Here is a 57,671-nt window from a genome sequence, read left to right as displayed (position 1 = left end):
TTGGCGATCGCGCTGCGCGCCGCTTCGGGGTCGACGACGCCGGGGATGTCGGCCAGCGCCCGCAACGCCACCAGCAGGCCGGTGGCCTCCGGCGAGGTGAGCCGCAGCGGGCGGTCGATGCCGGCGGAGAAGGTCACCTCGATGGTGTCGCCGGAGAACTCGAAGTCGATGAGGTCGCCCGGGAAATAGCCGGGCAGACCGCACATCCAGAGCTGGTTGAGGTCCTCCTCGAGCTGCTTGGCCGACACCCCGAGGTCGGCGGCGGCCTTGGCCCGGGTGACCCGCGGGTTGGCCTGGAAATACGGGACCATGTTCAGCAGCCGGACCAGACGGGTGGAGATGGGCGTCATGCCGACACTCCCCCGCGGCCGCCGGGCCGGCCGGCGCCGACGGCATCGGCACCGGCATGCGCGCGCAGCCGGGCCAGCACGTCGTCGCGCAGCGACTGCGGCTCGAGCACCACCGCGTCGGCGCCGTACCCGGCGATGTCGCGGGCGAGCTGGTCGGTGGCGCGGATGTCCAGCTCGATCACCTCGCCGTCGCGGCCGCCCAGTTGCCGGGTGCCGACGGGCCGTCCGGCCCGGCGCAGCGCGGTCGCCCGCCCGTCTGCCACCCACACCCGGGCCTGCCCGCCGGCCGGCGTCGCGGACACGTCGGTGACGGTCTGGGCGACGATCCTGCGCAGGTCGACGCCGTCCGGCACGGTGACCGCGCCGGGCGGGCCGATCGGGGTGACGCCCGGTCCGATCCGGGACAGCCGGAAGGTGCGGGTGGCGTCGCGGTCGCGGTCGTGGCCCACCAAATACCAGCGGCCCTTCTGGGTGACCACGCCCCAGGGCTCGACACTGCGGGTGGCGTACGGCTCGGCCCGCGACGGCCGGTGCGGAAACTGCACGGCCTGACGGGAGTCGATGGCGGACAACAGGATTCCGAGCACTTCTTCCGAGCCGCGCAGTCCGGGCACTCCGGCCGGGGAGGCGATGGCGACCGGCGCCCCGTCATCCAGGGGGTCGACGTCGACGCCGGCCGCGCGCAGCTTGAGCAGCGCGCCCTGGGTCGCGGTGATCAGTTCGGGCGACTCCCACAGCTGGGTGGCCACCGCCACCGCCGCCGCCTCGTCCGGGGTCAGGTCGACCGGCGCGAGCGCATAGGCGTCGCGGTTGATGCGGTAGCCCTCGGTGGGGTCCATCGGCGAAACCCGCCCCACCTCCAGCGGGATGCCCAGGTCGCGCAGCTCATTCTTGTCCCGCTCGAACATGCGGGAGAACGCCTCGGCGCTGGCGCTCTCCGAGTAACCCGCCACGCTCGACCTGATCTTTTCTGCCGTGATGTAGCCGCGGGTGGACAGCAGGGCAATGACCAGATTCACCAGCCGTTCGACTTTTGACGTCGCCATCGGCACCAGGTTATTCGATGTTCAGCACCCGGCGCTTGCAGCGACGCACGCGTCGCTACATGCTCGCGATCAGCCGCTTGACCCGCTCGTCGACGGCCCGGAACGGGTCCTTGCACAGCACGGTCCGCTGCGCCTGGTCGTTGAGCTTGAGGTGCACCCAGTCGACGGTGAAGTCGCGGCCGGCGGCCTGGGCGGCGCTGATGAACTCGCCGCGCAGCCGCGCCCGGGTGGTCTGCGGCGGCGTGTCGACCGCCTCGGCGATGTCCTCGTCGGTGGTGACCCGGGCGGCGAGCCCCTTGCGCTGCAGCAGATCGAAGACGCCGCGGCCGCGCTTGATGTCGTGGTAGGCCAGGTCCAGCTGGGCGATCTTCGGGTCGGACAGCTCCATGTTGTAGCGGTCCTGGTAGCGCTGGAACAGCTTGCGCTTGATCACCCAGTCGATCTCGGTGTCCACCTTGGCGAAGTCCTGGCTTTCGACCGCGTCGAGTTGGCGGCCCCACAGGTCGACGATCTGTTCGATCTGGGCGTTGGGCTCCCGGGTCTGCAGGTGTTCGACGGCGCGGCTGTAGTACTCGCGCTGGATGTCCAGCGCGCTGGCCTGACGCCCCCCGGCCAGCCGGACCGGCCGCCGGCCGGTGATGTCGTGGCTGACCTCGCGGATCGCACGGATCGGGTTGTCCAGCGAGAAGTCCCGGAACGGGACGCCGGCCTCGATCATCTCCAGCACCAGCGCCGCGGTACCCACCTTGAGCATGGTGGTGGTTTCGCACATGTTGGAGTCGCCGACGATGACGTGCAGCCGCCGGTATTTCTCGGCGTCGGCGTGCGGCTCGTCGCGGGTGTTGATGATCGGGCGGCTGCGGGTGGTGGCGCTGGAGACGCCCTCCCAAATGTGCTCGGCGCGTTGGGAAAGGCAGAACGTCGCAGCCTTCGGCGTCTGCAGCACCTTGCCGGCCCCGCAGATCAGCTGGCGGGTGACCAGGAACGGCAGCAGTACATCGGAGATCCGGGAGAACTCGCCGGCCCGCACGATCAGGTAGTTCTCGTGGCAGCCGTAGGAGTTGCCCGCCGAGTCGGTGTTGTTCTTGAACAGGTAGATGTCGCCGCCGATGCCCTCGTCGGCCAGCCGCTGCTCGGCATCGACGAGCAGGTCCTCGAGCACCCATTCCCCGGCGCGGTCGTGGGTGACCAGCTGCACCAGGTTGTCGCATTCGGCGGTGGCGTACTCGGGGTGGCTGCCCACGTCGAGGTAGAGCCGGGCCCCGTTCCGCAGGAAGACGTTGGAGCTGCGGCCCCAGGACACGACGCGGCGGAACAGGTAGCGGGCCACCTCGTCCGGGCTGAGCCGGCGATGCCCATGGAATGTGCACGTGACCCCGAACTCGGTCTCGATGCCCATGATTCGCCGCTGCACGTAATCGAGCGTACTGGTTGTCCGACCGCGGCGGTGGGCAAGCCGCGCCTATCGGTGTGACGAAGTTTCCGGGCGCGGTTTCCGGCGGCGGTGTCGGGCGGCGTTTTCGGGTGCGGGCGAAGGGGCGCTAGTCGGAGGAGCCGCCGTTGAGCTCCGGCGCGTCGCCGTTGCCGTCCGAACCGTTCGAGTCGAGTTCGCGCAGCAAATTCTCCAGCGTGGGCCGGTTGATCCGGCGGAACGCCCGGCGGGGCCGGTTGACATCCAGGATGGCGACTTCCAGGCTGCCCACGTCCAGGGCGGACTGGTCGCCGTTGGAGGATTCGCTGCCGGCCCGCAACGCCAGCACCGCGATGCGGGTGGCCTCGCGCAGGTTGGCGTTCTCGGCGTAGGAGTCCTTGAGCGCGGTGGTGATCGGCTCGGTGGTGCCGCCCATGACCACGAAATGCGGCTCGTCGGCGATCGACCCGTCATAGGTGATCCGGTACAGCTCAGGCGGTTTCGTCTCGCCGTAGTGCGCGACCTCGGCGACGCACAGTTCCACCTCGTAGGGCTTGGCCTGCTCGGTGAAGATGGTGCCCAGCGTCTGCGCGTACACGTTGGCCAGTTGCCGCCCGGTCACGTCGCGGCGGTCGTAGGCGTAACCGCGGGTGTCGGCGAATTGGATGCCGCCGCGGCGCAGATTGTCGAATTCGTTGAACTTGCCCGCCGCGGCGAAGCCCACCCGGTCGTAGAGTTCGCTGATCTTCTGCAACGACCGCGACGGGTTCTCGGCGACGAAGAGCACACCCCCGGCGTAGACCAGCGCGACCACGCTCTTACCCCGGGCGATGCCCTTGCGCGCGAGCTCGCTGCGCTCGCGCATCGCCTGCTCGGGCGAGATGAAATACGGGAAGCTCACTTGTCACCACCCGCGGCGTCGGGGCCGAAAGTGTCTGCGCGCGAACGGCTTTGGATCACCTCGCGGGCCAGCTCGGCGATGCGGCTCTCCGGCACCTCGAGCGCACCCTCGGCGCCGATGGTGACCGCGGTGGGATAGATGCCGCGGACCAGATCCGGTCCGCCGGTCGCGGAGTCGTCGTCGGCGGCGTCGTAGAGCGCCTCGATCGCGACGCGCACCGCGGAGTCGGCGTCGACGACCTGTGAGTACAACTTCTTCATCGACGACTTGGCGAAGATCGAGCCCGACCCCACCGACTGGTAGCCCTCCTCTTCCAGGTTCCACCCGCCGGCGGCGTCGAACGACACGATGCGGCCGGCGCCTTCCGGGTCCGGCGCGTCGATGTCGTAGCCGGCCAGCAGCGGCAACGCCACCAGTCCCTGCATCGCGGCGGCGAGGTTTCCGCGCACCATGATGGCCAGCCGGTTGACCTTGCCGGCAAACGTGAGCGGCACGCCTTCGAGCTTCTCGTAGTGCTCGAGTTCCACGGCATACAGCCGGGCGAACTCCACGGCGATGGCGGCGGTGCCGGCGATGCCGGTGGCGGTGTAGTCATCGGTGATGTACACCTTCTTGACGTCGCGCCCGGCGATCATGTTTCCCCGCGTCGAACGCCGGTCGCCCGCGAGCACCACGCCGCCGGGGTATTTCAGCGCGACGATGGTGGTCCCGTGCGGCAGCTGACCCGTGCCGCCGCTCGACGAAGCCGGGCCGGACTGCGCCCCGCCAAGGGCCGCCGGCAGCAACTCCGGCGCCTGGCGGCGCAGGAAGTCGGCGAATGACGACAGATCTACGGCGGGTTGTCCGGAGAATGCGGGGCCCGGAAGTGCGGAATTGGTGGACAGGCGATCAGGGAACTGCCAGGTCACTGGCCGCCCTTTTGGACGTATGCCCGGACGAAGTCCTCGGCGTTCTCCTCCAGAACGTCGTCGATTTCGTCCAGCAGATCGTCGGTGTCCTCGGCCAGCTTCTCCCGGCGCTCTTGGCCCGCGGCCGTGCTGCTGGCGAAGTCGTCCTCGTCGTCGCCGCCACCGCCACGCTTGGTCTGCTCCTGAGCCATCGCCGCCTCCTGCTTCGTCTGGGCCTGTTGAGTGGCTTGTTCAATTATCGAGTTCGATTGCCAAGTCACGCTGCCCGTTGGTCTTCTCTACCCTACCGGTCAACTCCGACGTTGCCCGCCTGAACCGGCGTCTAGCTGGTGAGTTGTTCGACCAGCTCGGCGGCGCTATCCACCGAGTCCAATAACGCTCCGACATGCGCCTTGCTGCCGCGCAGCGGCTCCAGCGTCGGAATGCGGACCAGCGAATCGCCGCCCAGGTCGAAAATCACCGAATCCCAGCTGGCCGCGGCGATGTCGGCGCCGAACCGGCGCAGGCATTCGCCCCGGAAGTAGGCGCGGGTGTCGGTAGGCGGATTGTCCACCGCTTCGAGCACCTGGTGTTCGGACACCAGCCGCTTCATCGAGCCGCGCGCCACCAGCCGGTTGTAGAGGCCCTTGTCCAGTCGGACGTCGGAGTACTGCAGGTCGACCAGGTGCAGCCGCGGCGCCGACCAGCTCAGGTTCTCCCGCTGGCGGAATCCTTCGAGCAGGCGCAGCTTGGCGGGCCAGTCCAGCAGCTCGGCGCATTCCATCGGGTCGCGCTCCAGCTGGTCGAGCACGTGCGCCCAGGTCTGAACGATGTCGGCCGCCCGCGGATCGGGGTCGCGGCTGTCGACCAGCTTGGCCACCCGGTCGAGGTAAACCCGTTGCAGCGCAAGCCCGGTCATCTCGCGGCCGTCGGCCAGCGCCACGGCGGTGCGCAGCGACGGGTCGCGGCTGATCGCGTGGACCGCGTGCACCGGCCGCGCCAGGGCCAGGTCGCTGAGGTCGATGCCGTGCGCCGGGCCTTCCTCGATCAGGTCGAGCACCAGGGCCGTGGTGCCCAGCTTCAGATAGGTCGACGTCTCGGCCAGGTTGGCGTCGCCGATGATGACGTGCAGCCGCCGGTACCGGTCGGCGTCGGCGTGCGGCTCGTCGCGGGTGTTGATGATGCCGCGTTTGAGCGTGGTCTCCAGGCCGACTTCGACCTCGATGTAGTCCGAGCGCTGGGACAGCTGGAAGCCGGGCTCGTCACCCGAGGGCCCGATGCCGACTCGCCCGGAGCCGGTGACCACCTGACGGGACACGAGGAACGGGGTGAGCCCGGCGATGATCGCGGAAAACGGCGTCTGCCGCGACATCAGATAGTTTTCGTGCGCGCCGTAAGAGGCGCCCTTGCCGTCGACGTTGTTCTTGTAGAGCTGAAGTTTGGCGGCGCCGGGCACGCTGGCGACGTGCCGGGCGGCGGCCTCCATCACCCGCTCGCCGGCCTTGTCCCAGATCACCGCGTCGAGCGGGTCGGTGCATTCGGGCGCGGAGTATTCCGGGTGGGCGTGGTCGACGTAGAGCCGCGCCCCGTTGGTGAGGATCATGTTGGCGGCGCCGACCTCGTCGGCGTCCACCACCGGCGGCGGGCCGGCCGAGCGGCTCAGGTCGAAACCGCGGGCGTCGCGCAGCGGCGACTCCACCTCGTAGTCCCAGCGGGTGCGCTTGGCGCGCTGGATGCCCGCTGCGGCCGCGTACGCCAACACCGCCTGCGTCGACGTGAGGATCGGGTTGGCAGTCGGGTCCGATGGCGATGAAATGCCGTATTCGACCTCCGTCCCGATAATCCGTTGCATGACCTAAGCGTAGGCCGGACGACGATGCGCCCCGCGCAGCGGGGCGGGAGGAGCCGGCCCATCAAACCCCGCCGGACGACGATGCGCCCCGCGCAGCGGGGCGGGACGCTGCTTGTTGACGGCACCGACACCAGTGATTAATTTCACCCTGTGTCCGCACCCGGATCCGATGGCGCCGTCGGGAAACATGCCCTGGACCTGGCGGGGAAGCGTTACGGCGAAGTCCTGCTCGTCACTCCGGGTGAGGCGGGCCCGCAGGCAACGGTTTACAACAGCTTTCCGCTCAACGACTGTCCGGCCGAGCTGTGGTCGGCGCTCGACCCGCACGCGATCGCCAAGGAGCACGGGGCGGCCATGGCGTTGCTCAACGGTCCGCGCTACTGGCTGATGAACGGCATCGAGAAGCAGCCGCAAGGCCCCCGGATCACCAAAACCTTCGGCGGCATCGAGATGATCCAGCAGGCCACTGTGCTGTTGTCGTCGATGAATCCCGCGCCCTACATCCCCAACACGGTCAATCGCCACACCGTCTTCGTCTTCGACGCGGGCCAGGAGATTTACGAGCTGATCGACCCCGAGAACCAGCACTGGGTGATGCAGACCTGGAGCCAGGTGTCCGACCCGACGTTGTCGCGAGCGGATCTACCCGGCCTCGCCGGCCGCCTCGACCTGCCCGCCGGGTGGAGTTACCAACCTCGGGTGCTCACCAGCGAGCTGCGGGTGGACACCACCAGCCGGCCCGCGCGGGTGCTGCAGGACGACCTGACCAACAGCTATTCGCTGGTGACGGCCTGACGGCGGGCAGGGGCCACGAGCACGAGACTGAAACTACGCACACCCGCCGCGGCGTGTCGTGTGCGTAGTTGCAGTGTCGCGGAAGCAGACCCGGCGCCCGCGGAGCTGGCGGCCGGCACCCGCGACCGCTACAGGTACTGGCCTAGGTTGGACTCGGTGTCGATGGCCCGCGACGCGCTCGAGCTCTTGCCGGTGACCAGAGTGCGGATGTAGACGATCCGCTCGCCCTTCTTGCCCGAAATCCGCGCCCAGTCATCGGGGTTGGTGGTGTTGGGCAGGTCCTCGTTCTCGGCGAACTCGTCGACGATCGAGTCGAGCAGGTGCTGGATGCGCAGACCCGGCTGGCCGGTCTCCAGCACCGACTTGATCGCGTTCTTCTTCGCGCGGTCGACGACGTTCTGGATCATCGCCCCGGAGTTGAAGTCCTTGAAGTACATGACTTCCTTGTCGCCGTTGGCGTAGGTGACCTCCAGGAACCGGTTGTCGTCGATCTCGGCGTACATCCGCTCGACGACCTTCTCGATCATCGCCTTGATGCAGGCGGTGCGGTCGCCGCCGAACTCGGCCAGGTCGTCGGCATGCAGCGGCAGCTCCTCGGTCAGGTACTTCGAGAAGATGTCTTGCGCCGCTTCGGCATCCGGGCGCTCGATCTTGATCTTCACGTCGAGGCGGCCGGGCCGCAGGATGGCCGGGTCGATCATGTCCTCGCGGTTGGAGGCGCCGATCACGATGACGTTCTCGAGCCCCTCCACGCCGTCGATCTCGGATAGCAGCTGCGGGACCACCGTCGTCTCGACGTCCGAGCTGACCCCGGTGCCGCGGGTGCGGAAGATGGAGTCCATCTCGTCGAAGAACACGATCACCGGCGTGCCCTCGGAGGCCTTCTCGCGGGCGCGCTGGAAGATCAGCCGGATGTGCCGCTCGGTCTCGCCGACGAACTTGTTGAGCAGCTCGGGGCCCTTGATGTTGAGGAAGTACGACTTGGCTTCGCGGGCGTCGTCGCCGCGCACCTCGGCCATCTTCTTGGCCAGCGAGTTCGCCACCGCCTTGGCGATCAACGTCTTACCGCAACCGGGCGGGCCGTAGAGCAGCACGCCTTTGGGTGGCCGCAGCGCGTACTCGCGGTAGAGCTCCTTGTGCAGGAACGGCAGCTCGACGGCGTCACGGATCTGCTCGATCTGGCGGGTCAGGCCACCGATGTCCTCGTAGCTGACGTCGGGGACCTCCTCGAGCACCAGGTCCTCGACCTCGGCCTTGGGGATGCGCTCGAAGGCATAGCCGGCCTTGGTGTCCACCAGCAGCGAGTCGCCGGGCCGCAGCTTGCGCGGCCGGGTGTCGTCGTTGAGGGCGTCCGGGTGACCGTCGGGCAGGTTGTCGGCGACCAGCGGCTCGGCCAGCCACACGATGCGCTCCTCGTCGGCGTGGCCGACCACCAGGGCCCGGTGCCCGTCGGCCAACAGCTCGCGCAGGGTGGAGATCTCGCCGACCGATTCGAAGGTGCCGGCTTCCACCACCGTCAGCGCCTCGTTGAGACGAACCGTTTGGCCCTTGCGCAGCAACGAAACATCGATGTTCGGCGAGCAGGTCAGCCGCATCTTGCGGCCTGAGGTGAACACGTCGACGGTGTCGTCCTCGTGCGTGGCGAGCAGGACGCCGTAGCCGCTGGGCGGCTGCCCGAGCCGGTCGACTTCCTCGCGCAGGGCCAGCAGCTGTTGACGGGCCTCTTTGAGGGTCTCCATCAGCTTCGAGTTCCGGGCCGCAAGGGAGTCGATGCGGGCCTCCAGCTGATGCACGTCACGCGCGGAGCGGGCGCCGTGCGAGCCGACGGCGTGCTCGAGTTGCTCGCGCAGCATCGCTGCCTCGCGACGCAGTTCCTCCAGCTCGGCCTCGTCGCCGCTGGACATGTCTGATTCGCGGGGGGTCCCGAAAGCTTCAGAACGCTCTGAGCTACCCATCTTGCGCTCCTTTCCCACACCGAATTGGCGCGGCGGATACTTCAAAGCTACCGGCGATTGCCGATTGATGTGGGTAGTCAAATACCCACGAAAAGTTAAGATTTTCGTCACGCTGGTAATCTCGGCCGCTAATCCTGATGATCGAAAGGGCCGGGAGGAACGCCGTGACCGCAAAAAGCCTCGCCACGGGCTCGGCTCCGGTCGCAGCCGTCGGCGCCGGCGCCGCAGGTGTGACTTCGGTTGCACCCATCGGCCCGACCTTAGCGAGTTCCCCGATCCGCGCAGCGGCCAGAGCCGCCTAGCCGGCCGACCGACTGGATGCACCGAGCACTGTCCGTAGCGTTGAGCGCCGCCACCGCGCTGGTGGCGGTCGGACTGGCGGCGTGTTCGACGTCGCACCCGAGAACTGAGACGTCGGCAGCCTCGTCGCTGCCGCCCGCCACGTCGACTCCGATCGCGCCGCCGGCCACGACTCCCCTGCCGCCCCCCGAAGCCCTCACCGACGTGCTCGGCCGGCTGGCCGACCCGAATGTCCCGGGCGCCAACAAGGTGAGTCTGGTCGAGGGCGCGACGCCGGAGAGCGCGGCCACGCTGGACAAGTTCACCAATGCCTTGCGCGACAACGGCTACCTGCCCATGACCTTCACCGCGAACGACATCGCGTGGTCGGACCAGAACCCGTCGAACGTGAAGGCCAGCATCGCCGTCCACACCAACCAGCCCAACAACGCCAACTTCACCTTCCCCATGGAGTTCACTCCCTTCCAGGGCGGCTGGCAGCTGTCCCGGCACACCGCCGAAACGCTGTTGGCCCTTGGCAAGTCGCCGCAGGCCCCGACGTCTGCGGCTCCCGAGGGCCCGGGGGCCCCGGCACCGCCGGCCGAACCCGCCCCGCCGCCGGAACCCGCGCCCACCCAAACCCCGCCCGGGTGAGCTGCGGGATGTGGGTCGGCTGGCTCGAGTTCGACGTCTTGCTGGGCGACGTCCGCTCGCTCAAACAGAAGCGGTCGGTCATCCGTCCCGTCGTCGCGGAGTTGCAGCGCAAGTTCAGCGTCTCGGCCGCCGAGACGGGTTCGCACGACTTGCATCGACGGGCGGGCATCGGCGTCGCCACGGTGTCCGGCGACCGCGGCCATGCCGTCGACGTCCTGGACGCCGCCGAACGGCTGGTGGCCGCGCACCCGGAGTTCGAGCTGCTCTCAGTGCGGCGCTCGCTGGTTCGCAGCGACGACTTGGGCTAGCCGAGCCGTCGGATCAGCCGTCGCGGCCTTCGCGTTTGCGCCCCAACGGCGCCGGCGCGATGACGCCGGGTGCCAGCCGCCGGGTGAAGATCAAAAAGGCGGTGTGCCCGCGCATCGAATGCTGCGGCCGCACCGCGAGACCGACGACGTTCCAACCCCGTTGCAAGGTTTCCCAGGAGCGTGGTTCGGTCCAGCACTGCTGGGCCCGTAACGCCTCGACGGCCCGCGACAGCTGGGTGACCGTGGCCACGTAGATCATCAACACCCCGCCGGGGATCAGCAGCCGCGCGACCGACTCCAGCACCTCCCACGGCGCCAGCATGTCCAGCACGGCGCGGTCGACGGACCGGTCCGGCAGATCCGAGTCGGCGACGTCGTCGACGATCAGTTGCCAGTTGTCCGGTGCCTCGCCCCCGAAGAACACCGACACGTTGCGCTGGGCGTGCTCGGCATGGTCGGCGCGCTGTTCGTAGGAGATCACCCGCCCCTGGGGTCCGACCGCGCGCAGCAGCGAGCAGGTCAGCGCGCCCGAGCCGGCCCCGGCCTCCAGCACCCGCGCCCCCGGGAAGATGTCGCCCTCGTGCACGATCTGGGCGGCGTCCTTGGGGTAGATCACCTGCGGCCCGCGCGGCATCGACATCACGTAGTCGATCAGCAGCGGCCGCATCACCAGGTAGACGGCGCCGTTGCTGGACTTGACCACGCTGCCCTGCTCGAGCCCGATCACCGCGTCGTGGGGGATGGACCCGCGATGGGTGTGGAACTCGGCGCCGGCGGCCAGCACCATCGTGTAGTGCCGACCCTTGGCGTCGGTGAGCTGCACACGCTCGCCCACGGTGAACGGGCCGGTAACGGACACGCGGTCCAGCGTGCCAGCCGACTCGCCGCAACCGGTGCTTGGGGGTTGTCGGCGCCCGGTCCTAGGCTGCCGAACATGATCGTCCAGCCGGAGGCACGGCAGTCGGCGGCGCGGCCGGCGGGCCAGGTGTCGCGCCCGGCGCTGTCGCCGTCCCGGGCGGCGGACTTCAAGCAGTGCCCGCTGCTGTACCGGTTCCGGGCCATCGACCGGCTGCCCGAGGCGCCGTCGCCCGCCCAGCTGCGCGGCTCGCTGGTGCATGCCGCCCTACAGCAGCTGTACGACCTGCCGGCCGCCCAGCGCGGCCCCGAGACGGCCCTGGCGCTGGTGGGCCCCGCCTGGGAACAGCTGCTCGCCGCGAGCCCGGAGCTGACGGCCGACCTGGATCCCGCCCAGCACGGCCAATTGCTGGCCGAGGCGCAGGCGCTGCTCGCCGGTTATTACCGGCTGGAAGATCCCACCCGTTTCGACCCGCAGTGCTGCGAGGAGCGGGTGGAGGTCGAACTCGCCGACGGAACGCTGCTGCGCGGATTCATCGATCGCATCGATGTCGCCGCCACCGGCGAGCTGCGGGTGGTCGACTACAAGACCGGCAAGGCGCCGCCGGCCGCACGAGCCCTGGCCGAGTTCAAGGCCATGTTCCAGATGAAGTTCTACGCGGTGGCCCTGTTGCGTTCGCGCGGTGTGCCGCCCACCCGGCTGCGGCTCATCTATCTGGCCGACGGTCAGGTGCTGGACTACTCACCCGAGCACGACGAGTTGCTGCGCTTCGAGAAGACCCTGATGGCGATCTGGCGGGCTATCCAATCCGCCGGTCGGACAGGCGATTTCCGTCCCACCCAATCGCGGTTGTGCGACTGGTGTCCGCATCAGCAGCTCTGCCCGCTGTTCGGCGGAACCCCGCCGCCCTACCCCGGCTGGCCGGATACGCTTGGCGCGCAAGACAATTCGACTCTGCCCAACCCCGTCGACCTGGCCGGCTAGGCCAGCGGCGACATTTCCTGCAGCATCGTCGGGATCAGTTCGCTGACGGTGGGGTGGATGTGCATGGTGCGCGACAGCGTGGTGTAGGGCGCCTTGGCGGACATGACGTCCAGGATGCCGTGTATCGCCTCGTCGCCGCCGACGCCCAGGATGGCGGCGCCCAGGATCTCCCGGGTGTCGGCGTCCACCACCACCTTCATGAAGCCTTGTGTCTCACCCTTTTCCACCGCCCGGCCCACCCTGGTCATCGGGCGCTTCCCGACCAGGGCCCTGCGCCCTGACGCACGGACCTGCGCGACGGTCATCCCGGCGCGCCCCAGCGGCGGGTCGATGTAGAGCGCGTAGGTTGTGATCCGGTCGCTCACCCGGCGCGGATCGTCGTCGAGCAGATTGGCGGCGACGATCTCGAAGTCGTTGTAGGAGGTGTGCGTGAACGCGCCCCTGCCGTTGCAGTCGCCCATCGCCCAGATGTGTTCGACGTTGGTCTTCAGCTGGTCGTCGACGAGGATGTAGCCGCGGGCGTCGGTCCGCACGCCGGCCGCCGCCAGGTCGAGGTCGTCGGTGTTGGGTCGCCGGCCCACCGCCAGCAGCAGGTGGCTGCCCCGGACGGACGGGGCGCCGTCACGCGGGGCCAGTTCGAAACCGTTGCCGGTCTTGGCTATTCGCACGTCGTCGGCGTTGACGACGATGTCGATGCCTTCGGCCCGCAGAATTTCCTGCACCGCGGCCGACACGTCCTCGTCTTCGCGGGAGGCCAGCCGCGGGCCGCGCTCCACCACGGTCACCGCGGCCCCGAAGCGCCGGTACATCTGGGCGAACTCCAGCGCGATGTAGCTTCCGCCGACGATGACGAGATGTGTTGGCAGCGTGTCGAGTTCGAGGATCGACACGTTGGTGAGGAAGTCGACCTCGGCCAGGCCGGGGATGTCGGGCACCACCGCGCGGCCGCCGACGTTGAGGAAGATCCGTTCGGCCCGCAGCAGGTCCTCGCCGACCTGCAGGGTGTGCGGATCCCGGAAGCGGGCGTGGCCGCGGACCACGGTGCAGCCGGCCATGCCCGCCAACCAGTCTTCGACGCCCTTGCGGTCGCCCAGCATGATCTCGTCTTTGCGTGCCTTGACTTTCGCCATGTCCACGCTGATCGCCCCGGTCCCGACGCCGTAGTCCGCGCCGCGACGGGCCAGGTGGGCCGCATGCGCCGAGGCGACCAGCGTCTTGGTGGGAATGCACCCGGTGTTGACGCAGGTGCCGCCGATCAGTTTGCGTTCGATGATGGCGACGCGCTGCCCGGCCGCGGTCAACCGCCCGGCCAGCGGCGGGCCGGCCTGGCCGGCGCCGACGATGATCGCGTCGAAATGCTTTGTCACTTAACGACTGTCACTTAACGACTGTCACTTAGGGGCTGTCACTTAACGGCCGTCAGCAGATAATCAGTCAGCACGTGCCCGGTCGCCGCGAGAATTGCGAACCCGCCCGCGATCGCCACCACGTCTTCGAGCAGCGCGATCGGCAGGTCCTTGCCGCCGGTCGCGGCGACCAGCCGCCGACGGGCGTGGTAGCCGCCCAGGGTGCCGAGCACCGCGCCGATGACACCGGCCCCGAGCGCGGTAAAGGTCCAATGCGGCCAGGCCCCCAGCGCCGCCCCGGCCAGCCCGCCGAGCACGATCCGGGCCGCGAAGATCGGCGCCGCCGTGCGGGCCGGGGTCTTGGGCAGCTTGTCGTTCACCAGTTCACCGACGGCAAGCACGGTGAAGACGATCACCGTGATGATGTTGGCCATCCAGGACGCCCAGGTGCCGTGCAGATCGACCCAACCGATGAAAGCGGCCCAGGCCACCACGGCCGGCGCCGTCAGCGACCGCAATCCGGCGACGACACCGATCAGCAAAGCCAGCAATACGATAAGCGCGTGTGTCACGGGGATCCTCCTCCGAGGGTGAACAACCGGCGGCCGGTGCAGGGACGGCCCATTCGCCAACCCGGGCAATCCCCTGAGCCGGACGCTAACACAGCGACCCGGGCGGCACGATGCCCACGCGGCCCGCACCCGGCCGGTACGGAGTGCGATCAGAACCGGCAAAACCTGATGTCGGACGCCAGGATCGCCTTGGCCCCGATAGCGGCCAGTTCGTCCATGATCTCGTTGACGCCGCGGCGCGGCACCAGCGCCCGGATGGCGACCCAGTCCGCGTCGGCCAGCGGCGCGATGGTGGGCGACTCCAGCCCCGGCGTGATCGCCGTGGCTTTGTCCAGCACCGCCCGGGGGCAGTCGTAATCGAGCATCAGGTATTGCTGCCCGAACACCACACCCTGGATCCGCGCCACCAACTGATCGCGTGCGGCCTGTGTGTCGTCCTGTCCACCCCGGTCGCTCTCGATGAGCACCGCTTCGGAATCGCACAGCGGCTCACCGAAGGCCACCAGGTTGTGCAAGCTCAGGGTGCGCCCCGACCCGACCACGTCGGCGATGGCGTCGGCCACACCGAGCTGCACCGAAATCTCCACCGCGCCGTCGAGTCTGATGACGGTGGCCTCAATACCGCGCTCTGCCAAGTCTTTTCGGACCAGGTTGGGATATGCGGTGGCGATCCGCTTGCCGGCCAGATCGGCGATCTTCCAGTCCCGCCCGGCCGGCCCGGCGTAGCGAAAGCTCGACGACCCGAATCCCAGCGCCAGGCGTTCCCGCACCGGGGCGTCGGAATCACCCACCAGGTCCCGTCCGGTGATGCCGAAGTCCAACTCGCCCGAACCCACGTAGATGGCAATGTCTTTGGGCCGCAGGAAGAAGAACTCGACCTGGTTGACCGGATCGATGACGGTCAGATCCTTGGAATCGGTGCGGCGCCGATAGCCGGCCTCCGCGAGGATCTCGGTGGCCGGCTCGCTCAGCGTGCCCTTGTTGGGAACCGCGACGCGCAGCATCGTCACAGCTTCCGGTACACGTCGTCGAGGGACAGCCCGCGCGCGATCATCAGCACCTGCGTCCAGTACAGCAATTGGCTGATCTCCCCGGCCAGCGCGTCGTCGGATTCGTGCTCGGCGGCCAGCCACACCTCACCGGCCTCCTCCAGGATCTTTTTGCCCAGCCCGTGCACGCCGCCGTCCAGCGCGGCGACCGTCGCGCTGCCGGCGGGCCGGGTGCGGGCACGCTCGCCCAGCTCGGCGAACAGATCCTCGAAGGTCTTCACGGCCAGCGATTGTTTCACGCGCCGGCCGGCAAAGTCACGGCGGTTTAGCCCGGGCCGGGCGTGGCGTCGCTGGGCCGGTCGAATCCGGCGAGCGTGATGCGCAGCGCTTCTTCCAATCGCTCGTGAAAGGGCCGGCTCTCGTCGCTGTCCGAGCTCAGCCATCCGTCGAGGACGAATTGGACGGTGGCCAAACTCGTGTGCACCAGCAGGGCGGGCCGAATGTCAAGCGCGGCATTGACATTCATCCTCTGCGCGACTTGTTGGATCAGGTCGCTGTGATCGGTTTCGCTCATCAACACGGACTTACGCAGCAGGTGGGGCGCGGTCGCGACGGCGTGCCGCCAAGTATCGAAGTCGCCGGCCGCGCCGACCTCCTTGGCATGCGTGACGAACAGTTGGATCAACGCTTCGACCGCCGACTCATGCGTTGGCCTGGTGCGGTACGAGCCCACGATCGTGGCGGCCACCTCCCGGGCGGGATCGACCAGCAGGCCCTCCTTGGTGGGCGCGTACCGGAAATAGGTGCTGATCGAGATCCCGGCGGCCGCGGCGATCTCCTCGGTGGTCACCGCCTCGAAGCCGCGCTCGGCGAACAGCTGGTGGGCGGTCTGCTGGATCTGCGATAGCAGCTCGGCCCGGCGCCGGTCCCGCAACGAGCTGCTATTTGCTGAGGGCATGCCATCACCTTCGCCAATCCGACATTCAAACCCCACGGCGCCGTCCAGCGACGAACTGAGATGAGTGACTCTACACTATTGAAAGCCCCTCTCAAGTAGGCTAGTGTGTGATCCAGCACACGCCAATGAACTGCGGACTTATGGAGCTTGTTGACACTATTTTAATAAAGATAGAGTCAATGGCGCCCGACGACGTTCGCGCGGCACTCAGGATTCAGGGGCGGGAAGAGGGCCGATGAATGCGGTAGCTGGTACGCAATGACCTCTGCCATAGGTTTGCTGAACGGACCGCTGGTCACGCCGCGATGACCGCGACTTTGACCACGCCACTCGACGGCGTCGACGGCGTTGCTGCCATCCGGAACTGGTCGGTCGGCTACGTCAAACGTCACCCAGTCGCCGCACTGACGACGGTCGGCGAGCAGTTCGTGCTGGGGGTGCGCACCATCCAGTACTTCTTCTACGACCTGATCACCGGGCGATTCCAATGGCAGGAATTCGTCCGCCAGGGCGCGTTCATGGCCGGCACCGCCGTGTTGCCCACCATCCTGGTCTCGCTGCCGATCAGCGTCACCCTGTCCATCCAGTTCGCATTGCTGGCCGGGCAGGTGGGCGCCACCTCGCTGGCCGGCGCGGCCAGCGGGCTCGCCGTGATCCGGCAGGGCGCGTCGCTGGTCGCCGCGGTGCTGATGGCGTCGGCGGTCGGGTCGGCGATCACCGCCGACCTGGGTTCGCGAACCATGCGCGAAGAGACCGACGCGATGGAGGTGATGGGCGTCTCGGTGGTCCGTCGCCTGGTGGTGCCCCGCTTCGCCGCGGCGGTGATGATCGGCGTGGCCCTCACCGGCGTCGTGTGTTTCGCCGGATTCTTCGCCAGCTACATGTTCAACGTGTACTTCCAGAACGGGGCGCCGGGCAGTTTCGTGTCCACCTTCGCGTCGTTCGCGACGACCGGTGACATGATCCTGGCGCTGCTCAAGGCGATCGTGTTCGGCGCCATCGTGGCGATCGTGTCGAGCCAGAAAGGCTTGTCCACCAAGGGCGGACCGACCGGCGTGGCCAACTCGGTGAACGCCGCTGTGGTGGAGGCGATTCTGCTGTTGATGATCGTCAATGTCGCGATCAGCCAGCTCTACATCATGTTGTCGCCCAGGACGGGGCTGTGACGTGACGGCCTCGGCATACCAACCCTTCGCGCCGATCTCGGTGCCGCTGGCGCGGCTCTACCGCAGGGGCAAGGTCCCGGTCATCCGGCTCGGCCACCTGCTGGTCTTCTTCGTCCGGGCGCTGGTGGCCGTCCCGCTGGCCCTGCGCCAGTACAGCGGCGAGTTCCTGCGGCTGCTGTCGAACATCACCTGGGGCAACGGGTCGATCGTGGTGGGCGGCGGCACCGCGGGCGTGGCCGTGGTGCTGGGGATGACGGTCGGCGCACTGGTCGGCATCGAGGGCTACAACTTCCTGGACCTGCTCGGCCTGGGACCGGCCACCGGATTCGTCTCCTCGTTGGTCAACACCCGCGAGCTGGCCCCGCTGATGGCGTCGCTGGCCTTCGCGATGCAGGGCGGCTGCCGCTTCACCGCCCAGCTGGGATCCATGCGCATCGCCGAGGAGATCGACGCGATGGAATCGATTGCCATTCGCCCGATCCCCTACTTGGTGACCACCCGGCTGATCGCGTCGGTGGTGGCGATCGTCCCGCTGTACGCGGCATGCCTGGCGATCGGTTACCTGAGCACCCAAATCGTGGTGAGCATCGGCAGTGGCGGCTCGACCGGGTCCTACCTGCACTACTTCACCCTGATGCTGGCCGGCCAGGACATCGTCTACTCGCTGTTCAAGGCGGTCGTCTTCGTGTGGATCGCCTCCACGATCCAGTGCTACTACGGGTATTACGCGAGCGGCGGGCCCGAGGGCGTCGGGGTGGCCGCGGGGCACGGCATGCGGGCCAGCATCACGGTGGTGATCATCGTGAACATGCTGCTCACCATGGCGCTGTGGGGCATCGATTCCGGCGCAAGGTTCGGCGGGTAGGCCGGTGGCGAGGTCGGTGGACGATGCCCAATTCCTTTGAGCTGGACGGACGCGGCCCCTCGGACCGGCAGCTGTTCGGCATCGGCATCGCGGTGCTGGTGGTCAGCGCCCTGCTCACCACCGTGATGTTGGTGAAATCGACTGGCAGGCTGGACGATTACGTGCGGGTGGTGGCCGACCTGGTCAACGTGGGCGACGGCCTGCCGCAGAAGTCGGACGTCAAATACCACGGCGTGCTGGTCGGCATGGTCGACGACGTCGTCCCCGCGGCCCACGGCAAACCCAACTATGTCCACATCAACCTGAAAGAGGACTACGCCAAGTCGATTCCGGCCAGTGTGACCGCACGAGTAGTGCCCAGCAACGTGTTCGCCGTGTCGTCGGTGCAACTGGTGGGTAACGGGCCCGGCACGAAAATCCGGGACGGCGCCCATATTCCGGAGGACAAGCGGCTGCCCACCGTGTTGTTCCAGACGACGGTCAGCAAGCTGCGCGATCTGCTCGCCGCCGCGGGGCGCGGCCGCGATGACAGGTCGGTGGGAATTCTGGCCGCCCTGGGGGCGGCCACCGATCATCGGCGGGTCAGCCTGCTCAACGCCGGGGCGCAACTGAATCGCCTTCTCGATCAACTCAATTCGATAGTCAGCACCGACACCGGCCCGTCCACGGTGTCGGCCCTGCTGGACGCGACGCGGGGCCTGGCGCAGACGGCGCCGGATCTGCTGGACGCGTTGCACCAGGCCGTCGAGCCGATGCAGACCTTCGCCGAGACACGCGGCCAGCTGGCGTCGCTGCTGTCGGGCGCCGACTACACGGCGGGGACGACGCGTCAGTCCTTCGACAACCACATCGACCAATTGATCAGGATCACCGCCGATTTCACGCCGGTGCTCGGTGTGTTGGCGCAGAAGTCGAACAACTTCGTGCCCGCGGTCACCAAACTGGACAACCTGGCCAACCAGTTCATGGAGCAGGTCTGGAACCCGCAGACCAACCTGGGCAACATGCGCGCGATGCTGACCTTCACCCCCAGCTCCACCTACACCCGCGCCGACTGCCCGCATTACGGAGAGCTGAAGGGGCCCAGCTGCTTCACCGCCCCGCTGATTCCGGTGCGGCCCGACCTGCCCGACGTGCTGCTGCCACAGAACTATCAGCCGCCCAAGGATCTGGCGCCGCCGCCGGGCACGGTGATCGGCCCGGACGGGAACCTCGTCGCGGTGGGCCCGCCGCTGATCAACCCCACCCCGAATTTGACCGACCCCAATCCCCCACTGGCCCCGGGGATTACCCCGTCGCCGCCGGTGCCCGGGAGCGCCAATCCGGACAACCCGTCACCGGGGGCGCCGGCGACACCGCAACCGCAGCAACCGTGGGTCGCGCCGGTGGCGCCCAAGGCCCCATGGATTCCCCAGTCCTCGTTCCGGCCGTCGTTCGGGGGCAACGTGGGTCCCGTGGGGAGCCAATACGAACGAACCATGCTGGGCGCGATCACCGGTGGACCCGCGTCGGAGGCCACCGAGTTGCTGCTGGGCCCGGTCGCCCGCGGAACAACGGTGTCGCTGGCGCATCCGCCCGGGCCGTCGCCCGCGCCTCGACCCGGGGAGTCACCCGCGCATCCGCCCGGGCCGTCGCCCGCGCCTCGACCCGGGGAGGGCAAATGAGGTTTCGCGGCCCGCTCATCGCGCTGACGCTGTTCATGATCGTCTCGCTGACGCTGACCTGGCTGGTGTATGTGAGCCTGCGCCGCGACGTGGCCGGCGACACGGCCCGGTATTCGGCGGTGTTCAGCGATGTGTACGGGCTGCGCGAAGGTGACGACGTCCGGATGGCCGGGGTGCGGGTGGGCCGGGTCGAAAAGATCGAACTGGACGGGAAATTGGCGAAGGTCTCCTTCGTGGTGCAGTCCGAACAGCGGCTGTACGGGAACACCCTGGCTTCGGTCACCTACCAGAACATCGTCGGCCAGCGCTATCTCGGCCTGTCGTTGGGCAAGGAGGGCAATCCAGCGCAGCTTCCGCCGGGCAGCACCATTCCGCTGGAACGCACCGAACCCTCCTTCGACGTCACCACGCTGCTCAACGGCTACGAACCGTTGTTCAGCTTGCTCAACCCGCACGACGCCGACAACCTGACCAAGGGCATCATCGCCTCGCTGCAGGGCGACACGTCGTCGCTGGCCACCCTGGTCGGCCAGACTTCCACGCTCACACAGACTTTCGCCGGCCGCGACCAGGCGCTCGGCAACGTGATCACCAACCTGAACAAGGTGGTGGGCAACCTGGCGGCGCAGAACGACAACCTCGACGGGGTCATCACCCAGACCCGCAGCGTGGTCGGGGAACTCGACCGGCGACGCCCGGACCTGGTGGCCTCGGTGGGGTCGCTGGCCCGGCTGAGCGATCGGCTGTCGGCCTCGGCCGCCGACGTGTACCCGGCGCTGCGTGAGTTCATCGACCGCCAACCGGGCGTCACCAAACACATCATGGACGTCGAACCGCAGGTGGCCTTCTTCGGCGACAACATCCCGCTGCTGTTGAAGGGGCTCACCCGGGTGGGCAACCAGGGCGCCTACGGCAACGCCTACGTGTGCGACGTGAACTTCATGGGATTTTTTCCGGGGCTCAACGACGTCGTGCCGATCATCATCAACGCCGCCACACCCGGCAACCGGGCCTGGCACACCCCGAGATGCAGGAGCACCGTCGATGGTTGAGTTGATGGCCGGGACCACGGCAGGATCGATGCTCGACAGGTCTGTGCGGCAACGGCTTTCGGCACTGACGAAGCGCCCGCTGGAGAGCTACAACAAGACCTGGCTCGGGTTCGTCGCCGTCGCGGTGGTCGCGGCGGTGATCGCGGTCATGCTGGTGGTGCACGCGCTCGGCGCCGGATACCGGCACTACACGGCCGAGTTTGCGCAAGCGGCATCGCTGCGCGCCGGCAACCCGATCGTGGTGGCGGGCATCCCGGTGGGCACGGTCACCAGCATGAAGCTCGTCGGCGACCACGTCGAGGCGGGTCTGAAGGTGCGCGACAACATCAACTTCGGCAAGGATTCCCGGGCCCAGATCCGGGTCACCACCATCCTGGGTTCGCGCTACCTGGCGCTGGAACCCAATGGCCCGGCGCGCCTGCCCGGCAACACCTTCGACCTGGCGCACACCGAGGTCCCCTACGACCTGCAGGCCGCATTGCAGGACGCTACCACCACCTTCGAGCAGGTCGACTCCGACCGGTTCGCCCAGTCGCTGGCGGTGCTGGGCAAGCAACTCGAGGGCCTGCCGGCGGTTGTGCCGCAGGCGATCACGAACATCGACACGCTGTCGTCGATCATCGCGACCCGGCGCGATCAACTCGGGCAGCTGCTGCGCAGCACCGAACAGGTGACCAACACGCTGCGCCGCCAGCAGGCCGGCATCGGCGCGCTCGTCGACCAGGGCGAGGACCTGCTGGGCCAATTCGTGGCACGACGCGCGGTCTTCCACGCCATGATGCGATCCCTGTCCAGCCTGGTCGACACCCTCAGTCGGGTGGCGGTCAACGACCGGTCGGGGGTGGACGCGCTGCTCAAAGACATCCGCGATTTCACCGGCCTGGTGTCCGCGCACGACGACCTGCTGCACAGCCTGCTGCAGGTCAGCCCGATCTTCTTCCGCGAGGCGGCCAACCTCACCGGTGACGGCAACGCGATCAATTTCAACGCGCCCAACGTCCCGCTGATCGACTCGTGGATGTGCGCGATCAGCGGGCGTGCCAAGCAGTTCGGCATGATCCAGTACTTCAAGGACTGCAAGTGACGCGGCTCGGCACGAAGGCACTGGCCGTGGTGGCCGGCGTGGCTGTGGTCGCCGCCGCCGTCGGCATCGGATGGTGGCTGCTGCGCCCCGACGACGACACGATCACGGTGACCGCCCAATTCGACAGCGCCTCAGGGCTTTACGAGGGCAATGTGGTGGCGGTGCTGGGCATGCCGGTGGGCAAGATCACCAAGATCAACCCCAGGGGCGGCTACGTCGAGGTCGAGTTCACCGTCGACCGCGGCGTCAAGGTTCCCGCCAACGCGCAGGCCGTCACCGTGTCGACCTCCATCCTCACCGACCGGCAGATCGAACTCACGCCGCCCTACCGCGGCGGCCCCGTCCTGGGTAACCACGACACCATCGGGTTGCCGCGGACCAAGACGCCCGTCGAATTCAGCAGTGTCCTCAATGTTTTGGACAAGGTGACCAAGTCGCTGGAGGGCGACGGCCACGGCGGCGGCCCGATCGCCGACGTGCTGGGCGGCGGTGCCGAGGTGGTCAACGGCAACGGCGAAAAGATCAAGGCGGCCCTCGGTGAGCTGTCCAAGGCGTTGCGGCTGTCCAGTGACGGCGGCGCGGCCACCCGCGAACAGATCACCACGATCGTCAAGAACCTCAGCACCCTGTTCGACGCCGTGGCCAGCAACGACACCAAACTGCGCGAATTCGCCTCCACCATTCACCAAGTCAGCCAGATCATGGCCGACGAGGACCTCGGCAGCGGCAACACCGGACACAAACTCGACCAGCTGATCCAGCGGGCCGGCGACCTGCTCGACGCCAACCGCGACAACATCAAGCACGCCGTGCTCAGCGGCAACGACACGCTGAAGACCGTGACCGACCAGCGGCGCGACCTGGCCGAGCTGCTGGACCTGGCCCCCCTGGTGGCCGACAACGCCTACAACATGATCGACCGGGCGAACGGCAGCGTCCGCGCCCGCTTCCTCACCGACCGGTTGCTGTTCGACAGCCAGTACACCAAAGAGATCTGCAACCTGATGGGCCTGCGACAACTCGGCTGCAGCACCGGCACGATCCAGGACTTCGGCCCGGACTTCGGGCTGACCTATGTGCTCGACGGCCTGGCCGCCATGGGACAGAAATGACGGCGACGGGCGCGTGGGGAAGGCTCACGGCGCTGGCCGCGGCGATGGCTGTGACGATGGCCACCGCGGGCTGCGCCACGAATGGCCTTGCCAGCCTGCCACTTCCGGCCCCGGGGCTGGGATCGGGGGGTTATTCGCTGAACGCGGTGTTCTCCAACGCGCTCAACCTGCCGATGAACGCCAAGGTCAAACTCGCCGGCGCGGACGTCGGGCAGCTCGAATCGATGGTGGCCCGCAACTACACCGCGCTCACCCGGCTGCGCATCCGCGACGGAGTGCAACTGCCCCGGGGCAGCACGGCCGAATTGCGCACCGCCACACCGCTGGGCGACGTGTTCGTCGCGCTGAAACCCCCGCCGGGCGATCACGACGCGCCCCTGCTGAAGAACGGCGACACCATCGGCCTGGAGTCCACCGCGGCGGCCGCGACGGTCGAGTCGGTGCTCAGCTCGGCGGCTGTGCTGGTGAACGGCGGCGCGGTGCGCAATTTCACCAACATCATCAACGGCTTCGGCAAGGCGACCGGCGACCAGGGCCAGGCCTTCGGGGACATGATCCGCAAGTCCAACGAGCTGCTCGGGACGCTGGATGCCCGGTCCGACCAGATCTCGGCCGCGTTGACGCAATTGTCCACTCTCGCCGACCAACTCGACGCCAAGAACCACACCATCACCGATCTGATGACGGCCGCCGGTCCCGCCACCTCGGCCCTGGCCGACAACACCGGCGAGCTGTCCGAGGTCGCCCAGCAGGTGGGTGACACCTCGCGGCTGCTGGCCCGCTTCCCCGCGCTGGGCGGGACCGACACCAGCGGGCGCAGCATGATCCGCGACCTGAACACGATCGCCGGGGCCGCCAACGACGTCGCGGTGAGCCCGGACACCAGCTGGCAATCGATCAACCGGCTGATCCCGGCGTTGGTCAAATCGACGGCGGGAAACTCGATTTCGGTGAACGTCAGCGTGGACAAGATCATGCTGGGATCGCTCCCCGACATCGGCTTCCCCGGCGACATCGGGCTGCACGGGCCGCACCACTACAACGTCAACCTGCTGGTCGGCACCCTCAAGTACACGCTGTGGCGGCTGCAGGAGCGCGTGGTCGGCCGCGGGCCCAACGCGCCGCAGGTTCCCGTCGTGCCGGATCCCACCGTCCCCGGCCAGATCGACGTCGCCCCCGGACCTCCCCCGCCGCAGCCGGGATCGCCGCCATGATCCGCGCCGTCGCCGGCTTCGCCAATCTCGTTGTCCGTGCGGTGCGCACGGGTCATCGACAGCAGGTCTGGCTGTCCGTGGCGGGGTTGGTGCTGATCCTCGTCGTCGCGACCGCCTATCTGTTGATCGGCGCGTTGCGGGTGACGCCGTTCGCGTCGTCCTACCGCGTCACCGTGCAGTTGCCGGAATCCGGTGGGTTGCTGCCGAATCAGGATGTGGCGCTGCGCGGGGTGCGGATCGGACGAATCGAGTCGCTGCAGATCACCGACAACGGCGTCAACGCCGTCGCCGCCATCACGTCGAAGGTGCGCATCCCGGCGAACACCGTCGCGCACGTGTCGGCGCTGTCGCCGGCCGGCGAGCAATTCATCAATTTCGAGGCCGCCTCCGACGCCGGGCCCTATCTGCACGACGGCAGCTTCATCACCTCCGAGCGCACCACCGTCCCGGTCAGCCTGGCCCAATTGCTCGGCACGCCGACGGATTGCTGGCCCAGGTGGATCCGCGCAAGATCGAGCTGATCAAAAAGGAGCTGAGCCTGAGCAAGGAGGGCCCGGCGAAGTTGACGGCAATCGTCGACGGCGGTCTGTTCCTGCTTTCCACGCTCGACTCGGTGCTGCCCGAAACCACCAGCATCATCAAGACCAGCCGCGTCGTGCTGAATCTGGCCAGCGACAAGAACAACGGATTAGGCGCCGCCGCAACCGAACTCAACCACACGCTGACGGGTGTCGCCCGGATGCAGGCCGGCTACCGCCGGTTGACTTCGCAGACGCCGCAAACACTTTCGGCCGTCGACAATCTGTTCGCGGACAACTCCGACACCATGGTGCAGTTGCTGGGCAGCATGGCCACCATGTCGCAGCTTCTCTATCTGCGCGTCCCGGCGCTCAACGCGCTGTTCCCCGATTACCGCGGCTCGGTGCTGGACGCGGTGACGAGCGTCTTTCACGACCACGGCGTGTGGGCGACGGCCGACCTCTACCCCCGCTATGTGTGCGACTACGGCACACCGGCGCACGCCTCCTCCGCCGCCGACTACTACGAGCCGTTCATGTACACCTACTGCCGCGACGACGATCCCGCGGTGTCCATCCGGGGCGCCAAGAACGCGCCGCGACCGGGCGGCGACGACACCGCCGGCCCGCCGCCGGGGGCAGACCTGGGCCGGCGAACCGATCCCACACCCCGGGGCCGCTACACCATCCCCACCCCTTACGGCGGCCCGCAGCTGCCGATCGAACCGCCGCACTGAGCCGGAAACCAGCCGAGCCGATCCCTAGGAGATGATCGTGATCGTGACCACCGAGAAGAACCCGAAGCCCGACACGGCCGCCGAGACCGAGCCGGCCGACGACGCCGCGGGCGACGACGTCGAGAACGCGATCGCCGAGCAGGCCGGCGAGCAAACCGACGAGGCCGAAACCGACGAAGCCGAAGGCGACGAAGCCGAAGACGAAGCCCCAGACGAAGCCGAAGACGGGGGCGAACTGCTCACCGGCAAGCGTCGCGGGCGCGAGCGCCGCAAGCGGCCCTGGCGGCGCTACCTGCGTCGCAGCGTGCTGCCGTTGTTACTCGTTGCCTCCCTTGCCGTTTCGGGCTTCCTGGGCTGGCGGCAATGGCAGGAGCATCAGGTGAAGGCGGCCGGTGAACAGGCCCAGCAGGCCGCCATCGCCTACGCGCAGTGCTCACCAGCATCGATTCCAACAAGGTCGACGAGAACTTCAAGCAGGTGCTCGACGGTGCGACCGGGGAGTTCAAGGACATGTACACCCAGTCCAGTGTCAAGCTTCGGCAATTGCTGATCGACAACAAGGCCACCGCCCACGGCGTGGTGGTGGATTCTGCCATTCAGTCCGCCTCCACCGGCAAGGTCGTGGTGCTGCTGTTCATCGACCAGACCGTCACCAACACCGCCGCGCCCGACCCGCGCATCGACCGCAGCCGGATCAAGATGACCATGGAAAAGGTCGACGGCCGTTGGCGCGCAAGCAAAGTGCAGCTGCTGTGATCCCCCGGATCCTTGCGGCGCTGGTATTGCTCACGGCCGCAACCATTCCCGGCACCGGCAAGGTCCACGCGTCGGCACCGTCGTTCTGCGGCGAGCTGGGCGGCGACTGGGACGGCCAGTACTGCCACACCTCGGTGACGTCGGAACGCAACGCCGTCCGCGACATCAAGGTCGCCGTGCCCGACGACCTGGTCGACAACCCGACCACCGGACCGGTGATCCGCGACTACCTGCGCACGCTGGTCAACAACTGGCGAAATGCCAACTCCAGCATGGCCGCCGACAGTTACGGCGAGGAGAACTTCGAGGTGTTCCGGCATGCCAGCCTGCTCAGCGCGGTGTTCCACGAGGACTATCACGCCGACGGGCCCAAGCCCAACAACGCCTACCGGACCTTCACCTTCGACATGGCAAGCGGCCGAAGGGTACAACTCGCGGACCTGACGACGTCAAACCCGCTGACCGCCATTCCCCCACTGGCGCAACCGTTTATCGAGACGGCACTCAACCAGGCACCGCCGCCGCACGACCCGGGCACCTACCCGTTCGTCGTCGACCGGTGGACGCCGGACAAGGTCTACTCCGGGGCGTACAAGGCCTGGGCGATCACCCCCGACGAGTTGATCCTGTACATGCCGGACTATCCCGTCGGCCACGACGAACCGATCAACTTCGCCACCGGTCTGCCGCAGTGGTTCATGGACGGCGGCACCGTGCAGGCGCATATCCCGTTGTCCGCCTTGGGTTCCGTGCTGCGCGTCTAGCCGGTGGCGTACCGCTCAGTCCTCGGGGTTGTAGCCGAGGTTGGGGGCCAGCCAGCGCTCGGCCTCGGCCAGCGTCCAGCCCTTGCGCTTCGCGTAGTCGGCGACCTGGTCCTGGGCCAACCGCCCGACCACGAAGTACTGCGACTGCGGGTGCGAGAAATACCAACCGCTGACGGCGGCGCCGGGCCACATGGCCATCGACTCCGTCAGCTCGATGCCGGTGCGCTCCTTGACGTCCATCAACTTCCACAGCGTCACCTTCTCGGTGTGCTCCGGGCAGGCCGGGTAGCCCGGCGCGGGCCGGATTCCCCGGTACTTCTCGTCGATGAGTGCGTCGTTGTCCAGTTGCTCGTCGGGCTGGTAGCCCCAGAACTCCTTGCGGACCCGCTGGTGCATCCGTTCGGCGAACGCCTCCGCCAGCCGGTCGGCGATCGACTCCAGCAGGATCGCGCTGTAGTCGTCCAGGGCCGCCTTGAACTCCGCGATCTTCTCCTGGCTGCCCAGCCCCGCGGTCACCGCGAAGGCGCCGATGTAGTCCCGGTGCCCCGTTTCTTTGGGGGCGACGTAGTCGCCCAGCGACCGGTTCGGGATTCCGTCGCGGTGCTCGCCCTGCTGGCGCAGGTTGTGCAGCGTGGTCAGCACCTCGGTGCGGGTGTCGTCGGTGTACAGCTCGATGTCTTCGAAACCCGGGCCGATCGCGTTCGCCGGGAAGAACCCGATCACCGCGTTGGCCGTCAGCCACTTCTCCTTGATCAGGGTGTCGAGCATCTCCTGGGCGTCGTCGTAGAGCTTGCGGGCCGCCTCGCCGGTGGCCGGGTTGTTGAGGATGTCGGGGAAGCGACCCTTCATCTCCCAGGCGTTGAAGAACGGCTGCCAGTCGATGTACTCGCGCAGCTCGGCGAGGTCGTAGTCCTGAAATTCCCGTATTCCCGCACCGATCGCGGGCACCGGCGGCGTGTAGCCGTCCCAGTCGATCGGCGTCCGGTTGGCGCGGGCCTTTTCCAGCGTCACCATCGGCCGCTCGTTCTTCTGGGCGTGCCGTTCCCGCAGCGACGCGTAGTCCTTCTCGGTGGCCTCCAGCAGGGCGGGCCGCTGCTTGTCGTCCAGCAGCGCGGCGGCGACCGGCACCGAGCGGGAGGCGTCCTTGACCCAGACCACCGGGCCGGAACGCCGCGGCGAGATCTTCACGGCCGTGTGGGCGCGCGAGGTGGTCGCGCCGCCGATCAGCAGCGGGATCTGCAGGCCCTCGCGTTCCATCTCGGCGGCGAAGTTGGACATCTCGTCCAGGGACGGGGTGATCAGGCCGGACAGCCCGATGATGTCGGCGTCGTGCTCTTTCGCAGCATCGAGGATCTTCTGGGCCGGCACCATCACACCGAGGTCGATCACGTCGAAGTTGTTGCACTGCAAGACAACTCCGACGATGTTCTTGCCGATGTCGTGGACGTCGCCCTTGACGGTCGCCATCACGATGGTGCCGTTGGTGTCCTTGGAACCGGACACGCCGGACTCTTCCTTCTCCGCCTCGATGAACGGCAGCAGGTAGGCGACGGCCTTCTTCATCACCCGGGCCGACTTCACCACCTGGGGCAAAAACATCTTGCCGGAGCCGAACAGGTCGCCGACGACGTTCATGCCGTCCATCAGCGGGCCCTCGATCACCTCGATCGGCCGGCCACCCGCGGCGGCAATCTCGGCCCGCAACTCCTCGGTGTCCTCGTCGACGTGGGCGTCGATGCCCTTGACCAGGGCGTGCGTGATCCGCTCGCGGACCGGCAGGCCGCGCCACTCGGCCGCCGCCGAATCCTCCGAAGCATCTGCGGACTTGTTGAACCGCTCGGCGATCTCCAGCAGCCTCTCGGCCGCGTCCTCGCGGCGGTTCAGCACGACGTCCTCGATGCGGTCCCGCAGCTCGGGGTCGATCGAGTCGTAGGGCACCAGCGCGCCGGCGTTGACGATGCCCATGTCCAGGCCGGCCTTGATGGCGTGGAACAGGAACACCGAGTGGATCGCCTCGCGGACGGGGTTGTTTCCCCGGAACGAGAACGACACGTTCGAGATGCCGCCGGAGAGGTGCACCCCCGGCAGGTTCTCCTTGATCCAGGCGCAGGCCTCGATGAAGTCGATGCCGTAGGTTGCGTGCTCCTCGATGCCGGTCGCCAGCGCGAAGCAGTTGGGGTCGAAGATGATGTCCTCGGGCGGGAAGCCGACCTCTTCGGTCAGCACGCGGTAGGCGCGTGCGCAGATCTGTTTGCGGCGCTCCAGGTTGTCGGCCTGACCCTGTTCGTCGAAGGCCATCACGACGACGGCCGCGCCGTACTTGCGGCACAGCCGCGCCTCGCGGACGAACTTCTCCTCGCCCTCCTTCAAAGAGATCGAGTTGACGATCGGCTTGCCCTGCACGTTCTTCAGGCCGGCCTCGATGACCTCCCACTTGGAGGAGTCGATCATCACCGGGACCCGGCTGATGTCCGGCTCGGCGGCGATCAGCCTGGTGAACCGGTCCATCGCGGCGACGCCGTCGATCATGCCCTCGTCCATGTTGATGTCGATGACCTGGGCACCGACCTCCACCTGCTGCAGGGCGACCGACAGCGCGGTGTCGTAGTCCTCGGCCTTGATCAGGTTGCGGAACCGGGCCGAGCCGGTGATGTTGGTGCGCTCGCCGATGTTCACGAACAGCGAGTCGTCGGTGATGTTGAGCGGCTCGAGGCCCGAGAGCCGGGTGGCCACCGGAATCTGCGGCACCTCGCGCGGCGGCTTGCCCTCGACGACCTTGGCGATCTCGGCGATGTGCGGCGGCGCGGTTCCGCAGCAACCGCCGACGATGTTGACCAGGCCGGCCTCGGCGAAGTCGGCGATGTAGGAGGCCTGACGCTCCGGGGACTCGTCGTACTCGCCGAAGGCGTTGGGCAGGCCGGCGTTCGGGTAGCAGGAGACGAAGGTGTCCGCGATGCGCGACACCTCGGCGATGTAGGGCCGCATCTCCGGTGCGCCCAGGGCGCAGTTGAGCCCGACCGCGATCGGCTTGGCGTGCCGGATCGAGTTCCAGAACGCCTCGGTGACCTGCCCGGACAGCGTTCGCCCGGAGGCATCGGTGATGGTGCCCGAGATGATGACCGGCCAGCGGCGCCCGCGCTGTTCGAACAGCGTCTCGAGGGCGAACACCGCAGCCTTGGCGTTCAACGTGTCGAAGATCGTCTCGACGATCAGGAGGTCGACACCGCCGTCGACCAGGCCGTTGGCCGCCTCGAGGTAGGCGGCGACCAGCTCGTCGTAGGTGACGTTGCGGGCCCCGGGATCGTTGACGTCCGGCGAGATCGACGCGGTCCGCGACGTCGGCCCCAGCGCCCCGGCGACGTAGCGGGGCTTGTCCGGGGTGCTGAACTCGTCGGCGGCCTTACGGGCCAGGGCGGCGCCGGCGTAGTTCAGCTCGTAGCTCAGCTCCTCCATGCCGTAGTCGGACAGCGAGATCGCGTTCGCGTTGAAGGTGTTGGTCTCGAGGATGTCGGCGCCCGCCTCGAGGTACTCGCGGTGAATGCCCTCGATGATCTGCGGCTGCGTCAGGTTGAGCAGGTCGTTGTTGCCGACCAGATCGCTCGGCCAGTCCTTGAACCGCTCGCCGCGGTAGCCGGCCTCGTCGGGGCGGTCCCGCTGGATCGCGGTGCCCATGGCGCCGTCGATCACCATGATCCGCTGGCGCAGCGCCGCCGTCAGTTCGTCGGTGCAGTCGGGGCGGATGTTCGGCGCGAAGCTGTCCGACGCCGGGGTGGTCACGGGGGCGGTCACGTGCACTCCTTCCATAACGGAAGGCGTCCTTGACTTCGCCGAGCGTGGCGGATGCCGGCGGGAACCCGGATCCGTTGCAACGCCTCTCGACCAGAAAAGTCTACGTCGTCACCCGATCGACGTTCGGACGCCCAACTCATCGCCGGGATCGACAGCTCGCAGATCCTGTCGGCGACATGATAGTTACCAAGGTTAACGAGATTGCGGCCGGGCGTATTTCTGCGCGACGGTGTCGACTCCTGTTGGTGAAACCGTCCGGGCTCGGGTCGGCCGCCATTGACGCGGTGCCCGTCGCGGCGTGTTCGTCGGCGGCAGTCACGCCGTAAGGATAGTCCGCCTATGCAAAGGCGCGGGTAAACCGCCGATCGGCCGCCGATACACGGCCACGCCGCCTCGGACATTGTCGCGGGGAAGGCCGTACGCTAAAACTGTGACCCCGCCCGACGGCCCACCCTATGGCGCACCCAGTGGCCAGGCCGCTCTGCCCGAACTGCACCACACCGTCGTCGTGGCTGCGTTCGAGGGCTGGAACGACGCCGGCGATGCGGCCAGCGACGCCCTCGAGCACCTCGAGGCCATCTGGGAGGCCGACCCGATCCTGGAGATCGACGACGAGGCCTACTACGACTACCAGGTGAACCGTCCGGTGATCCGGCAGGTGGACGGGGTGACCCGCGAGCTGGTGTGGCCGGCGATGCGGATCTCGCACTGCCGGCCGCCGGGCAGCGACCGCGACGTGGTGTTGATGCACGGCGTGGAACCCAACATGCGCTGGCGCACCTTCTGCGCCGAACTGGTGGCCATCGCCGACAAGCTCAACGTGGACACCGTGGTGATCCTGGGCGCCCTGCTGGCCGACACCCCGCACACCCGGCCGGTGCCGGTGTCCGGCGCGGCGTACTCACCCGAGTCGGCCAAACGCTTCGGGCTCGAGGAGAGCCGCTACGAGGGCCCCACCGGCATCGCCGGGGTGTTCCAGGACGCGTGCGTGGCCGCCGGGATCCCGGCGGTGACGTTCTGGGCGGCGGTGCCGCACTACGTGTCCCAGCCGCCCAACCCGAAGGCCACGGTGGCGTTGCTGCGCCGCGTCGAGGACGTGCTCGACATCGAGGTGCCGCTGGCCGACCTGCCGACCGACGCCGAGGAATGGGAGCAGGCGGTCACCGAGATGACCGCCGAGGACGAGGATCTCGCCGAATACGTGCAGTCGCTGGAACAGCGCGGCGACGCCGAGGTCGACATGAACGACGCGCTGGGCAAGATCGACGGCGACGCGCTGGCCGCCGAGTTCGAGCGGTATCTGCGCCGCCGCCGGCCCGGCTTCGGGCGGTAGGTATTTCGCTCGCCGAGCGTCGACTAGTTGCGCGCCGACCCGCGATCCGGCCGCAACAACTCCACGTTGGCGGCCGACATCGAACGGCCCAGCGCGGCGACTTGGGCGTCCAGTGCCGGCAACAGCTCGGCGGTCGGTGAGTGCAGCGGCATTTCGCCGAGCCGACTGGACAGCACGGGCTTGGCCCAGCGGAACAGCGCCACCCAGCGTGGGCAGTAGATGCGGGTGCGGCGGCGCTGGATGCCCTTGACGAACGCGGCCGCGCATTTGTCGACCGTCGTGGTCTTGTTCAGCGGCCAGGGCAGGCTGGCCAGCAGTCGATCGAAGGCCGGCAGGTCGTTCTGGGTGTCGCGAACCAACGCGGTGTTGATCCAGGACATATGCGCCGAGCCGACCTTGACGCCGTGCCGGGCCACTTCCAGTCGCAGCGCGTTGGCCAGCATCTCGACGCCGGCCTTCGACGCGTTGTAGGGGGCCAGCCCCGGGCAGGCCGCGTAGGCGGCCAGCGACGAGACGATCAGCACGTAGCCGCGGCGCTCGATCACCGCGGGCAAGGTCGCTCGCACGGTGTGAAAGACGCCGAGCACGTTGATGTCGAGGACTCGCCGGAACGCGTCCGGGTCGACCTGGGCCACCGAGCCGTAGCTGGCGATGCCGGCGTTGGCCAGCACCACGTCGATGCCACCGAATCGCTCGACGGCGCGGTCGGCGGCGGCCTGCATGGCCGACAGATCGCGCACGTCCGCGACGGCCGTCAGCACCCGCTCCTCGCCGAGTTCCGCGGCAAGCGAGGTCAGTTCGGCGTCGTTGAGGTCGGTCAGCACCAACCGGGCGCCTTTCGCGTTCAGCCGGCGAGCGACCTCGGCGCCGATTCCCCGGGCGCCGCCGGTGATGAAGACGACTTTGTCCCGCAGCGATGTCATGACGCAAACGTACCGGTGCGGTCGGACGGATCGCGGTCGGGCCGGCTGGTGCGGGCTGGCGCGAATTTGCGGCCTATTTTGCGGGTGTCGAGTATGCCTGTGGTTTTTCGTCTTTGGCGGCGGTTAGCGGGGGCGTTATTCGCCGTGTGCCAAGTTAATTCGACCTCACTACCCTAAATCGCCTCTCGCACTACTCTATTTGGCTCGCGCCGTCCCAGTAGTAGCGGCCGCGACCATAGGCTCCGAACATGACACGGAATCGCGCATGCCACGCGGCGACGCGAGACGACGGACGGCGGCGTGCCGCCACGCCCGGCGGCGTTGGTAGACGCTTGTCGCACAAGGCCGGTCGTTATCGAACCGTGTCGAATTCGATCTGCTCCGGTCCGGTCAATTGCGCTTCTCAACGCGCTTCTCGACGCGCTGCAACGCTTTTTCTGAGGGAGGGATGATGCACCGAAGATCGACTCCGTCAGATTTTCCGATGTGGAAGTTTGTGGCGCGCAGCAACTTGGGTGATCTCGACACCTATCTCTGGCACCGTCAGGGCAGCAACCAGTTTTGCTGGCGGCCGGTAGGAAAGCCCTGGGGCGGACGGAAAAAGGCCGACGACGCGGACTGACGGACGAAAATCACCGGTCACCCGAATAAGAGACCGGCCCGCGGCCGGTTGCCGTTGGCGCGCAAGTCTATTGCCGCCCTCCCCCGCGGTGTCGGCGGCGAACCCCGCCGTCACCGGGCTAACGGCTCAGCCGGGCGAACTGACCCTGCCGGTATTGCTCGACGCACGACGCGCGCCGCACCTTGCCGCTCGTGGTGATCGGTATCGAGCCCGGGGCCACGAGGACCAGATCCGCCACCCCGATGCCGTGGGAGTTCGAGATCGCCGAGGTGACTTCGCGCTCGACGAGCGCAAGCTTGTCCGCGGCCTCGCGGGACGGGTCCTGATTCTTGACTTCGATGATGACGACCAGCTTTTCCATGCCCCCCTGCGGAACCGCGATCGCCGCGCACCGGCCCCGGGTGATCTCCTGAACCGTTGCTTCGATGTCGTCGGGTGAGTGGTTACGCCCGTAGACGATCAACAGGTCCTTGATGCGGCCGATGATGAACAGCTCGCGATCGGACAAGAACCCCGAGTCGCCGGTGCGCAGCCACGACGCTTCGGGCGCGCCCGACGACGCGGCGGCCAGCCGACCGCCGAAGGTGCGTTCGGTCTCTTGCGGCTTCTTCCAGTAGCCCATCGCGACGTTGTCGCCGTGGATCCAGATCTCGCCGACGGTCCCCTCCGGACACTCGATCCCGGTGTCGGGATCGACGATGCGGATCATCGGTGACCGCGGCACCCCGTAGCTGACCAGTGGTGTGCCGGTGGGGCTTTCGCACCGCTCCGCGGTGCCGGTGACCAGCTTCTCGGAATCGAAGTGCGCGATCTCGGGCGGCTGCGCCGGTGTGCGGCTCAACGCATAGACCGTCGCCTCCGCCAGTCCATAGGCGGGGCGTACCGCCTTGCCGGGCAGGTTGAAGCGCGCGAACTTCTCGGTGAAACGCCGCAGCGTCGCGGGATGCACCCGTTCGCTCCCGCTGAGGATCACCAGCACGTCGGCCAGGTCCAGCCCGGCCATGTCCTCGCCCGACGTTTTACGCGCCGCCAACTCGAAAGCGAAGTTCGGTGCCGCCGAGAATGTGTGACTTTCCTTGGCCAGCAACTGCATCCACCGGGCCGGTCGCTGCAGGAACGACACCGGGCTGGTCAGCACGGCGGGAATACCACCCAGGACCGGTGCACACACGCCCAGGATCAAACCCATGTCGTGATAAAACGGCAGCCACGACACGATGGTGGTGTCCGGCGGGGCGACGCCCCCGTACTCCGCGCAGAAGTCGGACATGATCTGCCCGAAGTTGGCCAGCAGGTTCCGCTGCGAGACCATGACCCCGGCAGGTTGACGGGTCGACCCGGACGTGTATTGCAAATAGGCCAACTCCGGGCGATTCTGGCCCCCGGCGCCGGAGGCGGCTTGGGTGTCCAGATCCAACAGGTCGACCTCGACGACGGATGGCACCGGTCGGCCGGATTGCGACTTGACATACCCCGCAACGGTTTCCGCGGCGGAGGACGTGGTGAGGATGACGGTCGGCGACGCGTCACGCAGCACCGAGTCGACGCGCTCGTCGCTGACGCCCCCCAGCGGCAGCGCCAGCGGAACCGCGACCTGTCCCGCGTGCAACGCGCCAAGGAACGCCACGATGTAGTCGAGGCCCTGCGGGGCCATGATCACGGCGCGGTCGCCCGTCGCCCCGCAATGTTGAAGCGCTCGTGCGGCATTCACCGTCCGCCGGTACAGCTGCGACCACGTCAGGGTCTCGGCGACCCCGTTCCAGTCCCGCTCGTAATCGATGAACGTGAACGCCGTGTCGTTGGGCTGCAGACTGGCCCGTTCACACAGCAGATCCGAAATAGACGTCTCGACCATGATTACTCCATGCCGGTGCGGCCCGGCGACCAGAAAGGCTTGGTGCGTACCTGGTTTCGCTTCCAGCCGCGTTCGGTGATCAATATCTGGCGCAGGGCTTGCACGGTGCGGGCCTCGCCGGCGAGGTAGGCGACGCCCGGATGGTCCGGCAGCGGAAGGCGGCGCAGCGCGTCGGCGAGCACGGCGGAGTTCGCGGCCGGGGCGCCGCCGCGCTCGACCTGTTCGAGGGTCCGGGCCAGGGGCAGGTGGTCGGCTTCGGTCGCGGCCTCCACCACTCCGTAGACCTCGGCGGTGGGGGGCAAAGATCGAAGCATCGCGGCGAACGCGACCGACGCGGTTTCCTCGCCGGCGAACACGTGATAGGGCGCGTCGTCCCGGATGACGAACTTGCCCTGGGGCCGGGTGATACGGACGTGATCTCCGAGGGTGGCGGCCATCGCCCAAAGTCTGGCGGGCGTCGCGCCCTTCGGGTCGCCGTCGTGGTCGACCATCACGATGTCCAGCGCGCCGCGGTCGGGGTCGGCGGCGTAGATGGAATACGTGCGCAGCACGGGGTATGGGTGCAGCCGCAGCACGGACTGCCGCAGGCTTTCGACCTGCAGCCGGACGTGCTGACCCGGGGTCCAGCCCAGTCCGTGCAGTCGCGGGCCGCTGAACCGGATGCGGCGCATTCGCGGTGTCAACGCTTCGATCTCGCTGACGGTTGCGGTGAGGAACACCGCGTCGCGCAGCGTGCTGATGAGGGGGAAGCCTTCGATGAGGGTGGCCACGGAGAACCTGCTCAGTAGTTGTTGCAGGTGCTGAAGACCCGCTGGACAAGCCCGAACTGTTGGTCGGCCCCCGGCTGGCTCGCCAACATCTGGGCCATCTGCTGGCGTTGACCCGGCGGTGACGCGAGGAACTGACGCAGAAACGAGACGCTCTCCGGCGAAGCGCTGAATTGCGCGGCGGCCTGCGGATCTGCCGCCTGCAGCGCCGACATCACCTGCCCGTAATCGCAGGTTGTGTTGACGAACGGACTCAGATCCCGGTCGGCGGACGCCGGCCCGGCCGCGGTCAACGCTAGGGCCAGGCCGCAAACCGCGACGGCCGATCGGGTCACCGCTTGCGTGGCTATTCGGTGGGTATCTCCAGCTGGTCTTCGCATCGGAACGGCTCACCGAATCGGGGTGAACTCGAGGTGTAATTCCTTGAGGCGCCGGAACAACAGGGTGGGATCCCATCTGAGCCGGCGAGCGCCTGCCGGACCGTGCTTGGCCTCGGAAAGGCGGATGTCGGCCATCCGGCTGAGGATCCGCTCCAGGCTGACCCGCACCTCGGCGCGGGCAATCGGAGCGCCCGGGCACGTGTGAATTCCGCGGCCGAATGCCATGTGATGCAGTATGTTCGGGCGGTCGAGGCGGAATTCGTTGGGCTCGTCGAACCGCCGCGGATCACGGTTGGCCGCACCGTTCATCACCAGAATGCTGGTGCCGGCCTGCACCTCGACGTCGCCGATCCTGGTGGTGCGCCGCGCGAGACGGAAATTCGATTTGATCGGGCTTTCGATGCGCAGCATCTCCTCGATGAAGGCGGGGATCTTTGAGTTGTCCTCGCGGAGCAGGTCTTGCAAGTCCGGTCGCTCCGCGAGCGTGAGCATCGACAGGCTCAGCAGGTCGATCGTCGTGCCGTGGCCGGCGGCGAACATGAACGTGGCAACGCGGGCGACATCGATCGGTTCGGGTGTCGTGCCGTCGGGAAACTTCGCCAGCGCCAACTCGGTGAGGACGTCGTCGCGCGGATTGCGCCGCCGTTCCTCGACGTACTCGACGAACCACTCCTCTTTCACCCCGACGAAGCCGCTGCGATCACCTTCGAGCCTGCTGGCGATCGCGGCGCGGCGGAATCGCTCACGGTCGGCCTCCGGCACGTCCAACAGGTCCGTGATCGCGTCGAGGGTGAACGGAAAGTTGTAGTCGATGACCATCTCGCACTTGCCATTCGCGATGAAGCGGTTGAGTTGTTCGTCGGCAAGCCGCCACAGGAAGTCCTCGTTGTTCTTGAGCTGCTTCGGGGTGAACAATCTGCTCAACAGCGAGCGGTGCGCGGTATGCATCGGCGGATCGAACGTGATGAAGTAATCGCCGAACGTGACCTTCTTGCGGTACCGCTCGATCAGTTCCGAGATGTCGTCGGTGCCGGTGTTGGCCGGTATCCCCGACCAAGGACCGCTGACAATGTTGCATACCGACAGGGCGTGGTCGGTGTCGCGCTGCACCGCGAGGGCCTCGTCGTACCCCGAGACCATCACCACGCCGTGCGCCGGCTCACGCCACACCGGGCAACGACGGATCGCGTCGTAGTAGTCGTAGGGGTCGTCGACAACTGACTTGTCGGTGAAGAAGTCACGGTTCTCGGGTGCGCTCACTTCTCCTCCTTTGTGCCGCAACGTAAGTCGATCCTCATGAGCTAAACCCTTTCCGCCTGGGCCGCGCCCGCGGGCGTCAGCTTGTCCCGCAGCAGGTCCGCCAAACCGCGTATGGTGCCGATGGCGGCGATGTCGGCGGGCGACACCCGGATGCCCGTTTCGGTCTGGATGCGGGTGAGCAGTTCGAGGCCGCCCAACGAGTCCAGGCCGTACTCGGGCAGCGGGCGGTCGGGGTCGACGTTGCGGCGCAGGATCAGGCTGACCTGATCCGAGATCAGCCGCCGCAGCCGGGTGGACCACTCTTCCGGCGGCAGCTCCTCGAGCTCGGCACGCAGCTTGCTTGTGCCCGTTGCGCTTTGCCCGTTGGCGCGGAACGCCTCGGCGAAGGGACTGCGTTGCGCGAATGCGGTCAACCACGGTGTGCCCGTTATCGGGGCGTAGCCGGTGCAGGCCCGGTCGTGGCGCAGCAGCGCTTCGAACGCGTAAGCGCCCTCGTCGGGAGTGATCGCAACATCGGCACTATCGGCCAGGGCGGCACCGCGCCCGATCTGCGCCCAGGCACCCCAGGCGATGGCGGTGGCCTTCAGGCCACGGGCCCGGCGCCAGCGGGTGAAGGCGTCCAGCCAGCTGTTGGCCGCGGCGTAGGCGCCCTGGCCGGGCGAGCCGACCAGCGCGGCCGCCGAGGAGAACGAGCAGAACCAGTCCAGCGACTGCTCGGCGCCGGACTCTTGCAGCGCGCAGTGCAGATTCCATGCGCCGTAAACCTTTGCCGCCCAGTCCCGCTCGATGAGCTCGTCGGTGATGTTGGCCAGCGTGGCGTCTTCGATCACCGCCGCCAGATGCAGCACGCCGCGCACCGGAAGCCCGGTGGCGGTCGCTACGTCGAGCAACCGCTGCGCCGTGCCGGCCTCGGCGATGTCGCCGCGCTCGACCACGATGTCGGCACCCATCTGGCGGATCCGTTCGAGCGTCGCCAGCGCCTTGGGATTGGGCAGCGCGCGCGAGCACAGCACGATGCGCCCGCAGCCGGCGCGAGAACCGGGAGAAGCCATCTTTTCGGCCAAAAACAGCCCCAGGCCGCCCAGTCCGCCGGTGACGATGTAGGCGCCGTCGCTGCGGAAGGCGCGGACCTGCGCCGGCGGCACCACCACGCGGCTGCGGCCGGCGTGCGGGACGTCGAGCACGAGCTTGCCGGTGTGCTGGGCGGCGCTCATCACCCGAATCGCGCTGGCGGCGTCGGCAAGTGGATAATGCGTGCTTTCCGGCATCGGCAATGCTCCGTCCGCGGTGAGCCGGTACACCGTCCTGAGCAAGCCGCGCAGTCTGTCCGGGTGGCTGAACGACATCAACGCCAGGTCGAGGGCGTAGAACGTCAGGTTGCGCCGGAACGGCAAGAGTCCCAATCGGGTGTCGCCGTAGATGTCGCGTTTGCCGATCTCGACGAATCGCCCACCGAAAGCCAGTAATTCGATGCCCGCGCGCTGGGCGGCGCCGGTGACCGAGTTGAGCACGATGTCCACGCCGTAGCCGTCGGTGTCATGGCGGATCAGGTCCGCGAACTCCACGGTTCGCGAGTCGTAGACGTGCTCGATACCCATGTCGCGCAGTAATTGTCGGCGTTGCTCGCTGCCGGCGGTGGCGAAGATCTCGGCTCCGGCGGCGCGGGCGATGGCGATCGCCGCCTGTCCGACCCCGCCGGTCGCGGAGTGGATCAGCACCCGGTCACCGGCCCCGATTCGGGCCAGCTCGTGCAGGCCGTAATAGGCGGTGGCGTGCGCGGTCGTCACCGCCGCCGCCTGGTCGTCGGCCAGTCCGGGCGGCAAGGTGACGGCCAGGCGCGCGTCGCAGGTGAGGAAGGTGCCCCAACACCCGTTGGCGCTCAGGCCGCCGACATGATCGCCCACCTTGTGGTCGGTCACGTCCGGCCCGACCGCGGTCACCACGCCCGCGAAGTCGGTGCCCAGTTCCGGCAGCCGCCCCTCGAAAGCGGGGTACCGGCCGAATGCGACCAGCACGTCGGCGAAGTTGATGCTGGACGCGCTGACGGCCACCTCGATCTGTCCGGGTCCCGGTGGAATGCGGTCGCAGGCAACGAGTTCGAGTGACTCCAGATCGCCGGGGGTGCGGATCTGCAGGCGCATCCCGTCGCACTCGTGGTTGGCGACGGCCGTGTGCCGCTCCTCGGGCAGCAGCGGAGCGGGGCACAACCGGGCGGTGTACCAGGCGCCGTCTCGCCACGCCGTCTCGTCCTCCTCGGAGCCGGCGAGCAGTTGCCGCGCCAGCGCTTCGGCGTCGGTGGATTCGTCCACGTCGATCTGGCCGGCGCCCAATTGCGGGTGTTCCATGCCGATGACCCGGACCAGGCCCCGCAGCCCCGCCTGGCCCAGGTTGGGCACGTCGTTGGGCAGCACGGTTTGGGCGTTGCGGGTCACGACATACAGCCGCGGCGGTTCGCCGGGCAGGTCCGTCAGCTCGCGGGCGATCCGCACCAGATGTTGCACATGGTCCCGGCTGAGCAGTGCCGACTCCTGGTCGTTATCACCGTTTTTCGGCCCGGTGAGCACCACCACGCCGGTGAATCCGTCGCCACGCCATTGGTTTCGCAGCTGTTCGGCGTGCGCGGTGTGGTCGGCCTGCTGCGGCCAGGCCATCGTGGTGCATTGCGCCCCATGGTTTTTCAGCGTGTCGGCCAATGTGCTGGCCAGTACGTCGGCCGTGGCGGTTGTGCCGATCAGCAGCCAGCTTGCGGCGTCGGCGTGCTCCGGCTCGGGCAATTCCCGTTGCCGCCATTCGATGTTCAACAGCCGTTCGGTCAGCACACGGTCTCTGGTGCCGCTCTCGGATGCGCTGGTGCCCACTCGCAGACCCTGCACGGCCAGCAGGACCGCCCCGTGTTCGTCGAGCACGTCGATGTCGGCCTCGACGCCGGACGTGTCGGCCTTGGTCACCCGCGTGTAGCAGTAGTGGGCGTTGCGTGCGGCGCCGTAGGCGCGCAGGCGACGGATGCCCAGCACCAATCCCAGCGCTCCGTCGCCGAGCGCCCGAACAGCCGGATGAGCTTCGACGGACTGGAAACAGGCGTCCAGCAGCGCAGGGTGCACGCCGTAAGCGGCTTGCTGCGAGCGGATTTGGCGCGGCAACGCCACCTCGGCCAGGACGGTGCCGGTCTCGTCGCCGGTATGAACGGCGCCCAGGCCGGCGAACGCGGGACCGTACTGGACGCCGCGTCGGTCCATCCGCCGGCGCACCTCGTCGCCGTCATCGTCATGCGGGTGCGCGGTCAGTAGCGCGGACAGGTCGTGGGCGGCCGGCTGCTCGTCCGTTGCGGCACCCAGCACCGCCGACGCGTGCCGCGCCTGTTCGCCGCCCTGATGCGACTGCACGGTGAAGTGCAGGACCCCCGGCGAGGACACCGACGCCGAGGCGTCGACCGTGGTCTGCTCGTCCAGCAGCAGCGCCTGCTCGAACCGGATGTCGCGGACCTCGGCCGCCGCGCCCAGCACGGATCGCGCGGCCGCCAAAGCCATCTCGCAGTAGGCGGCCCCCGGCAGCACCACCACGTTGCGGATCTGGTGGTCGGCGAGCCAGGGCTGGGCGGCGGTGCCGACGTCGGCCTGCCACAGGTGACGCTCGGGTTCCTCCTGCAGGTGGACGTGCGGGCCGAGCAGCGGATGGACCGCGACGGTGCAGCCGCCATGTGTCGGGGACTCCAGCCCGCCGTCGGTCAACCACAGCCGGCGGTGCGTCCAGGTCGGCAGCGGCGCATCCACCAGCCGCCCGGTCGGGTAGAGCACGGAGAAATCGACCGCGGCGCCCGCATTGTGCAGGTCCGCCACAAAGCCGCGCAGCCCGTGCGGCAGCGCTTGTCCGCGTCCGAAGAGCGTGTGTGGTCACGATGCGTCGCGGCGGATCAGTTGGATGAGTTGGTCGCGATTGTTGATGCCAAGCTTGGTGAAGAGGCGATAGAGGTGTCCCTCGACCGTGCGCACCGAGATCACCAGCCGGTCGGCGATCTCTCGGTTGGACAGGCCGGCCGCCACCAAATTCACGATCTGACGTTCCCGTCCGCTGAACGGAAGCGGGCGCGCCGCCGCGTCGAGCGCCGGTGTGCGCGACCCGCATTGGCCGGCCAACGCGTGCGCCCAGGTCGACGACTCGACCTCCTTGCGACGGTCGCCCCGGCGGGCATGTTCGCTGGCCGCCTGAGCCGCCGCATCGGCGGCGAATGCCAAGGCGCCGAGGTCGGCGAAGCGGTGGGCCGCGGCGTCGAGCAGATCGCCGTCGTGCTGAGCCAGACCGCGGGCATGGTCGGCGACCGCCTGGGCCGACGGGGAGTTCAGGATGCTGGCCAACTCGTCTACTCGCGCGGCCTGCGCACGGTCGCCGAAGCGAAGGGCCGCATGGCGTGCCCGCATCTCGACCAGGTGCATGCCGGCTTTCCGCGCAGTCTGCGCCGCCTGCATTGCCTGCGTCTGAGCGCCCGCCGTATCGCCGGCCGCCGCCCGCTCCCAGGCCCGGGCGAGCTCGAGTTCCGGCAGGAACACCGCGACGTGCGGTCCGTAGGCTTCCTCGACCCGCCGCAGCGCCACGGCGGCCGCCGCGCTGTCCCCGCGGGCCCCTTCGGCCTGTGCCTGCAAGGCGCCCACGACGAGCTGCCACGGTAATGGAAAGCCTTGGGAAAGCTGGGAAATCGACCGGTCGAGGGTGGCGCAGGCCTCCTGCAGCTCACCGCGGGTGAGCTGCAGGACGCCGAGCATCGCGTCGACCATGGCCTTCGCTGCGGGAAGGCCGGTTGCCAGTGCGGCGTAACGCTTGTGGATTCGCTCGGCCGCCGGATAGTCACCGGCGGCGGTCGCGGCCATGACCTCGGCCAGTCCGATGGCGAACCGCTGCGCTCCCGCCCGGCACTGCGCCGTCGCGCGCACGCCGGCAGCGGCGATGCGGCCGACCTCGGAAAAACGCCCCACCGCGGTCAAGGCGCCACAGGTCGCGACGGCCGCCCACACGGTCGCCATCGGCACGACATCCGGTTCGCACAGGCCCGGCCCGAGTTCGGTCGTCCGGGCGATGTCGCCGCGGAAGAACCCGATCGACACATCCAGCGCATCGATCAGCTGCAGGCTGCCCTCGGTCGCCAGGCGCTGTTTCACCTCGGCCAGTACCCGCGTTGCACCCTCGGCGTCCCCGCATCCCCAGGCCAGGTTGGCGGCGCGCAGGCAGCCCCAGCGCGCGATCAGCCATTCGTCGGCATCATCGACGTCGGCGCCCAGCAGGATGGAATCTGCCTCCTCGCCGCGGCCCTGCCAGCTCACCGCCTCGGCGAGCACCAACGCGGCCGGCAGGCCACCACCACGGTCGACCGCAAACGTCGCCAGCTGCTCGCCCAGCACGACGTTCGACATGGCCATCGCATCGGCCGCCGCCTTGATGACCACATCCAGATCGGGCTCCAAGTCGCTGCGCATTATGAACTGCGCCAACTGGATTCGACCGCGGGGGTCGGAGATTTGTGAGCGCCGCCCCGCCGCCCGTAGGTGCTTGCGCAGGGTCTTCGCCAGGATCCCGTTGAGCTGCCGCGAGCGCACCACCCCGGCGTGGCGGGTCGCCGCTTCGCCGAGCATCGGGTGATTCAACTGCACCAGGGTGTGCGATCCGTCGGTCACCAACTGGATCAGGCCGCGGCGCTCCAGGCTTGCCATCGCGTCGGCATCGCAGATGTCGCGCAAGATCTCCCACTCCAGCAGCTCGGCGGTGGCCAGTACTTCCACCACCTCGCGCTCCTCGGAACTCAGCGACTGCAGCCGGTACTCCAGGGCATCGTGCAGTTCGCGATCGCCGCGCAACGGACCCTGCAGTTGCCAGCCCTGTTCGGTGTGAACCAGGGCGCCGCTTTCCACGCCCGCCGTCAGAAAACCACGCAGTAGCAACAGGTTTCCCGCGCTGCGCTCGAAAAGCTCATCCACCAAACGCGTGTCGACCGGCCCACCCAACACTGCGCCGGCCAACAGCTCGGTCTGTTCGCGGGTGAACGGATCGACGTGCACCGTCAACAGCAGGCGCTCTTTCAACAACGCCGTCACCGCATCCAGCACCGGCTCACCGGAGCGGATCGTCACGATCAGCCGCGCACTGCGCCCGGCCGCAAGCTGATTCACCAAGGTGGCCGACAACGGATCGAGCAACTGCGCCTCGTCGACCACCACCACCAAATTCTTGTCCTGACCCAAGGTGTTGTGCGCGGCGGCCAGCATGATCGCCGGTTCGTGCCCGACCCCGAGGCTCACCGCGCGCGAGAACGCGCCCAGCGGCACCGCCCAGCCCGTCTGGGTACCGAGCGCGAATCGCACCGTGCGCCCGGCGGACTCGACCGTCTTGGCCAGCATGCGCGCCAACGTCGACTTGCCCACACCGCCGTCGCCGACCAACGCCACCCCGTGGAATTCCCCGTTGTTGAGCGCCGCGAGCGATCGCCGAAATTCCACATCGCGTCCCACAATGGGCCAGGTTGACCCATTTACCCGCTGCGTCACGGATATATCTCCCTCACCTGCTGGGCGGCCCGGCACTACATGAAGCCGGAACGAGCCGCAGCCAGATAAAGCCGGAAGGAGCTGTCCGAAATCGCGGTCCTGCCCGAACAAACCGACCCCGGTGCGTCCTCGCCCAGCTGGGATCTCCGCAACGAAACCGCAGCCGCGGGTCCGGACGGGTCGCCATCACGAGCGGTTACCGCCGTATGCTTCCGACTGCCTGTCATGCGCGGGAGCGTATGGCGGGTGGAGCGGGCGTCGCCGGACTCTGTCGGCAAGTCGAGTGGTGCGCGCGTCGAGATAGAGTAGCGACTCTCAAAGGCTCCATAGGGTGCCGATAAGAACTTAGCCCGCGTGGGGGTGAACGTCGTCCTGATCACCAAGCGACGGGTTGCTGTGGCCCAATAGCTCTCTTCGTCCGCGCGGCTCTCGGGCCACCAGTAGGGTGAGCTGCTCGCGACTGTTGATCCCGAGTTTGGTGAAAAGGCGATAGAGGTGCCCCTCCACCGTGCGCACCGAAATGACCAGCCGGTCGGCGATCTCGCGGTTGGACAGGCCGGCCGCCACCAGATTCACGATCTGACGTTCCCGTCCACTGAAGGGCAGCGGGCGCGCCGCCGCCTCGACCGCCGGCGTGTGCAGCTCGTACCGGCTGGCCAGCGCATGCGCCCAGGCCGACGATTCGAATTTCTTCCCGCGGTCGCCCCGACGGGCATGTTCGCCGGCCGCCTGAGCCGCCGCGTCGGCGGCGCACGCCAGGGCACCGAGGTCGGCGAATTGTTGCGCCGCGGCATCGAGCAGATCGCCGTCGCGTTGCGTCAGACCGCGGGCATGGTCCGCGGCCGCTTCGGCCAGCGGTGTATCCAGGATGCGAGCAAGCCGCTCCAACCGCGCGGTCTGTGAACGGTCGCCGAATCGCACCGCGGCATGGCGTGTGCGCATCTCCGCCGCGTGCATCCCGGCGGCGCGCGCTATCTCCGCCGCCTGCGTGGCATGGGTCGTGGCGGCCTGGGTGTCGCCGGCGGCGGCCCTTTCCCAGGCCCGGGCGAGCTCGAGTTCGGGGAGGAACACCGCCGCGTGCGGTCCGTAGGCCCGGTCCGCCCGCCATAACGCCGCGGCGGCCGCCGTGCTGTCGCCGCGCGCCCCCTCGGCCTGGGCTTGGAAGGCACCCACGACCACCAGCCAGGGCGACGGAAAACCCTTGGCGAACAAGGAGATCGAACGGGTGAACGCGGCGCAGGCCGCGGGGAATTCGCCGCGGGCCAGCCGGACGAGCCCGAGCATCGCGTCGACCATGGCCTCCGCGCCGGGAAGGCCTTCGGCCATCGCGGCGTAGCGCTTGTAGATCCGTTCGGCCGCGCGGTCGTCCCCGGCGTCCGTCGCCGCGATGATCTCGCTGATCCCGATGTTGAATCGATGCAATCCCATCCCGCACGACACGGCGGCACGCACCCCGATGTCGGCGATGCGGCCGACTTCGGAATAGCGGCCGGCCGCGGCCAACGCGGCGCAGGTCGGCACCGCCGCCCACGTCGTCGCCATCGGGACCGCATCGGATTCGCACAGGCCGGGCCCGAGCTCGGTCGTCGTCTCGACGTCGCCACGGAAGAAGGCCATGGACAGCTCGAGCGCGTCGATGAGGTGCAGGCCGGCTTCGGACGAAACACGCTTCTTCACGGTGTCGGCTTCGCGCCGGGCGGCTTCGGCGTCACCGCATCCCCAGAACAGGTTGGCGGCGCGCAGGCAGCCCCACCGCGCGATCAGCCAGTCGTCGTCGCCGTCGGGTTCGGCGTGGGCCAGCACGAAACCGGCTTCCTCGCCACGGCCCTGCCAACTCACCGCCTCGGCGAGGACCAACGCGGCCGGCAGGCCACCACCCCGATCGAGTGCGAACCTCGCGAGTTCCTCGCCCAGCTGCACGTTCGACATCGCCAGCGCGTCCCGCGCGGCTTCGGTGATCACGTCGAGGTCGGGCTCCATGTCGCTGTGCAGCATGAACTCCGCCAATCGGATCCGGCTTTGCAGATGGGGCAACCGCAGGTGTCGGCTCCCGGTCCGCTCATGCTTTTGCAGCGCTCGCGCCAGTTTGCCGTTGAGTTGGCGGGTGCGCACCATGCCGGCGTGGCGGGTCGCCGCTTCGCCGAGCATCGGGTGGGTCAGCTGTGCCACGGCGTGAGATCCGTCGGTCACCAACCGGATCAAGCCGCGGCGCTCCAGGGCCGCCACCGCCTCGGCATCACAGATGTCACGCAGTATGTCCCAGTTGAGTAAGCCGGCGGTGGCCAGAATCTCCACCACCTCGCGCTCCTCGGAACTCAGCGACTGCAGCCGGTACTCCAGAGCGTCGTGCAGTTCGCGATCCCCGCGCAGCGGTCCCCGCAGTTGCCAGCCTTCCGCGGTGCGGAACAGCGCCCCGGTGTCACGGCCCGCGGTCAGAAAGCCACGCAGCAGCAACGGGTTTCCGGAGCTGCGCTGCAGCAGCTCGTCGACCACCCGGGGATCGACCGGCCCGCCCAGCACCGTGCCGGCCAGCAGCTCGGTCTGTTCGCGGGTGAACGGATCGACGTGCACCGTCAGCAGCAGGCGCTCTTTCAACAACGCGGTCACCGCATCCAGCACCGGCTCGCCGGAGCGGATCGTCACGATCAGCCGCGCGCTGCGCCAGGCCGCGAGTTGGTTGACCAAGGTGGCCGACAACGGGTCGAGCAGTTGCGCGTCGTCGACCACGACCACCAAGTTCTTGTCCTGGCTCAAGGTATTGTGCGCCGCGGCCAGCATGACCGCGGGTTCGTTCACCGCCATGAGGCTGACGGCATGCGAGAACGCGCCCAGAGGCACGGCGGAGCCCGTCTGGGTGCCCAGCGCGAATCGGACGGTGCGCCCCGCAGACTCGACGGTCTTGGCCAGCATGCGCGCCAGCGTCGACTTGCCCACACCGGCGTCGCCGACCAACGCCACCCCGTGGAACTCCGCGTTGCTCAGCGCCGCCAGTGACCGGCGCAGCTCCGCCTCTCGGCCCACGATGGGCCACGACCCGACTTCCCCAGGCATCGGAAACCCCTAGCTGGTGTGGGAAAGCACTGGCGCGTTCGCGTTCCGCGAAGCCAGGCGCGAGCCCAGTGGAGCGCGTCCGAAATCCGCCTCGGGCCCACGTTCGACCCGAGCGGTAGCGGCCACGCGACGCTCTTGTGGCCGACGATCACGACGCGGCGGTCGACGCGACAGACCGTCTGGTGACGGCCCCGCGAGCCCACTCGTCGTATGCACCGGACTTACTCCTTCTAGGGTCCAGCAGTTGCCGAGAAATATACTCCCGGGCTAGACTTCACAGCAAATTTTGTGAGCCACCCTGTTTCGACGTCTGTGTTAATTATTGTTGCAGTTATACAGCTGTTTCATAGGCTCACGGGACGTACCAAGATCAATTTCTAGCAAACATCGACACAATTTGCGGTGACGTCGACACACGCCGCCTCGCAGCCTCATCGCCCGGTCCAGCTCCACGCTCGACATTCAACCGCGCGATACCGACAACAGAAATCGCCAATGCCGCCCGGCTGTGGATAACCGCCCCGAAGCGCCGCACTGTTCACCGGCGACTTGCCGAAACGGCGCCCTAGGCGTATGCACCGGACCCGTCTGCACCGGACCCGTCATCGAAACGCGCGGCACGAGCCGGCCGCTGTCGCTTCGGGTTCGCGTCCAGGCGCCCATCGAATGATATTGCGTGGCAGCCTCTTTCAGGACGGACCGAGGCGCATCGGCTACAGGGCCACTCCCAGGAGCGCATCGACGGCGCTTGCCACCAGCCGGGGCGCCGCGGTGTCGTGGCCGCCGTAGTCGAGCGCATCGGTGGTCCAACCATCAAGTGCGGCAAGCGCTTTAGGCGTGTTGAGGTCGTCAGCCAGGTATTGGCGCACTCGGGCGATCACGTCGGTGGCGTCCGGTCCGGCGGGCAGCGCGGTCGCGGTGCGCCAGCGCCGCAGCCGGGCGGTCGCCTCGTCGAGCACCTGGTCGCTCCAGTAGCGGTCCCCGCGGTAGTGCCCGGCCAGCAGGCCCAGCCGGATTGCCGCCGGCTCCACCCCACGGCCGCGCAACTGCGACACCAGCACCAGGTTGCCGCGGCTCTTGGACATCTTGTGCCCGTCCCAGCCGATCATCCCGGCGTGCACGTAGTGGCGGGCGAATCGCCGCTCGCCGCGCACGCATTCGGCGTGCGCGGCGGTGAATTCGTGATGCGGGAAGATCAGGTCACTGCCGCCGCCCTGGATGTCCAGGCCGCTGCCGATGCGGCTGAGCGCGATCGCCGCGCACTCGACGTGCCACCCCGGCCGGCCGTTGCCGAACGGTGAAGGCCAGCTGGGCTCGCCGGGCCGCGCCGCCCGCCACAGCAGGGCGTCGAGCGCGTCGGTCTTGCCGGGCCGCTGCGGGTCGCCGCCGCGCTCGGCGAACAGTCGCAGCATGGTCTCGCGGTCGTAGCCCGACTCGTAGCCGAACTGCAGCGTGGCGTCGGCGCGGTAGTAGATGTCGGGGAATTCGCCGTCGACGACATAGGCCGCGCCGGACGCCAGCATCTTCTCGACCAGCTCGACCACGTCGGCGATCGCCTCGGTCGCCCCGACGTAGTCGCGGGGCGCCAAGATGCGCAGCGCGGCCATGTCTTCGCGGAACAGCGACACCTCGCGCTCGGCCAGTGCCCGCCAGTCGATGCCGTCCCGCGCGGCGCGCTCCAACAGCGGATCGTCGACGTCGGTGACGTTCTGCACGTAGTGCACGTCGTGCCCGAGATCGAGCCACTGCCGGTAGATCAGGTCGAACGCCAAATAGGTTGCGGCGTGGCCCAGGTGGGTCGCGTCATAGGGGGTGATGCCGCAGACGTACATGGTGGCGGCCGAACCGGGCCCGGCGCCGGCCGCCACGGGGCGCACCTGCCGATCCGAGGTGTCGTACAGCCGAAGCTCGGGGCCGCGTCCCGGTAATTGGGGAACCTGTGGGGAGGACCACGACCGCATGACAATCAGCCTAGGCGGGGCCGCTGGGCGGGGCTGCGTCGCCCGCCGAGCGGCGCCCCGGCCGCGCTATCACCCCCGCCCGATTTGTGGTTTGCTGGGTCGGGTATCGAGCAAATCCGATCGAGGCCGCCGAACGGGGTGGTTGTCATGTCGACCGACACAAACTGACCGAACCGGCACCGCGGGCCCGGCCACTCCCCAAGAAATCGTCGTCACCTGCCCTGCCGCCGGACAGGTCGTGGGCCGCGTCCCGGTGGCGGGCCCCGCCGCAGTCGAGGCGGTGGCCGCCCGGCTGCGGGCCGCGCACCCGCGGTGGCAGCAAATGGGGGTCGGCGGCCGTGCCCGGTGGCTGGGCAAGTGGCGGGACTGGATGCTCGATCACCTAGCGCCACGCGTCGCGGATCGCGCCCAGCAGCACGGGCGCCAGCTCGGCGCGGCACATGACGAAGTCCGGCAGGTAGGGGTCGAGCTGGTTGTAGCGCATCGGCGAACCGTCCAGCCGCGATGCGTGCATCCCGGCGGCCATCACCACCCCGGCCGGGGCGGCCGAGTCCCACTCCCACTGACCCCCGGCGTGCAGATAGGCGTCGACCACGCCGTCGATGATCGCCATCGCCTTGGCGCCGGCCGAACCGATCGCGACGGGCTGGATGGGCAACCGCTGGCGCATCCGGTGCAAAACGGCGGGTGGCCGGGTGGCGCTGACGGCGATGCGGATGGTGTCGGTGACGCCGACGCGCGCGGCTCTGGCGGTGACGGTGTCGCTGCGGTAGACGATGTTGCCGCGGGCCGGCAATGACACCGCGGCGTCGGTGATCTCGCGCCGGCCGTTGGTCGGGCGCTGCCACAGCGCGACGTGCACGGCCCAGTCGTCGCGGCCCGGCGTGGAGAACTCGCGCGTGCCGTCCAGCGGGTCGATGATCCACACCCGGTCGTGCTGCAGCCGGGACAGGTCGTCGTAGGCCTCCTCGCTGAGCACGGCATCGTCCGGCCGCTCGGCCTGCAACCGTCCCAGGATCAGCGCATTCGCCAGGCTGTCGCCCGCGTCGCCGAGCGCCCACGGATAGCCGAAGCCGACCTCGTCGCGGACCTTCAGCAGCAATTCCCCCGCTTCGGCGGCGAGATCGGCGGCCAGCGCGGCGTCGGTCATCTCGTCCGACGGGTTGCGGGGGGTCACCGCTTCAGTATCGCCGACGGCGGCGCCCGGCCGGAAAAGCCCGGAAAAGCCCGAAAAGCCTAGAAGGCCGGCCACGGGATCGGGCGATGCCGGTTGGGGCCGGGCATCACCGGATTGTCCAGCAGCGCGTGCGCGCGCAGGCGCAGCGCGGCGATCTCCGCCCGGGTGATCTGCTCGGCCAGTTCGTCGCCGAACGGGCCGGTGAGCGCCTCGGCCAGGCAGGCGACGGCGGCCAGGGTGTCGTCGTCGACTGGCTTGCCGGCCCAGCCCCACAACACCGTCCGCAGCTTGTTCTCCACGTGCAGGCACACCCCGTGGTCGACGCCGTAGACCCGGCCGTCGACGCCGCACAGGATGTGCCCGCCCTTGCGGTCGGCGTTGTTGACCAGCACGTCGAACACGGCCATCCGGCGCAGCCGAGGGTCGTCGGCGTGCATCAGCACCACCTCGTCGCCGGCGTAGTCGTAAGCGCGCAGCACCGGCAGGTAGCCCGGTGGCGAGGCGCCGACGGGGAACAGGTCGACCAGGTCCGGTCCCGGATGGGGCTGTTCAGCACCCGACTCGCCGGCCTCACTGACCTCACCGACCGCATCGCCGGGTTGCCGCACCCACAGCTGCAGCATGCCGGGACCGGCCGGGCCGTCCCGAATCACCGTGTAGGGCACCAGGTTCCAGCCCAGCTGCGTGGACACCAGGTAGGCGCCCAGTTCGCGGCCGGCCAGGGTTCCGTCGGGAAAGTCCCACAGCGGCGCCTCTCCCGCGACCGGCTTGTAGACGCAGTGCACGGCGCGGTCGCCGAGCGTCGCCTCGCACAAGAAGGTGGCGTTGCTGGCCGAGCGGATCCGTCCGATGACCGTCAGCTCGCCGTCGCGCAACACCTCACGGTCGTCATATCTCGGGGTCATCGTCAGACCCGAGCAGCGCGCTGCGCCGATAGCCGTTGGCGCGTGCGCAGATATGGCCCTCCGGGTCCAGTGGTTCGTCGCACAGCGGGCACGGCGGACGGCCTGCCGAGATCACCCGGTTGGAGCGGGTGGCGAATTGCCGCGCCGACTCCGGCGTCAGGAACACCCGCACCGCGTCGGGGCCCTCCTCGGTGTCGTCGAGCACCACCGAGGCGTCGAACTCCGCGTCGGTGACGGCCAGCAGCTCGACCACCACGGTCTGCGCCTCGGAGTCCCAGCCCAGACCCATGGTGCCGACCCGAAATTCGGCGTCCACCGGCGTGATCAACGGGTTCAGGTCCTCGACCTCGTCGGGCTCCGGCGGCACCGGCGTGCCGAACCTGCGGTTCACCTCCAGCAGCAGCGCGCCGATCCGTTCGGCGAGCACCGCAACCTGCTGCTTCTCCAAGATCACCGACACCACCCGGGAGTCGTGCACCGCCTGGATGTAGAAGGTGCGGTTTCCCGGCTGGCCAACGGTCCCGGCCACGAAGCGGTCGGGTGTGCGGAAGACGTGAATTGCGCGGGCCATGGCAACCTCCAAAATACCGGCTGCCGCCATCGCTGTGCGATCCGATCGAGGTGGCAGCCGAATTAATCCGTCGAACCACCGACCACCGCGTCGCTGGACTGCACCGAGGTCGCCGGCGCCGCCTGCGATTCGCCGTTGGACTTAGGATCCGTGTGCGCTTTGTCGCCTGTGTCGTGGTCTTGGTCGTCGTGTTGGTCGTCGTGTTGGTCGTGGTGCTGGTCTGGTGGCGGCGCCGGTCCGGCCCGCAGCGGCGCGGACAGCCGCGCGCCGGTGTGGTTGACGTGCAACACAAACGGGCGCAGCTCGGTGTACCGGATCACGCTGATCGACGCCGGGTCGGCGGTGACCCGCTGGAAGCCGTCCAGGTGGATGCCGTACGCGTCGGCGATCACCGCCTTGATGACGTCGCCGTGTGTGCACGCCACCCACAGCGCGTCGGCGCCATGCTCTGCCGCCAGCCGCCGATCGTGTTCCCGGACCGCCGCAACCGCGCGCGCCTGCACCTGCGCCAGGCCCTCACCGCCGGGGAATACCGCCGCGCTGGGGTGGGCCTGCACCACCTTCCACAAGGGCTCGCTCACCAACTCGCCGATCTTGCGGCCCGTCCATTCGCCGTAGTCCACTTCGGCGAGCCGGTCGTCGACGAGCGGCGCCAGACACAGCGTGTCGGCCAGCGGCTCGAGGGTGCGGCGGCAGCGCAGCAGCGGCGAACTGATCAGCGCCCGGATCGGCAGGTCACCGATCCGGTCGATCAGGCCGGCGGCTTGTTCGCGGCCCTTGTCGTCGAGGTCGACGCCCTCGGAACGGCCGGCGAGCACGCCCGCGGTGTTCGAGGTGGAGCGGCCGTGTCGTAACAGGATGACGGTCATGTCGACCCCGACGCTACCCGGTGGGCGGCGCCCGGACCCGAAACGACTACCGGGAGACGGGCTCGGCGTGGGCCACGGAGTCGCGCACCGCAGCGGTCAAGCTGCGTTCGTCGGTGAGGTCGATGTCGACCAGGCTGCGGACTGCGGTGGCGACCACGTCTTCGGCCTGCGGAACGGGCCCGGCCAGGCGCGGCCGGTAAACCTCGACGACTAGTGAGCGGTTTTCGATATGGAACGAAAAACTGCGTCCATCTCCGACTTGTCCATATCCGCTAGCGAAAATTCCTGTCGACATGTCTTCGACAGCAAACTCTTTCTGCGCCATATGACGGTCAGCGGTGACGGCCATAGGCCGACCATACCTCGCCGCCGGGCCCGGACGCAGGCAGCAGGGCCCGGTTGGATGCGAAACCGTTCCCTAGAATTTGTCTTGTCCCGCCGTCGCACCCAGGGAAACCCATTGCTGTTACCACACGCGCCGCTCCGGCGAGGGCGCCACAAGCTGGCGATTCAAGGCTGCATTTGGGGTGTCGCGCTTTTGCTGAGCGGGTGTTCGTCGAATCCGCTGCGCGGCGCGCCCCCGACCATCGAACCCGCGGGCGCGGCCGTGTCGCCGCCGTCAGCGCAGCAGCCGGCCGGGTCGGTGCGGCCACTGGCCGCGCACGCCGCGGCGGCGGTGTTCGACGCCGGTACCCACCAGCTGGCGGTGCTGGCCGCGGCTTCCGATCCGGCCAGCGTCACCCTGTTCGGCGACCCGCAGGTCCCGCCGCGGGTCGCCGCCCTGCCCGGCCCGGCGACCGCGTTGACCGGCGACGGCCGCGGCACGGTCTATCTGGCCACCCGCGGCGGCTACTTCGTGCTGGATCTGGCCACCGGCCGCGTCGTGCGGGTGGGCGTCGCCGATGCGGCGCAGACCGAGTTCACCGCGGTGGCCCAACGCGCCGACGGCACGCTGGTGTTGGGCAGCGCCGACGGCGCCGTCTACACGCTGGCCTCCCCGACGCCGGCCGTGCCTACCACTGGGTCTACCGCGGCCGTCGCCAACCGGAGCAAGATCTTCGCGCGGGTCGATTCGCTTGTCACCCAAGGCAATACGACGGTGGTGCTGGACCGCGGGCAGACCTCGGTGACCACGATCGGCGCCGACGGCCGGGCCCAGCAGGCGCTGCGGGCCGGCCGGGGCGCCACCACCATGGCCGCCGACGCGGCGGGCCGGGTGCTGGTGGCCGACACCCGCGGCGGCCAGTTGCTGGTGTACGGCGTGGATCCGCTGATCCTGCGCCAGGCCTACCCGGTTCCTCAGGCGCCCTACGGCCTGGCCGGTTCCCGCGCGTTAGCCTGGGTTTCGCAGACCGTTTCCAATATCGTCATTGGTTACGATCTGTCCACCGGAATTCCCGTCGAAAAGGTGCGTTACCCGACCGTGCAGCAACCGAACTCCCTGGCCTTCGATGAAGCGTCGGACACCCTGTACGTGGTGTCCGGGTCCGGCGCGGGAGTTCAGGTGATCGACCACGCGGCGGGTAAACGTTGACGGCGGCGCGGCGCGCCCGTTTGCCCGCGGGCTGGGACAGCGAGCTGTCCGATGAATACGAGTGGGTGCCGCTGCGTCTGCCGCCGGAGGTGACCCGGGTCAGCGCGTCCACCCGGTTGTCCATCGAGGCCGAATACCGCGGCTGGGAGTTGACCAGGGTGCGGCTGTACACCGACGGCAGCAGGCGAGTGTTGTTGCGCCGCAAGAAATCTCGCGTGGATGCTGGCGGCTTCGAGGGGCGGCGGCCCGACCAGCCGCAACTGTGAGCGGGGCGCCCCCGGCACCGCGCGGCGGCGGCCATCGCTGGTATGGCGTAGCGCGGCAACTGTTTTTCCTGGTACCCGCCGAGCGGATTCACACGCTGGTGTTCGCCCTGCTGCGCGGCGTCACGGCCGTCGGCTGGCCCCGGCGACTGCTGCGCCGACTGCTGGCTCCGACGGATCCGGTGCTGGCCAGCACGGTGTTCGGGTTGCGCTTCCCGGGGCCGCTGGGGCTGGCGGCCGGCTTCGACAAGGACGGGCTGGGGCTGCACGCCTGGGGCGCGCTGGGTTTCGGATATGCCGAGATCGGCACCGTCACCGCCGGCCCCCAGCCCGGCAATCCGGCGCCGCGGCTGTTCCGGCTGCCCGCCGACCGGGCGCTGCTGAACCGGATGGGCTTCAACAATCTCGGCGCCGGCGCGCTGGCGGTGCGGCTCGCCCGCCGACAGCCCGACATCCCGATCGGGGTCAACATCGGCAAGACCAAAGCGACGCCGCCGGATCAGGCGGTCGACGACTACCGGGCCAGCGCGCGGCTGCTCGGCCCGCTGGCGTCGTATCTGGTGGTCAACGTCAGCTCGCCGAACACGCCCGGGCTGCGCGATCTGCAGGCGGTGGGGTCGCTGCGGCCGATCCTGGCGGCCGTTCTCGCCGAGACGTCCACACCGGTGCTGGTGAAGATCGCGCCGGATCTGTCCGACTCCGACGTCGACGACATCGCGGACCTGGCCGTCGAACTCGGCCTGGCCGGCATCGTCGCCACCAACACCACGGTGTCGCGGGACGGCCTGCGCACCGCGGGGGTCGACGAGCTGGGTGCCGGCGGCATCTCCGGGCCGCCGGTGGGGCGCCGCGCGGTCGAGGTGTTGCACCGGCTCTACGGCCGAGTCGGCGATCGCCTGGTGCTGATCAGTGTCGGCGGCATCGAGACCGCCGACCACGCCTGGGAGCGGATCACCGCGGGCGCCTCCCTGCTGCAGGGCTACACGGGCTTCGTCTACGGAGGAGGCTTGTGGGCCAAGCAGATTCACGACGGCATCGCGCAGCGGCTGCGCGATGGCGGGTTCGCCTCGCTGCGCGACGCCGTCGGGTCGGCGGCGCGCGAATCGGGTTGACTCACGCGGCGCCGTCCTCCTCGTCGGCTCCGTCTTGTTGGTCAGCCTGATCTTGCTGGTCTTCGGTGTCGCACAGCATGTCCTCGGGGTGGTGAAACGAGTTCACCCGTGGCTGACCACGCTCCAGATGCGGTGGTGGGATCCACTCGGTCTCGCCTCGGCCGTTCTTGCGGGTGATCCAGCCCTGCTCGGCCAGCGGGTGATGGCCGCCGCAGGCGAAGGTCAGTTGGTCGATGTCGGTGCGGCCGCATTTGGCGTAACCGGTGACATGCGGTCTCGCCTCGGCCGTTCTTGCGGGTGATCCAGCCCTGCTCGGCCAGCGGGTGATGGCCGCCGCAGGCGAAGGTCAGTTGGTCGATGTCGGTGCGGCCGCATTTGGCGTAACCGGTGACATGATGGACTTCGCAGTAATAGCCCGAAACGTCGCAGCCCGGGTGCGAACAGCCACGGTCCTTGGCGTACAAGACAATTCGCTGCCCCGGCGAGGCCAGGCGTTTCGTGTGGTACAGCGCCAGCGGCTTGCCGTTGTCGAAGACGGCGAGGTAATGGTGGGCGTGGCGGGCCAGCCGGATCACATCGGACATCGGCAGCAGGGTGCCGCCACCCGTCAGCCCCTTACCGGCCGCGGACTCGAGGTCCCGCAGGGTGGTGGTGACGACGATCGATGCCGGTAACCCGTTGTGCTGCCCCAGCTTTCCGCCGGCCAGCAGCGCACGAAGGGCCGCGTTGAGGCCGTCGTGGTTGCGCTGGGCCGCGCTGCGGCTGTCGCGCTGGATTGCCTCCTGGCCGGGCTGCCCGTCGATGACGGGTGCTGGATCGTCGGGGTTGCACATCCCCGGGGCGGCCAGCTTGGCCAGCACCGCTTCCCAGCCGGCGCGCGCCTCCGGGGTCAGCCAGCCGCTCAGCCGGGACATGCCGTCGGCCTGCTGGTTGCCCAGGACCAGCCCGCGCGCCCGCGCCCGGTCTTCGTCGCTGTAGCGGCCGTCGGGGTTGAGGCAGTCCATCAGCCGGCGGGCCAGCTTGGACAGTTGATCCGGCCGGAACTGGGTTGCCTGGGCGGCCAGTTGCCGTTCGGCGTGCTCGCAGGTCTCGAGGTCCACCGCCTCCGGCAGCTGGTCGAAGAACTGCCGGATCACCGCCACGTGGTCGGTGCCGATCGCCCCGTCGCGCTGGGCCGCCGCCGTGGCGGGCAGCAGCGGCGGCAACGGCTCGCCGGTCAGCGCCCGGCGCGGGCCCAGGTCGGCCGCCTCGGCGATCCGGCGACTCGCGTCGCTGCGAGTGATGTGCAGCCGCTCGGCCAACGCGAACGACAGCCTGCCGCCGAGTTCGGTGGGATCCGACTGCTCGGCAAGCTGGTTGATCAGCTGGTGCCCGGGCACCCGCAGCCGGCGCATCTCGCGTTCGAAGATCTCCAGCAACCGCAGCCGCTCCGGCGTGGTCAGCGCGTCGTACGAGTGCCCGAGCACGCGGGAGACCGCGGCGCGCAGCGCGTCGACGTCCGCCCGGATCTCCTCCCGAGTGCTCGAATGCATGTTCGAAACATTACGGCGGGCCTACGACAAAAACCGCCCGCGTTGACTCATCCGAAATGCGCGCGAAAGGCCCCGAAATGCGTCTTCGTTGCCTCACTCGAGATGCGCGCGTACGGCGCGCCTACCTGATCGGTCAGCCATGACCTCAGTAGGCCCGATTGA

The 57,671-nt window shown here is 68.5% G+C and carries 44 protein-coding genes and 6 pseudogenes (1 of these 50 running past the window's edge); 19 read left to right on the top strand and 31 right to left on the bottom strand.

Annotation, left to right across the window (positions count from 1 at the left end; genetic code table 11):
* From H7I87_RS28560 to dop, 7 genes are all read right to left on the bottom strand, one after another.
* A protein-coding gene (locus H7I87_RS28560; RefSeq protein ID WP_023861515.1) for a helix-turn-helix transcriptional regulator crosses the window boundary here: on the bottom strand, positions 1-350 show its 5' portion. It extends 619 nt beyond the left edge of the window; only the first 350 of its 969 coding nucleotides appear in the window; its start codon is at positions 348-350; its stop codon lies beyond the left edge, outside the window.
* Positions 347-1,396 carry a helix-turn-helix transcriptional regulator gene (locus H7I87_RS28555; protein WP_033719776.1) on the bottom strand — a complete coding sequence of 350 codons (1,050 nt, stop codon included), beginning with the start codon at positions 1,394-1,396 and terminating at the stop codon, positions 347-349. The genes H7I87_RS28560 and H7I87_RS28555 overlap by 4 nt, the downstream gene beginning before the upstream one ends.
* 55 nt (positions 1,397-1,451) lie before the next feature.
* Positions 1,452-2,810: a Pup--protein ligase gene (gene pafA, locus H7I87_RS28550; RefSeq protein WP_003878078.1), complete on the bottom strand. Its 1,359-nt coding sequence runs from the start codon at positions 2,808-2,810 to the stop codon at positions 1,452-1,454.
* A gap of 127 nt (positions 2,811-2,937) precedes the next feature.
* A complete protein-coding gene (gene prcA / locus H7I87_RS28545; RefSeq protein WP_033719774.1) occupies positions 2,938-3,708 on the bottom strand; it encodes a proteasome subunit alpha in 771 nt (256 codons plus the stop codon).
* Positions 3,705-4,616, bottom strand: coding sequence for a proteasome subunit beta (gene prcB / locus H7I87_RS28540; protein WP_033726875.1), 912 nt, complete (start codon positions 4,614-4,616; stop codon positions 3,705-3,707). Before prcB ends, prcA begins: the two co-directional genes overlap by 4 nt.
* Positions 4,613-4,807 (bottom strand): ubiquitin-like protein Pup, encoded by a 195-nt coding sequence (locus H7I87_RS28535; protein WP_003872163.1) that lies wholly within the window; start codon positions 4,805-4,807, stop codon positions 4,613-4,615. The genes prcB and H7I87_RS28535 overlap by 4 nt, the downstream gene beginning before the upstream one ends.
* Before the next feature lie 131 nt (positions 4,808-4,938).
* Positions 4,939-6,447, bottom strand: a complete 1,509-nt coding sequence (gene dop / locus H7I87_RS28530; RefSeq protein ID WP_003872164.1) for a pup deamidase/depupylase — start codon at positions 6,445-6,447, stop codon at positions 4,939-4,941.
* Positions 6,448-6,597: 150 nt separating this feature from the next.
* Here dop and H7I87_RS28525 point away from each other — a divergent pair, with 150 nt between their 5' ends.
* Entirely contained in the window at positions 6,598-7,242 is a 645-nt protein-coding gene (locus H7I87_RS28525) for a hypothetical protein (protein WP_009976627.1), read from the top strand.
* A gap of 128 nt (positions 7,243-7,370) precedes the next feature.
* Here the strand turns inward: H7I87_RS28525 and arc are convergent, their stop codons facing one another.
* On the bottom strand, positions 7,371-9,197 hold the full coding sequence (gene arc / locus H7I87_RS28520; protein ID WP_031347904.1) for a proteasome ATPase: 1,827 nt from the start codon (positions 9,195-9,197) through the stop codon (positions 7,371-7,373).
* Between the two features lie 318 nt (positions 9,198-9,515).
* Between arc and lppK the strand changes: the two genes are divergently transcribed.
* Positions 9,516-10,130: a lipoprotein LppK gene (lppK, locus tag H7I87_RS28515; RefSeq protein WP_033725102.1), complete on the top strand. Its 615-nt coding sequence runs from the start codon at positions 9,516-9,518 to the stop codon at positions 10,128-10,130.
* Positions 10,131-10,138: 8 nt separating this feature from the next.
* The gene (locus tag H7I87_RS28510) at positions 10,139-10,438 is read left to right on the top strand and encodes a DUF503 domain-containing protein (RefSeq protein ID WP_031347902.1); all 300 of its coding nucleotides are present in this window, start codon (positions 10,139-10,141) and stop codon (positions 10,436-10,438) included.
* Positions 10,439-10,451: 13 nt separating this feature from the next.
* On the opposite strand, the gene trmI is transcribed toward H7I87_RS28510, so the two are convergent.
* Positions 10,452-11,297 carry a tRNA (adenine(58)-N(1))-methyltransferase TrmI gene (trmI, locus tag H7I87_RS28505; RefSeq protein ID WP_009976625.1) on the bottom strand — a complete coding sequence of 282 codons (846 nt, stop codon included), beginning with the start codon at positions 11,295-11,297 and terminating at the stop codon, positions 10,452-10,454.
* Positions 11,298-11,372: 75 nt separating this feature from the next.
* On the opposite strand from trmI, the gene H7I87_RS28500 reads away from it, so the two are divergent.
* The gene (locus tag H7I87_RS28500) at positions 11,373-12,278 is read left to right on the top strand and encodes a RecB family exonuclease (protein WP_023863795.1); all 906 of its coding nucleotides are present in this window, start codon (positions 11,373-11,375) and stop codon (positions 12,276-12,278) included.
* Here H7I87_RS28500 and H7I87_RS28495 read toward each other — a convergent pair.
* From H7I87_RS28495 to H7I87_RS28475, 5 genes are all read right to left on the bottom strand, one after another.
* A complete protein-coding gene (locus tag H7I87_RS28495; RefSeq protein WP_023863794.1) occupies positions 12,275-13,645 on the bottom strand; it encodes an FAD-containing oxidoreductase in 1,371 nt (456 codons plus the stop codon). The genes H7I87_RS28500 and H7I87_RS28495 overlap by 4 nt on opposite strands.
* 38 nt (positions 13,646-13,683) lie before the next feature.
* Positions 13,684-14,196, bottom strand: coding sequence for a membrane protein (locus tag H7I87_RS28490; RefSeq protein WP_019733399.1), 513 nt, complete (start codon positions 14,194-14,196; stop codon positions 13,684-13,686).
* Positions 14,197-14,345: 149 nt separating this feature from the next.
* Positions 14,346-15,200, bottom strand: a complete 855-nt coding sequence (gene hisG, locus H7I87_RS28485; protein WP_003872173.1) for an ATP phosphoribosyltransferase — start codon at positions 15,198-15,200, stop codon at positions 14,346-14,348.
* A gap of 2 nt (positions 15,201-15,202) precedes the next feature.
* Positions 15,203-15,484, bottom strand: coding sequence for a phosphoribosyl-ATP diphosphatase (locus tag H7I87_RS28480; RefSeq protein ID WP_003872174.1), 282 nt, complete (start codon positions 15,482-15,484; stop codon positions 15,203-15,205).
* A gap of 26 nt (positions 15,485-15,510) precedes the next feature.
* Positions 15,511-16,143, bottom strand: coding sequence for a TetR family transcriptional regulator (locus H7I87_RS28475; protein ID WP_031349579.1), 633 nt, complete (start codon positions 16,141-16,143; stop codon positions 15,511-15,513).
* Between the two features lie 305 nt (positions 16,144-16,448).
* On the opposite strand from H7I87_RS28475, the gene H7I87_RS28470 reads away from it, so the two are divergent.
* The 10 genes and pseudogenes from H7I87_RS28470 (at position 16,449) to H7I87_RS28425 (ending at position 27,075) form a co-directional block, all read left to right on the top strand.
* On the top strand, positions 16,449-17,309 hold the full coding sequence (locus H7I87_RS28470) for an MlaE family ABC transporter permease (protein ID WP_095955514.1): 861 nt from the start codon (positions 16,449-16,451) through the stop codon (positions 17,307-17,309).
* Position 17,310: 1 nt separating this feature from the next.
* Positions 17,311-18,174: an ABC transporter permease gene (locus tag H7I87_RS28465; RefSeq protein WP_033726874.1), complete on the top strand. Its 864-nt coding sequence runs from the start codon at positions 17,311-17,313 to the stop codon at positions 18,172-18,174.
* Between the two features lie 23 nt (positions 18,175-18,197).
* The gene (locus tag H7I87_RS28460) at positions 18,198-19,838 is read left to right on the top strand and encodes an MlaD family protein (RefSeq protein WP_083071364.1); all 1,641 of its coding nucleotides are present in this window, start codon (positions 18,198-18,200) and stop codon (positions 19,836-19,838) included.
* A complete protein-coding gene (locus H7I87_RS28455; protein WP_011724759.1) occupies positions 19,835-20,890 on the top strand; it encodes an MlaD family protein in 1,056 nt (351 codons plus the stop codon). Before H7I87_RS28460 ends, H7I87_RS28455 begins: the two co-directional genes overlap by 4 nt.
* Before the next feature lie 28 nt (positions 20,891-20,918).
* Positions 20,919-21,974, top strand: coding sequence for an MCE family protein (locus H7I87_RS28450; protein WP_031349578.1), 1,056 nt, complete (start codon positions 20,919-20,921; stop codon positions 21,972-21,974).
* Positions 21,971-23,086 carry an MCE family protein gene (locus H7I87_RS28445; RefSeq protein WP_009976612.1) on the top strand — a complete coding sequence of 372 codons (1,116 nt, stop codon included), beginning with the start codon at positions 21,971-21,973 and terminating at the stop codon, positions 23,084-23,086. The genes H7I87_RS28450 and H7I87_RS28445 overlap by 4 nt, the downstream gene beginning before the upstream one ends.
* Positions 23,083-24,300, top strand: coding sequence for an MlaD family protein (locus tag H7I87_RS28440; protein WP_023879993.1), 1,218 nt, complete (start codon positions 23,083-23,085; stop codon positions 24,298-24,300). Before H7I87_RS28445 ends, H7I87_RS28440 begins: the two co-directional genes overlap by 4 nt.
* A pseudogene (locus H7I87_RS28435) lies at positions 24,297-25,555 on the top strand (MlaD family protein). Before H7I87_RS28440 ends, H7I87_RS28435 begins: the two are co-directional and overlap by 4 nt.
* Before the next feature lie 31 nt (positions 25,556-25,586).
* Positions 25,587-26,311, top strand: a pseudogene (locus tag H7I87_RS28430) (Rv1363c family protein).
* The gene (locus H7I87_RS28425) at positions 26,308-27,075 is read left to right on the top strand and encodes a mannan-binding family protein (RefSeq protein ID WP_011724757.1); all 768 of its coding nucleotides are present in this window, start codon (positions 26,308-26,310) and stop codon (positions 27,073-27,075) included. Before H7I87_RS28430 ends, H7I87_RS28425 begins: the two are co-directional and overlap by 4 nt.
* A gap of 15 nt (positions 27,076-27,090) precedes the next feature.
* Here H7I87_RS28425 and metH read toward each other — a convergent pair whose 3' ends face one another.
* The gene (gene metH / locus H7I87_RS28420) at positions 27,091-30,879 is read right to left on the bottom strand and encodes a methionine synthase (protein ID WP_062900078.1); all 3,789 of its coding nucleotides are present in this window, start codon (positions 30,877-30,879) and stop codon (positions 27,091-27,093) included.
* A 415-nt stretch (positions 30,880-31,294) separates the two neighbouring features.
* On the opposite strand from metH, the gene H7I87_RS28415 reads away from it, so the two are divergent.
* Complete coding sequence (locus tag H7I87_RS28415) at positions 31,295-32,197, top strand: PAC2 family protein (RefSeq protein ID WP_003872187.1); 903 nt, start codon at positions 31,295-31,297, stop codon at positions 32,195-32,197.
* A gap of 23 nt (positions 32,198-32,220) precedes the next feature.
* On the opposite strand, the gene H7I87_RS28410 is transcribed toward H7I87_RS28415, so the two are convergent.
* The 9 genes and pseudogenes from H7I87_RS28410 to mshC all read right to left on the bottom strand — a co-directional run bounded on the left by H7I87_RS28410 (position 32,221) and on the right by mshC (position 49,546).
* Positions 32,221-33,120, bottom strand: a complete 900-nt coding sequence (locus tag H7I87_RS28410; RefSeq protein ID WP_011724754.1) for an SDR family oxidoreductase — start codon at positions 33,118-33,120, stop codon at positions 32,221-32,223.
* 740 nt (positions 33,121-33,860) lie between these two features.
* On the bottom strand, positions 33,861-35,597 hold the full coding sequence (locus H7I87_RS28405) for an AMP-binding protein (RefSeq protein WP_023865821.1): 1,737 nt from the start codon (positions 35,595-35,597) through the stop codon (positions 33,861-33,863).
* 2 nt (positions 35,598-35,599) lie between these two features.
* Positions 35,600-36,367 (bottom strand): siderophore-interacting protein, encoded by a 768-nt coding sequence (locus H7I87_RS28400; protein ID WP_033719768.1) that lies wholly within the window; start codon positions 36,365-36,367, stop codon positions 35,600-35,602.
* 11 nt (positions 36,368-36,378) lie between these two features.
* Positions 36,379-36,714, bottom strand: coding sequence for a hemophore-related protein (locus H7I87_RS28395; protein WP_009976598.1), 336 nt, complete (start codon positions 36,712-36,714; stop codon positions 36,379-36,381).
* 39 nt (positions 36,715-36,753) lie between these two features.
* On the bottom strand, positions 36,754-38,004 hold the full coding sequence (locus H7I87_RS28390; RefSeq protein ID WP_009976597.1) for a cytochrome P450: 1,251 nt from the start codon (positions 38,002-38,004) through the stop codon (positions 36,754-36,756).
* Between the two features lie 41 nt (positions 38,005-38,045).
* Positions 38,046-41,876 (bottom strand): annotated as a pseudogene (locus H7I87_RS28385) (SDR family NAD(P)-dependent oxidoreductase); the annotation flags it as partial.
* Between the two features lie 18 nt (positions 41,877-41,894).
* Positions 41,895-44,486, bottom strand: coding sequence for a LuxR C-terminal-related transcriptional regulator (locus tag H7I87_RS28380; protein WP_063967169.1), 2,592 nt, complete (start codon positions 44,484-44,486; stop codon positions 41,895-41,897).
* A gap of 393 nt (positions 44,487-44,879) precedes the next feature.
* Positions 44,880-47,555 (bottom strand): helix-turn-helix transcriptional regulator, encoded by a 2,676-nt coding sequence (locus H7I87_RS28375; RefSeq protein WP_033726871.1) that lies wholly within the window; start codon positions 47,553-47,555, stop codon positions 44,880-44,882.
* A 743-nt stretch (positions 47,556-48,298) separates the two neighbouring features.
* Complete coding sequence (gene mshC, locus H7I87_RS28370) at positions 48,299-49,546, bottom strand: cysteine--1-D-myo-inosityl 2-amino-2-deoxy-alpha-D-glucopyranoside ligase (protein WP_023869076.1); 1,248 nt, start codon at positions 49,544-49,546, stop codon at positions 48,299-48,301.
* Between mshC and H7I87_RS28365 the strand changes: the two are divergent.
* Positions 49,545-49,946: pseudogene (locus H7I87_RS28365) on the top strand (aldehyde dehydrogenase family protein); the annotation flags it as partial. The gene mshC and the pseudogene H7I87_RS28365 sit on opposite strands and share 2 nt — an antisense overlap.
* Here H7I87_RS28365 and H7I87_RS28360 read toward each other — a convergent pair.
* From H7I87_RS28360 to H7I87_RS28340, 5 genes are all read right to left on the bottom strand, one after another.
* Complete coding sequence (locus H7I87_RS28360) at positions 49,929-50,696, bottom strand: 3'(2'),5'-bisphosphate nucleotidase CysQ (protein WP_033726882.1); 768 nt, start codon at positions 50,694-50,696, stop codon at positions 49,929-49,931. The pseudogene H7I87_RS28365 and the gene H7I87_RS28360 overlap by 18 nt on opposite strands.
* A gap of 86 nt (positions 50,697-50,782) precedes the next feature.
* Positions 50,783-51,628: an SCO1664 family protein gene (locus tag H7I87_RS28355; protein WP_033726870.1), complete on the bottom strand. Its 846-nt coding sequence runs from the start codon at positions 51,626-51,628 to the stop codon at positions 50,783-50,785.
* Positions 51,612-52,199: a DUF3090 domain-containing protein gene (locus tag H7I87_RS28350; RefSeq protein WP_003872205.1), complete on the bottom strand. Its 588-nt coding sequence runs from the start codon at positions 52,197-52,199 to the stop codon at positions 51,612-51,614. Before H7I87_RS28350 ends, H7I87_RS28355 begins: the two co-directional genes overlap by 17 nt.
* A gap of 62 nt (positions 52,200-52,261) precedes the next feature.
* Entirely contained in the window at positions 52,262-53,068 is an 807-nt protein-coding gene (locus H7I87_RS28345) for a histidine phosphatase family protein (protein ID WP_033726869.1), read from the bottom strand.
* A gap of 46 nt (positions 53,069-53,114) precedes the next feature.
* Positions 53,115-53,417 carry a hypothetical protein gene (locus tag H7I87_RS28340; RefSeq protein ID WP_003872207.1) on the bottom strand — a complete coding sequence of 101 codons (303 nt, stop codon included), beginning with the start codon at positions 53,415-53,417 and terminating at the stop codon, positions 53,115-53,117.
* A gap of 81 nt (positions 53,418-53,498) precedes the next feature.
* Here H7I87_RS28340 and H7I87_RS28335 point away from each other — a divergent pair, with 81 nt between their 5' ends.
* From H7I87_RS28335 to H7I87_RS28325, 3 genes are read left to right on the top strand one after another with little or no spacing between them, the layout of a single operon-like run.
* Positions 53,499-54,602, top strand: coding sequence for a YncE family protein (locus H7I87_RS28335; protein ID WP_224125959.1), 1,104 nt, complete (start codon positions 53,499-53,501; stop codon positions 54,600-54,602).
* On the top strand, positions 54,599-54,868 hold the full coding sequence (locus H7I87_RS28330; RefSeq protein WP_003872209.1) for a DUF5703 family protein: 270 nt from the start codon (positions 54,599-54,601) through the stop codon (positions 54,866-54,868). The genes H7I87_RS28335 and H7I87_RS28330 overlap by 4 nt, the downstream gene beginning before the upstream one ends.
* Positions 54,865-55,977: a quinone-dependent dihydroorotate dehydrogenase gene (locus H7I87_RS28325; RefSeq protein WP_033726867.1), complete on the top strand. Its 1,113-nt coding sequence runs from the start codon at positions 54,865-54,867 to the stop codon at positions 55,975-55,977. Before H7I87_RS28330 ends, H7I87_RS28325 begins: the two co-directional genes overlap by 4 nt.
* 1 nt (position 55,978) lies before the next feature.
* On the opposite strand, the pseudogene H7I87_RS29085 reads toward H7I87_RS28325, so the two are convergent.
* Together H7I87_RS29085 and H7I87_RS28320 are read right to left on the bottom strand one after the other, a co-directional pair.
* A pseudogene (locus tag H7I87_RS29085) lies at positions 55,979-56,248 on the bottom strand (HNH endonuclease signature motif containing protein); the annotation flags it as partial.
* 19 nt (positions 56,249-56,267) lie between these two features.
* Positions 56,268-57,509: pseudogene (locus H7I87_RS28320) on the bottom strand (HNH endonuclease signature motif containing protein); the annotation flags it as partial.
* Between the last annotated feature and the right edge of the window lie 162 nt (positions 57,510-57,671).

The organism is Mycobacterium timonense, from assembly GCF_025821985.1.
Taxonomy (GTDB): Bacteria; Actinomycetota; Actinomycetes; order Mycobacteriales; family Mycobacteriaceae; genus Mycobacterium; species Mycobacterium avium.
Note: the sequence above shows the minus strand (reverse complement) of the source record. Positions and strands in the feature narration are given on the sequence as shown.

Coding starts and splice junctions, on each gene's coding strand:
- H7I87_RS28555 (WP_033719776.1), bottom strand. CDS start 1,396: ATGGCGACGTCAAAAGTCGAACGGCTGGTGAATCTGGTCATTGCCCTG.
- H7I87_RS28535 (WP_003872163.1), bottom strand. CDS start 4,807: ATGGCTCAGGAGCAGACCAAGCGTGGCGGTGGCGGCGACGACGAGGAC.
- dop (WP_003872164.1), bottom strand. CDS start 6,447: ATGCAACGGATTATCGGGACGGAGGTCGAATACGGCATTTCATCGCCA.
- arc (WP_031347904.1), bottom strand. CDS start 9,197: ATGGGTAGCTCAGAGCGTTCTGAAGCTTTCGGGACCCCCCGCGAATCA.
- lppK (WP_033725102.1), top strand. CDS start 9,516: ATGCACCGAGCACTGTCCGTAGCGTTGAGCGCCGCCACCGCGCTGGTG.
- H7I87_RS28510 (WP_031347902.1), top strand. CDS start 10,139: ATGTGGGTCGGCTGGCTCGAGTTCGACGTCTTGCTGGGCGACGTCCGC.
- H7I87_RS28500 (WP_023863795.1), top strand. CDS start 11,373: ATGATCGTCCAGCCGGAGGCACGGCAGTCGGCGGCGCGGCCGGCGGGC.
- hisG (WP_003872173.1), bottom strand. CDS start 15,200: ATGCTGCGCGTCGCGGTTCCCAACAAGGGCACGCTGAGCGAGCCGGCC.
- H7I87_RS28475 (WP_031349579.1), bottom strand. CDS start 16,143: ATGCCCTCAGCAAATAGCAGCTCGTTGCGGGACCGGCGCCGGGCCGAG.
- H7I87_RS28470 (WP_095955514.1), top strand. CDS start 16,449: ATGACCGCGACTTTGACCACGCCACTCGACGGCGTCGACGGCGTTGCT.
- H7I87_RS28460 (WP_083071364.1), top strand. CDS start 18,198: ATGCCCAATTCCTTTGAGCTGGACGGACGCGGCCCCTCGGACCGGCAG.
- H7I87_RS28455 (WP_011724759.1), top strand. CDS start 19,835: ATGAGGTTTCGCGGCCCGCTCATCGCGCTGACGCTGTTCATGATCGTC.
- H7I87_RS28450 (WP_031349578.1), top strand. CDS start 20,919: ATGCTCGACAGGTCTGTGCGGCAACGGCTTTCGGCACTGACGAAGCGC.
- H7I87_RS28440 (WP_023879993.1), top strand. CDS start 23,083: ATGACGGCGACGGGCGCGTGGGGAAGGCTCACGGCGCTGGCCGCGGCG.
- metH (WP_062900078.1), bottom strand. CDS start 30,879: ATGGAAGGAGTGCACGTGACCGCCCCCGTGACCACCCCGGCGTCGGAC.
- H7I87_RS28410 (WP_011724754.1), bottom strand. CDS start 33,120: ATGACATCGCTGCGGGACAAAGTCGTCTTCATCACCGGCGGCGCCCGG.
- H7I87_RS28405 (WP_023865821.1), bottom strand. CDS start 35,597: ATGGTCGAGACGTCTATTTCGGATCTGCTGTGTGAACGGGCCAGTCTG.
- mshC (WP_023869076.1), bottom strand. CDS start 49,546: ATGCGGTCGTGGTCCTCCCCACAGGTTCCCCAATTACCGGGACGCGGC.
- H7I87_RS28360 (WP_033726882.1), bottom strand. CDS start 50,696: ATGACCGACGCCGCGCTGGCCGCCGATCTCGCCGCCGAAGCGGGGGAA.
- H7I87_RS28355 (WP_033726870.1), bottom strand. CDS start 51,628: ATGACCCCGAGATATGACGACCGTGAGGTGTTGCGCGACGGCGAGCTG.
- H7I87_RS28350 (WP_003872205.1), bottom strand. CDS start 52,199: ATGGCCCGCGCAATTCACGTCTTCCGCACACCCGACCGCTTCGTGGCC.
- H7I87_RS28345 (WP_033726869.1), bottom strand. CDS start 53,068: ATGACCGTCATCCTGTTACGACACGGCCGCTCCACCTCGAACACCGCG.
- H7I87_RS28340 (WP_003872207.1), bottom strand. CDS start 53,417: ATGGCCGTCACCGCTGACCGTCATATGGCGCAGAAAGAGTTTGCTGTC.